56 protein-coding genes, 2 tRNA genes and 3 pseudogenes (1 of these 61 cut by a window edge) are annotated in these 55,930 nt (G+C 69.8%); 33 read left to right on the plus strand and 28 right to left on the minus strand.

What is annotated here, in order from left to right; all coding sequences use genetic code 11:
• From NH287_RS01835 to NH287_RS01850, 4 genes and pseudogenes are all read right to left on the minus strand, one after another.
• Positions 1-127 (minus strand): annotated as a pseudogene (locus NH287_RS01835) (transcriptional regulator); the annotation flags it as partial.
• Positions 128-400: 273 nt separating this feature from the next.
• Positions 401-473: transfer RNA gene (locus NH287_RS01840), tRNA-Lys, on the minus strand.
• Between the two features lie 39 nt (positions 474-512).
• Entirely contained in the window at positions 513-689 is a 177-nt protein-coding gene (locus tag NH287_RS01845) for a hypothetical protein (protein ID WP_253034251.1), read from the minus strand.
• Between the two features lie 113 nt (positions 690-802).
• Complete coding sequence (locus NH287_RS01850; RefSeq protein ID WP_253034252.1) at positions 803-1,477, minus strand: fasciclin domain-containing protein; 675 nt, start codon at positions 1,475-1,477, stop codon at positions 803-805.
• A gap of 216 nt (positions 1,478-1,693) precedes the next feature.
• Between NH287_RS01850 and sigK the strand changes: the two genes are divergently transcribed.
• The 4 genes from sigK (at position 1,694) to NH287_RS01870 (ending at position 4,973) form a co-directional block, all read left to right on the plus strand.
• Complete coding sequence (gene sigK, locus NH287_RS01855) at positions 1,694-2,281, plus strand: ECF RNA polymerase sigma factor SigK (protein WP_253034253.1); 588 nt, start codon at positions 1,694-1,696, stop codon at positions 2,279-2,281.
• Entirely contained in the window at positions 2,278-3,081 is an 804-nt protein-coding gene (locus tag NH287_RS01860; protein WP_253034254.1) for an anti-sigma factor, read from the plus strand. The genes sigK and NH287_RS01860 overlap by 4 nt, the downstream gene beginning before the upstream one ends.
• Before the next feature lie 44 nt (positions 3,082-3,125).
• Complete coding sequence (locus tag NH287_RS01865) at positions 3,126-3,764, plus strand: DNA-directed RNA polymerase subunit beta (RefSeq protein ID WP_253034255.1); 639 nt, start codon at positions 3,126-3,128, stop codon at positions 3,762-3,764.
• Positions 3,765-4,088: 324 nt separating this feature from the next.
• Positions 4,089-4,973 carry an aminodeoxychorismate lyase gene (locus NH287_RS01870; RefSeq protein ID WP_253034256.1) on the plus strand — a complete coding sequence of 295 codons (885 nt, stop codon included), beginning with the start codon at positions 4,089-4,091 and terminating at the stop codon, positions 4,971-4,973.
• Between the two features lie 108 nt (positions 4,974-5,081).
• On the opposite strand, the gene NH287_RS01875 is transcribed toward NH287_RS01870, so the two are convergent.
• The 8 genes from NH287_RS01875 to NH287_RS01910 all read right to left on the minus strand — a co-directional run bounded on the left by NH287_RS01875 (position 5,082) and on the right by NH287_RS01910 (position 14,223).
• On the minus strand, positions 5,082-5,891 hold the full coding sequence (locus NH287_RS01875; RefSeq protein ID WP_253034257.1) for a DUF559 domain-containing protein: 810 nt from the start codon (positions 5,889-5,891) through the stop codon (positions 5,082-5,084).
• A gap of 279 nt (positions 5,892-6,170) precedes the next feature.
• Complete coding sequence (gene pstB, locus NH287_RS01880) at positions 6,171-6,950, minus strand: phosphate ABC transporter ATP-binding protein PstB (protein WP_064003118.1); 780 nt, start codon at positions 6,948-6,950, stop codon at positions 6,171-6,173.
• A gap of 29 nt (positions 6,951-6,979) precedes the next feature.
• On the minus strand, positions 6,980-8,074 hold the full coding sequence (gene pstA, locus NH287_RS01885; RefSeq protein WP_253034258.1) for a phosphate ABC transporter permease PstA: 1,095 nt from the start codon (positions 8,072-8,074) through the stop codon (positions 6,980-6,982).
• Positions 8,074-9,036, minus strand: coding sequence for a phosphate ABC transporter permease subunit PstC (gene pstC, locus NH287_RS01890; protein WP_253034259.1), 963 nt, complete (start codon positions 9,034-9,036; stop codon positions 8,074-8,076). Before pstC ends, pstA begins: the two co-directional genes overlap by 1 nt.
• A gap of 77 nt (positions 9,037-9,113) precedes the next feature.
• Positions 9,114-10,229, minus strand: coding sequence for a phosphate ABC transporter substrate-binding protein PstS (locus tag NH287_RS01895; RefSeq protein WP_253034260.1), 1,116 nt, complete (start codon positions 10,227-10,229; stop codon positions 9,114-9,116).
• A 137-nt stretch (positions 10,230-10,366) separates the two neighbouring features.
• The gene (locus NH287_RS01900; protein WP_253034261.1) at positions 10,367-11,305 is read right to left on the minus strand and encodes an NUDIX domain-containing protein; all 939 of its coding nucleotides are present in this window, start codon (positions 11,303-11,305) and stop codon (positions 10,367-10,369) included.
• Complete coding sequence (locus NH287_RS01905) at positions 11,302-13,470, minus strand: RNA degradosome polyphosphate kinase (RefSeq protein ID WP_253034262.1); 2,169 nt, start codon at positions 13,468-13,470, stop codon at positions 11,302-11,304. The genes NH287_RS01900 and NH287_RS01905 overlap by 4 nt, the downstream gene beginning before the upstream one ends.
• Before the next feature lie 66 nt (positions 13,471-13,536).
• Positions 13,537-14,223, minus strand: coding sequence for a response regulator transcription factor (locus tag NH287_RS01910; protein WP_253034263.1), 687 nt, complete (start codon positions 14,221-14,223; stop codon positions 13,537-13,539).
• Between the two features lie 117 nt (positions 14,224-14,340).
• Here NH287_RS01910 and NH287_RS01915 point away from each other — a divergent pair, with 117 nt between their 5' ends.
• The 4 genes from NH287_RS01915 (at position 14,341) to NH287_RS01930 (ending at position 17,581) form a co-directional block, all read left to right on the plus strand.
• Positions 14,341-14,631, plus strand: a complete 291-nt coding sequence (locus NH287_RS01915) for a hypothetical protein (protein WP_064003125.1) — start codon at positions 14,341-14,343, stop codon at positions 14,629-14,631.
• Positions 14,632-14,802: 171 nt separating this feature from the next.
• A complete protein-coding gene (locus NH287_RS01920) occupies positions 14,803-15,408 on the plus strand; it encodes an FABP family protein (protein WP_064003126.1) in 606 nt (201 codons plus the stop codon).
• Positions 15,405-16,484 (plus strand): folate-binding protein YgfZ, encoded by a 1,080-nt coding sequence (locus NH287_RS01925; protein ID WP_253034264.1) that lies wholly within the window; start codon positions 15,405-15,407, stop codon positions 16,482-16,484. Before NH287_RS01920 ends, NH287_RS01925 begins: the two co-directional genes overlap by 4 nt.
• A gap of 32 nt (positions 16,485-16,516) precedes the next feature.
• Positions 16,517-17,581, plus strand: coding sequence for an aromatic acid exporter family protein (locus NH287_RS01930; protein ID WP_253034265.1), 1,065 nt, complete (start codon positions 16,517-16,519; stop codon positions 17,579-17,581).
• Positions 17,582-17,591: 10 nt separating this feature from the next.
• Here the strand turns inward: NH287_RS01930 and NH287_RS01935 are convergent, their stop codons facing one another.
• Complete coding sequence (locus NH287_RS01935) at positions 17,592-18,416, minus strand: class I SAM-dependent methyltransferase (protein ID WP_253034266.1); 825 nt, start codon at positions 18,414-18,416, stop codon at positions 17,592-17,594.
• Between the two features lie 41 nt (positions 18,417-18,457).
• Here NH287_RS01935 and NH287_RS01940 point away from each other — a divergent pair, with 41 nt between their 5' ends.
• The gene (locus tag NH287_RS01940; RefSeq protein WP_217531424.1) at positions 18,458-19,207 is read left to right on the plus strand and encodes a phosphoglyceromutase; all 750 of its coding nucleotides are present in this window, start codon (positions 18,458-18,460) and stop codon (positions 19,205-19,207) included.
• 67 nt (positions 19,208-19,274) lie between these two features.
• Here NH287_RS01940 and phoU read toward each other — a convergent pair whose 3' ends face one another.
• Positions 19,275-19,946 carry a phosphate signaling complex protein PhoU gene (gene phoU / locus NH287_RS01945; RefSeq protein WP_064003130.1) on the minus strand — a complete coding sequence of 224 codons (672 nt, stop codon included), beginning with the start codon at positions 19,944-19,946 and terminating at the stop codon, positions 19,275-19,277.
• 176 nt (positions 19,947-20,122) lie between these two features.
• Between phoU and NH287_RS01950 the strand changes: the two genes are divergently transcribed.
• Both NH287_RS01950 and NH287_RS01955 read left to right on the plus strand, forming a co-directional pair.
• Entirely contained in the window at positions 20,123-21,310 is a 1,188-nt protein-coding gene (locus tag NH287_RS01950) for a cell wall metabolism sensor histidine kinase WalK (protein ID WP_253034267.1), read from the plus strand.
• A complete protein-coding gene (locus NH287_RS01955; protein ID WP_253034268.1) occupies positions 21,307-21,990 on the plus strand; it encodes a response regulator transcription factor in 684 nt (227 codons plus the stop codon). Before NH287_RS01950 ends, NH287_RS01955 begins: the two co-directional genes overlap by 4 nt.
• Before the next feature lie 58 nt (positions 21,991-22,048).
• Here NH287_RS01955 and NH287_RS01960 read toward each other — a convergent pair whose 3' ends face one another.
• Positions 22,049-22,534 carry a hypothetical protein gene (locus tag NH287_RS01960; protein ID WP_064003133.1) on the minus strand — a complete coding sequence of 162 codons (486 nt, stop codon included), beginning with the start codon at positions 22,532-22,534 and terminating at the stop codon, positions 22,049-22,051.
• Between the two features lie 134 nt (positions 22,535-22,668).
• Here NH287_RS01960 and NH287_RS01965 point away from each other — a divergent pair, with 134 nt between their 5' ends.
• From NH287_RS01965 to ispD, 3 genes are all read left to right on the plus strand, one after another.
• A complete protein-coding gene (locus NH287_RS01965) occupies positions 22,669-23,151 on the plus strand; it encodes a CarD family transcriptional regulator (protein ID WP_064003134.1) in 483 nt (160 codons plus the stop codon).
• 97 nt (positions 23,152-23,248) lie between these two features.
• On the plus strand, positions 23,249-24,526 hold the full coding sequence (locus NH287_RS01970; protein ID WP_253034269.1) for an acyltransferase: 1,278 nt from the start codon (positions 23,249-23,251) through the stop codon (positions 24,524-24,526).
• Positions 24,523-25,713 (plus strand): 2-C-methyl-D-erythritol 4-phosphate cytidylyltransferase, encoded by a 1,191-nt coding sequence (ispD, locus tag NH287_RS01975; protein WP_253034270.1) that lies wholly within the window; start codon positions 24,523-24,525, stop codon positions 25,711-25,713. The genes NH287_RS01970 and ispD overlap by 4 nt, the downstream gene beginning before the upstream one ends.
• 9 nt (positions 25,714-25,722) lie before the next feature.
• Here the strand turns inward: ispD and NH287_RS01980 are convergent, their stop codons facing one another.
• Positions 25,723-26,190, minus strand: coding sequence for a GNAT family N-acetyltransferase (locus NH287_RS01980; protein WP_253034271.1), 468 nt, complete (start codon positions 26,188-26,190; stop codon positions 25,723-25,725).
• A 1-nt stretch (position 26,191) separates the two neighbouring features.
• Positions 26,192-27,118: an EamA family transporter gene (locus tag NH287_RS01985; RefSeq protein WP_253034272.1), complete on the minus strand. Its 927-nt coding sequence runs from the start codon at positions 27,116-27,118 to the stop codon at positions 26,192-26,194.
• Between the two features lie 58 nt (positions 27,119-27,176).
• Between NH287_RS01985 and cysS the strand changes: the two genes are divergently transcribed.
• The 3 genes from cysS to NH287_RS02000 are packed head-to-tail and all read left to right on the plus strand — an operon-like array spanning position 27,177 to position 30,261.
• Entirely contained in the window at positions 27,177-28,583 is a 1,407-nt protein-coding gene (gene cysS / locus NH287_RS01990; protein ID WP_253034273.1) for a cysteine--tRNA ligase, read from the plus strand.
• On the plus strand, positions 28,576-29,562 hold the full coding sequence (rlmB, locus tag NH287_RS01995) for a 23S rRNA (guanosine(2251)-2'-O)-methyltransferase RlmB (RefSeq protein ID WP_253034274.1): 987 nt from the start codon (positions 28,576-28,578) through the stop codon (positions 29,560-29,562). Before cysS ends, rlmB begins: the two co-directional genes overlap by 8 nt.
• A 60-nt stretch (positions 29,563-29,622) precedes the next feature.
• A complete protein-coding gene (locus tag NH287_RS02000) occupies positions 29,623-30,261 on the plus strand; it encodes an NAD(P)-dependent oxidoreductase (protein WP_253034275.1) in 639 nt (212 codons plus the stop codon).
• A 6-nt stretch (positions 30,262-30,267) separates the two neighbouring features.
• On the opposite strand, the gene NH287_RS02005 is transcribed toward NH287_RS02000, so the two are convergent.
• Both NH287_RS02005 and NH287_RS02010 read right to left on the minus strand, forming a co-directional pair.
• Positions 30,268-31,578 carry a DUF4032 domain-containing protein gene (locus tag NH287_RS02005; RefSeq protein WP_253034276.1) on the minus strand — a complete coding sequence of 437 codons (1,311 nt, stop codon included), beginning with the start codon at positions 31,576-31,578 and terminating at the stop codon, positions 30,268-30,270.
• A gap of 79 nt (positions 31,579-31,657) precedes the next feature.
• Positions 31,658-32,761, minus strand: a complete 1,104-nt coding sequence (locus NH287_RS02010) for an ABC transporter ATP-binding protein (protein WP_217531414.1) — start codon at positions 32,759-32,761, stop codon at positions 31,658-31,660.
• Between the two features lie 225 nt (positions 32,762-32,986).
• Between NH287_RS02010 and NH287_RS02015 the strand changes: the two genes are divergently transcribed.
• Positions 32,987-33,958 carry a thioredoxin domain-containing protein gene (locus NH287_RS02015; RefSeq protein ID WP_253034277.1) on the plus strand — a complete coding sequence of 324 codons (972 nt, stop codon included), beginning with the start codon at positions 32,987-32,989 and terminating at the stop codon, positions 33,956-33,958.
• A gap of 30 nt (positions 33,959-33,988) precedes the next feature.
• Positions 33,989-34,064 (plus strand) — tRNA-Thr (locus NH287_RS02020).
• Between the two features lie 89 nt (positions 34,065-34,153).
• Here the strand turns inward: NH287_RS02020 and NH287_RS02025 are convergent.
• The 5 genes from NH287_RS02025 to NH287_RS02045 form a co-directional block, all read right to left on the minus strand.
• Entirely contained in the window at positions 34,154-35,257 is a 1,104-nt protein-coding gene (locus tag NH287_RS02025; RefSeq protein WP_253034278.1) for an acyltransferase, read from the minus strand.
• Between the two features lie 118 nt (positions 35,258-35,375).
• On the minus strand, positions 35,376-36,656 hold the full coding sequence (locus tag NH287_RS02030; protein WP_253034279.1) for a hemolysin family protein: 1,281 nt from the start codon (positions 36,654-36,656) through the stop codon (positions 35,376-35,378).
• 62 nt (positions 36,657-36,718) lie between these two features.
• Positions 36,719-37,756 carry a TerC family protein gene (locus NH287_RS02035; protein WP_253034280.1) on the minus strand — a complete coding sequence of 346 codons (1,038 nt, stop codon included), beginning with the start codon at positions 37,754-37,756 and terminating at the stop codon, positions 36,719-36,721.
• Between the two features lie 193 nt (positions 37,757-37,949).
• A complete protein-coding gene (locus NH287_RS02040; RefSeq protein ID WP_253034281.1) occupies positions 37,950-38,852 on the minus strand; it encodes a hypothetical protein in 903 nt (300 codons plus the stop codon).
• 33 nt (positions 38,853-38,885) lie between these two features.
• Complete coding sequence (locus NH287_RS02045; RefSeq protein WP_374209354.1) at positions 38,886-40,985, minus strand: S9 family peptidase; 2,100 nt, start codon at positions 40,983-40,985, stop codon at positions 38,886-38,888.
• A gap of 185 nt (positions 40,986-41,170) precedes the next feature.
• Between NH287_RS02045 and NH287_RS02050 the strand changes: the two genes are divergently transcribed.
• The 8 genes and pseudogenes from NH287_RS02050 (at position 41,171) to NH287_RS02085 (ending at position 46,570) form a co-directional block, all read left to right on the plus strand.
• Positions 41,171-42,424 carry an inorganic phosphate transporter gene (locus NH287_RS02050; protein ID WP_253034283.1) on the plus strand — a complete coding sequence of 418 codons (1,254 nt, stop codon included), beginning with the start codon at positions 41,171-41,173 and terminating at the stop codon, positions 42,422-42,424.
• Positions 42,421-42,756, plus strand: a complete 336-nt coding sequence (locus NH287_RS02055) for a peptidase (RefSeq protein WP_253034284.1) — start codon at positions 42,421-42,423, stop codon at positions 42,754-42,756. Before NH287_RS02050 ends, NH287_RS02055 begins: the two co-directional genes overlap by 4 nt.
• Before the next feature lie 37 nt (positions 42,757-42,793).
• Positions 42,794-43,696, plus strand: coding sequence for a phosphodiesterase (locus tag NH287_RS02060; protein WP_253034285.1), 903 nt, complete (start codon positions 42,794-42,796; stop codon positions 43,694-43,696).
• 42 nt (positions 43,697-43,738) lie between these two features.
• Positions 43,739-43,831 (plus strand): annotated as a pseudogene (locus NH287_RS15325) (MerR family transcriptional regulator); the annotation flags it as partial.
• 53 nt (positions 43,832-43,884) lie between these two features.
• Positions 43,885-44,037: a hypothetical protein gene (locus NH287_RS15330; RefSeq protein WP_253034327.1), complete on the plus strand. Its 153-nt coding sequence runs from the start codon at positions 43,885-43,887 to the stop codon at positions 44,035-44,037.
• Positions 44,038-44,098: 61 nt separating this feature from the next.
• Positions 44,099-44,524: pseudogene (locus NH287_RS02075) on the plus strand (aldo/keto reductase); the annotation flags it as partial.
• 64 nt (positions 44,525-44,588) lie between these two features.
• On the plus strand, positions 44,589-46,046 hold the full coding sequence (locus NH287_RS02080) for an aspartate ammonia-lyase (protein WP_064003153.1): 1,458 nt from the start codon (positions 44,589-44,591) through the stop codon (positions 46,044-46,046).
• A gap of 80 nt (positions 46,047-46,126) precedes the next feature.
• Complete coding sequence (locus NH287_RS02085; RefSeq protein ID WP_253034286.1) at positions 46,127-46,570, plus strand: DUF4190 domain-containing protein; 444 nt, start codon at positions 46,127-46,129, stop codon at positions 46,568-46,570.
• 63 nt (positions 46,571-46,633) lie between these two features.
• Here the strand turns inward: NH287_RS02085 and NH287_RS02090 are convergent, their stop codons facing one another.
• Positions 46,634-47,503 (minus strand): fumarylacetoacetate hydrolase family protein, encoded by an 870-nt coding sequence (locus NH287_RS02090; protein WP_253034287.1) that lies wholly within the window; start codon positions 47,501-47,503, stop codon positions 46,634-46,636.
• 64 nt (positions 47,504-47,567) lie between these two features.
• Between NH287_RS02090 and NH287_RS02095 the strand changes: the two genes are divergently transcribed.
• The 5 genes from NH287_RS02095 (at position 47,568) to rpsO (ending at position 51,928) form a co-directional block, all read left to right on the plus strand.
• Positions 47,568-48,725, plus strand: coding sequence for a PrsW family intramembrane metalloprotease (locus NH287_RS02095; RefSeq protein WP_253034288.1), 1,158 nt, complete (start codon positions 47,568-47,570; stop codon positions 48,723-48,725).
• Positions 48,726-48,946: 221 nt separating this feature from the next.
• On the plus strand, positions 48,947-49,510 hold the full coding sequence (locus NH287_RS02100) for a YceI family protein (RefSeq protein WP_253034289.1): 564 nt from the start codon (positions 48,947-48,949) through the stop codon (positions 49,508-49,510).
• Between the two features lie 40 nt (positions 49,511-49,550).
• On the plus strand, positions 49,551-49,919 hold the full coding sequence (locus NH287_RS02105) for an FKBP-type peptidyl-prolyl cis-trans isomerase (RefSeq protein ID WP_064003158.1): 369 nt from the start codon (positions 49,551-49,553) through the stop codon (positions 49,917-49,919).
• 78 nt (positions 49,920-49,997) lie between these two features.
• A complete protein-coding gene (locus NH287_RS02110) occupies positions 49,998-51,533 on the plus strand; it encodes a D-alanyl-D-alanine carboxypeptidase family protein (protein WP_253034290.1) in 1,536 nt (511 codons plus the stop codon).
• 125 nt (positions 51,534-51,658) lie between these two features.
• On the plus strand, positions 51,659-51,928 hold the full coding sequence (rpsO, locus tag NH287_RS02115; protein ID WP_018187174.1) for a 30S ribosomal protein S15: 270 nt from the start codon (positions 51,659-51,661) through the stop codon (positions 51,926-51,928).
• 82 nt (positions 51,929-52,010) lie between these two features.
• On the opposite strand, the gene NH287_RS02120 is transcribed toward rpsO, so the two are convergent.
• Both NH287_RS02120 and NH287_RS02125 read right to left on the minus strand, forming a co-directional pair.
• Positions 52,011-53,021, minus strand: coding sequence for an isopenicillin N synthase family oxygenase (locus tag NH287_RS02120; RefSeq protein ID WP_253034291.1), 1,011 nt, complete (start codon positions 53,019-53,021; stop codon positions 52,011-52,013).
• Positions 53,022-53,080: 59 nt separating this feature from the next.
• Positions 53,081-53,590, minus strand: coding sequence for an Lrp/AsnC family transcriptional regulator (locus NH287_RS02125; protein ID WP_253034292.1), 510 nt, complete (start codon positions 53,588-53,590; stop codon positions 53,081-53,083).
• Positions 53,591-53,709: 119 nt separating this feature from the next.
• Here NH287_RS02125 and ald point away from each other — a divergent pair, with 119 nt between their 5' ends.
• Positions 53,710-54,807 (plus strand): alanine dehydrogenase, encoded by a 1,098-nt coding sequence (gene ald / locus NH287_RS02130; protein ID WP_253034293.1) that lies wholly within the window; start codon positions 53,710-53,712, stop codon positions 54,805-54,807.
• Between the two features lie 6 nt (positions 54,808-54,813).
• Here the strand turns inward: ald and NH287_RS02135 are convergent, their stop codons facing one another.
• On the minus strand, positions 54,814-55,930 hold the 3' portion of the coding sequence (locus NH287_RS02135; protein WP_253034294.1) for an acyltransferase family protein. 5 nt of this gene lie beyond the right edge of the window; the window shows 1,117 of its 1,122 coding nt (coding positions 6-1,122); its start codon lies off the right edge, out of view; it ends in the stop codon at positions 54,814-54,816.

Below are 55,930 nucleotides of genomic sequence, written 5' to 3' on the forward strand. Positions count from 1 at the left end.
CTCGGGCCAGTTCCGCCGGGTAAGCGGGATGGTCGAGCAGGGTCAAGATGATCCGGGATCGAGTGGGGTCGGCCAGTGCACGACCCAGGCGGTTCATCACGTCGAGACGCGAAGCAATAGTCAGCATGGACTGAACTATACAGCGCGCACTGAACACTCGGTCACAGGCGTCAGCCCAGATCGCATGCCCGTAAGGGGGTCGTCATGCGTGCCAGTCCCGCTTCACGCGCCCGCGCCCGTCGCCCGCGGACGCGGTGTTTTCAGATAGCCCGCCCGATGCGATGCACGGGCAAGGTCCGCCGCGCGGGCCAAGCGACCGTCGGCGTGAGCATCACCCAGTCGAGCAGATTCGGTGCGTGGCGCGGCTCGCAGGGACCAAACTCCGACGCTGCCATAGAGGTGGGCCCCGTGGGGCTCGAACCCACGACCCGCGGATTAAAAGTCCGATGCTCTACCGACTGAGCTAGAGGCCCTCAGCGTCCCAGCCTAATGGGGGAGCGGCGCGGCATCCGTCACTCGGTGTTCTTCGAACTGCCGAAGATGATCCCGAGCATGATGCCGAACGACAGGCCGAAGCCGACACCCAGTCCGATGTTGTCGAGGAACAGCAGCCCGACCATCATCCCGCCGAGACTCCCGATCGCGATCCAGAGGCCGAACGACATCCCGTTCATGTTCTTGTTGGCCATACTTCGACGCTACGGACGGCGCCGAGCCGCGGCATCCCCCACACGAGGGAAAAGAAGGCGGCGCCGCCGGAGCCCGCAGAGCTCCGACGACGCCGCCGGTCAGAAGACCGTGATCACATCGGGGGCATCAGCACCGTGTCGATGAGGTAAACGGTCGCGTTGGCGGTCTGAACGCCACCGCAGATCACCATGGCGTCGTTGACCATGAGCTCGTCGCCCGAGCCGGTGACCTCGAGGTCAGCGCCCTGAACGGTCGCGTGCGTGCCGACGATCTCGTCGGGTGCGATCTGGCCGGGGACCACGTGGTAGGTGAGGATCGACGTCAGCGTCTCGGAGTCCGTCTTCAGACCCTCGATGGTCTCGGCGGGGATCTTGGCGAAGGCGTCATCGACCGGAGCGAAGACGGTGAACTCGTCACCATTCAGGGTGTCGACGAGGTTGACGTCGGGGTTCAGCTGGCCGCTGACCGCAGCGGTCAGCGTCTTGAGCAGCGGGTTGTTGGATGCCGCGGTGGCCACCGGGTCCTGCGCCATACCGGCGACCGATCCGGCGCCGTCCGGAACGGCCTCGGCGTAGTCCGCGCAGCCCGGGCCGACGAGGTTGGCGGCGGGGTCCATCGTGTCCTCGGTCATCTCGGGCGAGGGCGACTCCATCGGCTCCTGCGACTCCATGCCCTCGCTGCTGGTGCCACCCTCGGGGGCGGTGCTCGACGAGCAGCCGGCGAGAGCGAACGCACCGACCAGCGTCAGAGAGAGTGCTGCGGTCATCTTCTTCTTCGTGCTGAACATGTTGTCCTCCATGTGTTGGGACCGCCCTCTGCGGCGGCGATGTCTGGTCTTCGGAACCACTAGGCAAACGGATTGCACATTTCCCGAGATTCTTTTTCGCGAGTTCTCACCGGGCGGATGCCGACGGTCACGAAACGCTCTCGATCCCACGTGTCGCCGGGGTTTCGAGCCCCGGCATCCGAGTTCCAGGTCCCCGGGGTGGCATGCTGAGGAGCGATGGTTATCGACGGTGTTGAAGTTCCCGACGACGGGCAGGCGGCAGATCACGCCGGCGACCTCCTCGTCCGCATCGCCGATGGCGATCAGGCGGCCTTCGCAGAGCTCTACGACATGCTCTCGTCACGGGTGTTCGGACTGATCCGACGCGTCCTCGTCGACCCGTCGCAGAGCGAAGAGGTGCTGCAGGAGGTCTTTCTCGAGGTCTGGCAATCCGCTTCCTCGTTCGCTCCGAACAAAGGCCAAGGGAGAAGTTGGATCCTGACGATGGCCCATCGTCGGGCCGTCGACCGGGTGCGCTCGTCACAATCGAGCGTGGACCGGGATATGCGTGTCGGAGCCCGGGACGCGCACACACAAGAAGAAGGCATCGCCGAACAGGTCGAGATGAAGATCGAAGGACGTCGCGTCGTGCGCGCGCTCCGGTCTCTGCCCGACCCGCAACGTGAGGCCCTGACCCTCGCGTACTTCGGGGGATACAGCCAAAGTGAGATCGCGACGCTCCTCGGAGCACCGCTGGGAACGATCAAGACACGCATGCGCGACGGACTGAACCGCCTACGACAGGAGATGGGGGTGACACTGTGAACGAGAAGGATTTCTCCGAGCTCTCCGCAGGGCACGCGCTCGACGCGCTGTCGCCGGAGGACGAGCGCGCCTATCAGGACGCACTGGCCGCCCACCCCGAGTGGCAGGACCAGGTCGACGCCGACGCACAGGTCGCCGGATTCCTCGCCGAAGGCGCGGGCGAAGAAGCCCCTCCCGCCGACCTGCGGGCCCGGTTGCTCGAGCAGATCAGTGGGATGCCGCAGGCCCCGGCGCGTGCTGCTGCCGCCGAGCCTGTCGCCGCGGAGCCTGCGGCCGAGTCCGCTCCGGCGGACGAGCCCGCCGTCGCCGGACCGCCGACCGAAGCGATCCAGGCCGTGCAGCGACGCAACTGGACCCGCGGACTCTTCGCGCTGGTCGCGTCCGCCGCACTTCTCGTCGGCATCGGCTGGGGCGTCGGATCCCTCGTCGAACAGGCCCGCACGCCCCTCGAGGTGCAGGCGCTGGAGCAGATCGAGGCCGCGCCCGACGCGCAGACCGTGACGGGTCAGTTCACCGACGGCGGCGAGGCCGTGCTGCACTGGTCGGACGAGCTCGACAAGGTCGTGCTGACGACGGATGACGCACCCGAGATCCCCTCGGACCGTTCCTTCGAGCTGTGGTTCATCCGCGGCGATCAGCCCATCTCGGCCGGCGTGTTCGACCCGTCCGACGAGGTCACGGCGCTGCTGTCCGGCGAGTTCCAGCCCGGCGACATCGTGGCGGTCACGGTCGAGCAGAAGGGCGGATCGCCCGACGGCTCGCCCACGACCGACCCGATCATCACGATCCCCACGGCCTGAGCCGGGCCGCGGCCCGTCCCCGCCCTGCGGGGTAGCCTGGAGCGATGTCTGACGCGTCCCGCGACTTCCACAAGCCGGTCCGCCGCTCCCCCGATTCGTTCGATCGCAACTTCGCCGCCGACGATCCCGCTGAAGCCAGCCGCGTGGCGCACGCCACGGCATCCGCTCTGCTCTCGCGGGTGCGCGAGGCGCCGCACGACGAGGTCATCGACCGGCTCGTGACCTTCACCGACGCGCACGGCATCGCGACCATCGCCGAGCTGTGGGCGCAGTCGCCCGCCCGGTCGCTGCCGGGCGCACTGTGGCGGCTGTACCTGCTGCAGCTGATGATCCACGACGACCCGGCGACGTCCGCGCTGCTCTACGAGCGGGGACGCACGCGGCTCGCATCGGCCGATGTCGTCATCGCGGGGGCGCCGACACCGGCAAGCCCCGACGAGCTCGTCTCGCTCATCGACCTCATCATGCGCGGGGTGTTCGCAGGCGACTTCGCGCTCGCCCTCGAGCGGGCGGCGGCGTTCTCGCGCGTCGTCTCGGCCGGCGCGACCGACCTCGCCGACGACTACGACGCGAGCGAACCCGGACGGGCGTCGCAGTTCACGACCCGCGCGCTGCGCCTCGACACCTACGCCGGCGACCTCACGGCGGCCGCGGCCCTGTGGCGCCGCGACGGCCTCACCTGAGTCGGGGGCCGCGTTCGCGGGCATGAAAGTGCCGGGCCGCAGAACGCCTCTCGGCGCGTGGCCGCTCGCAGCGGCTGAAGATGGAGCCCGGGGTTACTGCGGCCCGGCTAGAAAAGTGTAACGGAGGGGCTCCGCGGGTATTCCAGCCCGCGGGGGATTTCGTTCGGGCCGGGCGTGTCGCGCCGCGGGCGTCGTGCGCGTTCACGGATGCAACGGATGCCGGGCGACACCCGGCATCCCGTCGCCCTTCAGCGGCGTGTCGCGCACGATCCGTTGCATCCGTCGACACCGCCGACGACGGATGCCGCCGCGTAGGCTCGTCGCATGGCTTGGCGCTTCGCTCTCATGATCGACCCCGCGGCATCCGACGATGCGCGCACCGACTTCGCCGACACGTTCACCGAGGTGGACCCGTCGGCCCCCGCGCTCACCGTGGGCGAGCTGAGCACGCAGCGCGGCGACGGGATCTTCGAGTCGATCGGCGTCGTCGACGGGCACGCGCAGGAGGTCGAGCCGCACCTCGAGCGACTCGCGCACTCCGCTGAGATCTGCGAGCTGCCGGCGCCGAACCAGGGGCAGTGGCGCGAGGCGATCCGGCGGGCGCAGGCCGCGTCGGGGGAGGGCGAGGCGGTCATCAAGCTGATCCTGAGCCGCGGTGTCGAGCACGGACCGACGCCGACCGCGTGGGTCACGGTGGCGCCGGCCGCGGACTTCACGAAGGCGCGCACCGAGGGCATCGCGGTGGCGGTGCTCGACCGCGGGTACAGCATCGATCTGCCCGGGCGGGCGCCGTGGCTGCTGCTGGGCGCGAAGACGCTGTCGTACGCGGTCAACATGGCGGCGATCCGCGAGGCGAAGCGCCGCGGAGCCGACGACGCCGTGTTCGTGAGCTCCGACGGATTCGTGCTCGAAGCGCCGACCGCGTCGCTGATCATCCGCCGCGGCGACGCGTTCGTGACCCCGGCGCCGAACGGCGGCATCCTGCACGGCACGACCCAGCTGAGCCTGTTCGAGCACCTCGCCGCGCAGGGATTCGAGACCGCCTACGAGACGCTGCCCGTCTCGGCCCTACACGAAGCGGATGCCGCCTGGCTCGTCTCCAGCGTGCGCCTCGCCGCTCCGATCACCGCCGTCGACGGTCGCCCGCTGGCCGTGGACGCCGAGCTCACCGCATCCTTCAACCGCTACCTGCTCAGCCCCCGCGACTGACCCCGCGGCGGGTTGCCGTTCACGGATGCAACAGATCTGCCCCGACACGCCGCTGATCCGCCCCGGGACGCCGCGTGTCGCCCCGCATCCCTTGCATCCGTGGACGCGTCACGCCCGCGCGAGGGCCGCGAGGATCGCGCGCTCGACGAGGTCCCAGTCGTGCAGCACCATCGCGTAGTCGAACCGGAGCGTGACATATCCCCACAAGGCGGCGTTCGCGTCCCGCACGAGGTCCTTGTGCCGCAGCGACGCGCCGTCGTGGTTCTCCCGCCCGTCGACCTCGACGATCACGCGGTCGCCGATCAGGGCGTCCACGACCCCGACGCCTGCGACGCGCACCTGCGTCCGCACGGTCAGCCGGAACCCGCGCAGCCGCCACCGCAGCAGCGACTCGAGACCGCTGTCGGCGTCGTCCCGGCTCAGCCCGAGAGCCTCACGCCCGGCGGCGTTCAGACTTTGCGCGAGCCACCGCATGTCGTCGCCGTCGAGCATCCGCTGTCGTCGGGCCGACTCGAGCGCGACGAAGAACGCCTCGACGCCACGGCACAGGAGGACCTGCCGCAGCACCCGGGCGAGCGACGGCTCCCGCCGCGATTCACCGACGCCCGGCGCGTCCCAGTGCTCGACGCAGTCGCAGTCCGCGTCGTGCGACCGGCCGCCCGGCCGCATCCAGACGTGCGGCGAATCGTCCTCGTCGAGCACCCACAGTCCGCGATGCCGCGCCGCGGTCACGCACGCCATCGACCCGCCGTGCCGGGCGATCGCGACGGCGTCGGCGCACGCGTCCGGCGGAACGAAGACGCCGACGCGGACCCGGCGCAGCTCACCCGTCCGCAGCGCACGCTGCACCCGTCGCATCGACCACCCCGCGTCGAGCAACTGACGAAGACGGAGAATCGGATGCCGCAGCTCGCACATCCCGCGATCCTCGCCGCCGCTGTCACCCCGCACGGACTCGCACCCCGAACCGGGGGAGAGCCGCCGCATCCCACCCTCCGGGGAGGAACCCCCGTTCACCGATGCAACAGATCCGCCGCGACACCCCGTGGCAGACCGATTGGATGCCGCGTGTCGCCCGGCATCCATTGCATCCGAGCACGCCTACCCGACCTACGCACGCGACGCATCCGCGCACAAAGAAAACGCGCCGGCACGGAACCCGAATCCGTGCCGGCGCGTGGCCTCAGGGAGGAGGACTCACCCGAAGCGACCCGAGACGTAGTCCTCGGTGGCCTGGACGGACGGCTTGGTGAAGATCGTGCCGGTCTCGTCGTACTCGATGAGCTTGCCGGGCTTGCCGGTGCCGGCGATGTTGAAGAACGCGGTCTTGTCCGAGACGCGCGAGGCCTGCTGCATGTTGTGCGTCACGATCACGATCGTGTACTCGCTCTTGAGCTCCTGGATGAGCTCCTCGATCGCGAACGTCGAGATCGGGTCGAGGGCCGAGCACGGCTCGTCCATCAGCAGCACGTCGGGCGAGACGGCGATCGCGCGCGCGATGCAGAGGCGTTGTTGCTGACCACCCGACAGGCCCGATCCGGGCTTCTCGAGGCGGTCCTTGACCTCGTTCCAGAGGTTCGCGCCGCGCAGCGACTTCTCGACGAGCGCGTCGGCATCGGACTTCGAGATGCGCGAGTTGTTGAGCTTCACACCGGCCAGCACGTTGTCGCGGATCGACATCGTCGGGAACGGGTTCGGGCGCTGGAAGACCATGCCGATCTGGCGGCGCACAAGCACCGGGTCAACGCCCGGGCCGTACAGGTCCTCGCCGTCGAGCAGGACCTCGCCCTCGACGCGCGCGCCGGGGATGACCTCGTGCATGCGGTTGAGCGTGCGCAGGAAGGTGGACTTGCCGCATCCGGACGGGCCGATGAAGGCCGTCACGCTGCGGGGCTCGATGTCGAGGGACACGCCCTCCACGGCGAGGAAGTCGCTGTAGTAGACGTTGAGGTCGTTGACTTCGATGCTCTTGGACACTTCGGGTGCTTTCTGTCGGATGCCGCGGGTCAGCGGCCGAACTTGGGGGCGAACTTCTTCGCGACGAAGCGTGCGATGAGGTTCAGCGCCATGACGATGATGATGAGGGTGAGCGCGCCGGCCCAGGCCCGCTCGAGAGCGGCGGGGATGTTCGTGCCGGGGTTCTGGAACTGGTCGTAGACGAACACCGGCAGCGTCATCATCGGGTTGTCGAACGCGTTCACGTTGAGCGACTGGGTGAAGCCGGCCGTCAGCAGCAGCGGCGCGGTCTCGCCGATGACGCGGGAGATCGACAGCATGATGCCCGTCGTGATGCCCGCGACGGATGTCGGGAGCACGACCTTGACGATCGTCAGCCACTTCGGCACACCGAGCGCGTAGCTCGCCTCGCGCAGCTCGTTCGGCACGAGCCGCAGCATCTCCTCGCTCGACCGCACGACGACGGGGATCATCAGCACGCTGAGCGCGAGCGAACCCATGAAGCCGGTGTTGAGACCCGGTCCGTAGATGAGCGCGCAGACGGCGACGATGAACAGACCCGCCACGATCGAGGGGATGCCGGTCATGACGTCGACGAAGAACGTGATCGCCTTTGCGAGACGGCCGCGTCCGTACTCGACGAGATAGATCGACGTCATGAGGCCGATCGGCACGGAGATGAGCGTCGCCCACCCGGTGACGATGAGCGTGCCGTAGATGGCGTGGATCGCTCCACCGCCCTCGCCGACGATGTTCCGCATCGAGTACGAGAAGAACATCGGGTCGAATCGTGCGATGCCGTTGACGACGACCGTGAACAGCAGCGAGATCAGCGGCAGCAGCGCGATCGTGAAGGCGATCGACACCAGCACGGTCGCCAGTCGGTCGGCGGCGCGGCGCCGGGTCTCGACGACGTTCGAGAGGATGACGAGGACGATCGCGAACAGCACCACCCCGACGAAGACCGCCGCGGCGATGTTGAAGTCCGCGACGTCACCGCCGCCGTTCATGATGGCGAACACGATGCTCGAGAGCGCGAGGGCACCGGCCAGCAGCACCCACGGCATCCACTTCGGCAGCTGACCCGCGGTGAGCGAGTTGCCGACGGGCGTCCGGGCCGCGGAGCGGGTGAGGGTCGTCGTCATCAGTTCGCTCCAGAGAACTCGGCGCGACGGTTCACGATCCACCGCGCGAGCGCGTTGACGGCGAAGGTCACGAGGAAGAGGATGAGGCCGGTCGCGATGAGGACGTTGACGCCGTCCCCGTACGCCTCACCGAAGTTGAGGGCGATGTTCGCCGGGATCGGCGTCGGGTTGTTCGAGTTGAGCACCTGGAAGGTGACCGCACCCGTGGCCGAGAGCACCATCGTGACGGCCATCGTCTCGCCGAGGGCGCGACCCAGCCCGAGCATCGCACCCGAGACCATGCCGCCCCGGGCGAAGGGGAACACGGCCATGCGGATCATCTCCCAGCGCGTCGCGCCGAGGGCCAGCGCCGCCTCCTCGTGGAGGACGGGCGTCTGCAGGAAGACCTCGCGCGTGATCGCGGTCATGATCGGCAGGATCATCACCGCGAGGACGAAGGATGCCGTGAGGATCGTGCGCCCGGTGGGGGAGACGGCACCGGCGAAGAAGGGGATCCAGCCGAGGTTGTCGTTCAGCCACACGTAGAAGGGCTTCAGGATCTGCGAGAAGACGAGGGCGCCCCACAGGCCGTAGACGACCGAGGGGATCGCGGCGAGCAGGTCGATGATGTAGCCGAGGGCGGAGGCGAGCCGGCGCGGGGCGTAGTGCGAGATGAAGAGCGCGATGCCGATGGCGAGCGGCGTCGCCACGACCAGGGCGATGATCGACGCCCAGAGTGTGCCGAAGACGAAGGGCCAGACGTACTGCCAGAACGGCTCGCCGTTCAGGAACTGCGTCTCGTCGGGGTCCGCGGTGAAGGCGGGGACGCTCTCGACGATGAGGAACAGCGTCACCGCGGCGAGCACGATGAGGATGATGATGCCCGCGCCGAGCGCGGTGCTGGAGAAGACGAGGTCGCCGCGGCGACGCATCGGTCGTCTCGTGGGCGCCTGGTCGGTGGCCAGGTCGGAGGTGGGGGGCATCGCAGTCCTCGGGTCGGAAGCGGGCGGACGTGGGGCTGCGGGTGACCCTCCGTGGAGGGCCACCCGCAGCAGGGGTGTTACTGCTTGGCGCCGATCAGGTCGATGGCGGCCTGGGCCTCGCTGGCGACCTCGGTCGACAGCGGCGCGGAGCCGGCGGCCTCGTTGGCGACCTTCTGGCCCTCTTCGCTGACGATGTACGAGAAGTACGCCTTCACGATGGCGGCGGTGTCGGCATCCTCGTACTGCTGGCAGCCGATGAGGTAGCTCACGAGGGCGATCGGGTACGAGCCGGCGGGAGCATTGGCGGGGTCGACGTCGTAGACGAGGTCACCGTCGGCACGGCCCTCCTCGAGCGGCGACGACGCGACGAGCTCCGCGGCGGCCTCGGAGGAGAACGGCACGAACTCGTCGCCGACCTTGACGGCGGCCGAGCCCAGGTCACCGACGCGCGAGGCGTCGATGTAGCCGATGGTGCCGTCGCCGGCCTTGACGGCGGCCTCGACGCCGGAGGTCTGCTGGGCCGCCTCGGAGCGCGTGGTCTCGACGGGCCAGGCGTCGTCGTCCTCGTACGGCCACGCGTCGGGCGCGACGGAGGCGAGGTAGGCGGTGAAGGTGCCGGTCGTGCCGGACTCGTCGCCGCGGAAGACGGGCGTGATCGCCAGGTCGGGCAGCTCGACGCCCTCGTTGATCTCCGCGATCTTCGGGTCGTTCCACTTCTCGATCTTCTCGTTGAAGATTTCGCCGATGACCTCGGGCGTGAGGTTCAGCTCGGTGATGCCCTCGAGGTTGAAGACGACGGCGACGGGCGAGATGTAGGCGGGGACTTCGACGATGTCGGGCGTCGCGCAGGCGCCGAACTTCCCGGCGGCGATCTCGTCGGTCTTGTAGGCGCGGTCCGAGCCGATGAAGTTGCTGGAGCCGGCGATGAAGTTGTCGCGGCCGGTGCCCGAGCCGGTCGGCTGGTAGTTGACCGTGACGTCCGGGTTGGCGGTCTGGAAGGCCGCGGTCCACGCCTGCTGGGCGGCGCCCTGCGAGGAGGCGCCGGTCGCCTTGACGGTGCCCGACAGCGAGCTGCCGCCGTCGGAGGGCTGGCCGCTGCCAGCGGGGGTGCCCTCGTTGGCGGCGCAGGCCGACAGGGAGAGGACGGCGACGGCGGCGACAGCGCCCACGCGGGCGATGCGGTTGAGCTTCACGTGTGAATTCCTTCGGGTGATCGGGACACCCCGGTGCGGGGCTGGCTCGACGCTAAGAGTCGCCGGTGACCAGGTTCCGCTCGACAGGTGAACGACAGGTGAACGGGTCGGGTCCGAACGCCTCTCGCTCAGCCGATTCACACCTTCGGCGGATGCGTCTCGATCGCCACGATGCCCGAGCCGGGGTTCGTCGCCGACAGGTGCGCCACGGAGAACCCGCCGACCTCGAGGTCGGCGGCGCTCTCGATGTACGAGCCCTTCAGGCTCCCGGTCGCCAGTGCCAGCTCGCTCATGATGGTGGGGATGACCGGTCGGTGCGAGCACAGCACGGCGGCCTTCCGCGACCTCACGCGTTTGCCGACGACGGCGCGCACATCCGCGCGCCCTTCCTCCCAGGCATCCTGCGAGATCAGCTCGGTCCGACGGATGTCGCGGCCCAGCGCCTTCGCGAGCGGTGCCACGGTGTCGACGCAGCGGACCGCGTCGCTCGAGACGACCCGACGGATGCCGAACGCCCGCAACGGCCCGACGGCCGCCTTCGCCTGGCGCTTGCCGCGGTCGGTGAGGGGGCGGGCGGCATCCTTCCCCTTCCAGTCCTCGCGGGGAGTCGCCTTGCCGTGGCGCAGCACGACGACGGGGAAGGTCGCGAGCACGCCGTCGTCGACGAGGCGTAGGAAGTTCTCGAGGATCTCGACGTCCACCGGATAGCTCAGCCGTTCGAGCGCCTTCTTCGGCGTGAGCCATTCGATCGCGGCGATCTCGCGGTTCGGCACGAAGGACGACCCGCGGATCGCCTCCTCGGTCGCCTCGGTGCTCCAGTAGTGGACGATCTTCGTCCGCTTGCTCGGCAGGCGGTACTTCGAGATCCCGACGGGCACCCCGAGGTGGACACGGATGCCGGTCTCCTCGAAGATCTCGCGCACGGCCGTCTCGGCGAGGGTCTCACCGGGATCGACCTTGCCCTTGGGCAGGGTGATGTCGCGGTACTTCGTGCGGTGGATCGCCAGGACGAGCAGCTTGCCGTCCACCATCCGCCAGACGACGCCGCCCGCGGCGTAGACCGCGGTCTCCGTCATCGCACCGCCCGCGCACGCCGCCGGCGGAGCACCTGCGACATCGTCTTCTCCTGCAGATCGACGAGCGGGTTGCCCTCGGCATCCAGATGGTGCCGCGTCCACTCGCCCTCGGCGCCGAGGTGCCACGAGCTCGTGGTGTCGGACATCGCCAGCTCGAACAGCGAGATCAACTCGTTCACGTGCGCGGGCTCGGTCACCCGCACGAGCGCCTCGACGCGGCGGTCGAGGTTGCGGTGCATCATGTCGGCACTGCCGATGAAGACCTGCGGGTCGCCGTTGTTGTGGAACGTGAAGATGCGGGAGTGCTCGAGGTAGCGCCCCAGGATCGAGCGCACCGTGATGTTGTCGCTGACCCCCGGCAGGTCCGAGCGCAGCGAGCAGATGCCGCGCACCCAGACGTCGACCTTCACCCCGGCCTGGCTGGCGCGGTAGAGGGCGTCGATGATCTGCTCGTCGACCATCGAGTTGACCTTGATGCGCACGTGGGCGGGCTTGCCGGCCAGCGCGTTGCGCCGCTCGCCGTCGATGTGACGGAGGAGGCCCTTGCGCAGGTGGAGCGGGGCCACGAGAAGCCGCTTGAACTTCTTCTCGATCGCGTAGCCGCTCAGCTCGTTGAAGAGGCGGGTCAGGTCGCGACCGACCTGCTCGTTCGCGGTGAACAGGCCGTAGTCCTCGTAGATGCGGCTCGTCTTCGGGTTGTAGTTGCCCGTCCCGATGTGGCTGTAGCTGCGGAGGACGCCGTCCTCCTCGCGGATCACGTGAAGGAGCTTGCAGTGGGTCTTCAGGCCCACGAGCCCGTAGACGACGTGCACGCCGGCCTTCTCGAGCTTGCGCGCCCACACGATGTTGGCCGCCTCGTCGAAGCGGGCCTTCACCTCGACGAGCGCGAGGACCTGCTTGCCGTTCTCGGCCGCGTCGATGAGCGCCTCGACGATCGGGCTGTCACCGGAGGTGCGGTACAGCGTCTGCTTGATCGCGAGCACGTGCGGGTCGCGCGCGGCCTGCTGCAGGAACGACACGACGCTCGTCGTGAACGACTCGTACGGGTGGTGGACGAGGACGTCCTCCTTGCGGATCGCCGCGAAGATGTCGGCGCGGCCGTTCTGCTCGGCCGGCTGGAACGGCGTCGAGGTCTTCGGCACGTGCGCCGGGTAGCGCAGATCGGGCCGCTCGATCTGCGACAGGGAGAAGAGTCCGCGCAGGTCGAGGGGGGCGGGCAGGCGGTAGACGTCGTTCTCGGTGATGTCGAGCTCGTCGAGCAGTAGCGAGAGCGTGACCTCGTCCATGTCCTCGGTGATCTCGAGGCGGATCGGCGGACCGAAGCGGCGGCGCAGCAACTCGGCTTCGAGCGCCTGGATGAGGTTCTCGGTCTCGTCCTCCTCGATCACGACGTCCTCGTTGCGCGTGAGGCGGAACGTGTGGTGCTCGAGGATCTCCATGCCCGGGAACAGGTCGTCGAGGTTCTCCGAGATGAGCTCCTCGATCGGCAGATAGCGCACGGTCGAACCGTTCTTGGCGACCTCGATGAGCCGGGGCAGCATCGGGGGCACCTTGAGGCGCGCAAACTCCTGCCGCCCCGTGCGCGCGTTGCGGATGCGCACGGCGAGGTTCAGCGACAGACCCGAGATGTAGGGGAACGGGTGGGCGGGGTCCACGGCGAGCGGCATGAGTACCGGGAAGACCTGCGCCGAGAAGTAGTCGTAGAGCGTGCTCCGCTCGGGGTCCGACAGCTCGGCCCAGGAGACGACCTCGATGCCCGCGTCGGCGAGGGCCGGGCGGACCTGCTCGGACCACACCGCCGCGTGACGCTCCTGCAGTGCGTGCGCCGCTGTTGCGAGGTCGGTCAGCACATCGAGGGGAGCGCGGCCGACGTTGGTCGGCACGGCGAGGCCGGTGAGGATGCGGCGCTTGAGGCCGGCGACCCGCACCATGAAGAACTCGTCGAGGTTGCTGGCGAAGATCGCGAGGAAGTTCGCTCGCTCCAGCGTCGGCAGGTTCGGATCCTCCGCGAGCTCCAGCACGCGCTGATTGAATGCGAGCCAGCTGAGCTCGCGGTCGAGGTAGCGGTTGTCGGGCAGCTGCGAGTCGTACGCTTCGACGACGTCGTCGAAGTCGTCGTCGTCCGCGTCGCCCAGTCCGGAGTCGTGAACCTGGGTGTCGATCATCCCCACATCATTGCAGGGGACGGTGACGTGTGCGTGAACATGGCGACGGATGCCGCGGCCTCCGACTCAGGCGGAGGCGCCCGGCAGCTGCTCGTCCTCGTAGACGTTGAAGCGGTAGCCGACGTTTCGCACGGTGCCGATGAGTTGCTCGAGGTCCCCGAGCTTCGCGCGCAGCCGGCGCACGTGAACGTCGACCGTGCGGGTGCCGCCGAAGTAGTCGTAACCCCACACCTCGCTCAACAGCTGTTCGCGGGTGAACACCCGCGAGGGGTGCGTCGCGAAGAAGTGAAGCAGCTGGAACTCCTTGTAGGTGAGGTCGAGCGGGCGACCGTGCACCTTCGCCGAGTAGGAGGATTCGTCGATCGTGATGCCGGAGGTCTGGATGCGGGTGGAGACCTGCTCCTTCGACACGCGTCCGATGGCGAGGCGGATGCGGGCATCGACCTCGGCGGGGCCTGCGCCGACGAGGACGACGTCGTCGATGCCCCAGTCGGGGGAGACCGCGGTGAGTCCGCCCTCGGTGACGACCAGCAGAAGCGGCGCGTCGAGACCCGTCGTCGTCAGGATCTTGCAGAGCGACTTCGCGGCGACGAGGTCCTTACGGGCGTCGACGAACACGATGTCCGCATTGGGGGCGTTCACCAGCTGCGCCGCCTCGGCGGGGATCTGGCGGACCCGGTGGCTCAGCAGTTCGAGAGAGGGCAGGACGGAGTCGCCGCCGGCGGCGGAGCTCAGGACGAGCAACTGTGCCAAGGGGGACCCTCCGGTGCGGACTCGGAACCGGTCTCATCTTAGGGGCTCGCCCCGCGGCCGCCGCGACGCGGGCTCGCCGCCGTGCGGGCCCCGCGCCGGTGCGTCACAATAGGGACCATGACCGCGCCCGAGATCCTCCCTCGTCGACGGGCCGCCGGAGTGATCGCGGTCTGGGTGGCCGCCGCTCTCGTCGCCCTCGCCGTCGGCGTGTTCGTTGAGCCCGACTGGCGCGGCGCGTGGCTCCTGGTCGGTCTCGGATTCTGCTTCTTCCTCGCCTTCGCGGTGCAGCTGGCGTCGGGGCGGTCGCAGGGGTTCATCATGCGCATCTCGGCGAGCGTCCTCGGCGCGATGCTGGTGATGGGACTCATCGGCGCCGGCTTCGCGCTCGCCGAACTCTTCGCGAGCTGATCCACCGGCATCCGCCGACCGAGGGTCCGCTCCCGGCCGCTAAAGTGGACGGCATGGATCTCGTCGCACTCGAACTCTTCTTCGTCGGGCTGCTCGGCCTCGCATCGCTCGCGATCGCGTTCGTGTCCGGCGTCGTCGTCTGGAACCTCTACCGCGGTCAGCGCTGACATCGTGATCGATCTGCCGACCGACCTTCCGGCTGATCTGGTCCCGCTCTCCTGGCTCCTCGGCGTGTGGGAGGGCACCGGCGTCCTCGAGTACGACGCGCAGGGTCGCACGATGTCGGGCGAGTTCTCCCACCGCGTGAGCTTCAGCCATGACGGTGGCGACGCCCTGAACTACGCGGCGACCGCCTGGTTCGAGGATGCCGAGGGCCGCCGCCGCGACCTCGTCGCCGAGACCGGGTACTGGCGGCTGTCCCGCCCCGCGACCGAGCAGGATCCCGGGCCCGCGCTGCTGCCGGCCCTCGCGCCTCGCGTCGACGCGCGTACCGTGCACGACGTCGAGGCTCTCCGCACGGCGGAGGACGGCTTCGAGATCGAGGTCGCGCTCGTGCACTCCGACGGCATCAGCGAGCTCTACCTCGGCCAGGTGCGCGGTCCGCGCATCGACATCGCCACCGACGCGATCGTCCGCCCCGCGGGCGCCAAGGAGTACGGCGCCGCGACCCGGATGTACGGGCTCGTCGACGGGCACCTGCTGTGGGCGTGGGACATCGCCGCGCTCGGCTCGGACCTGTCGTCCCACGCCTCCGCTCGACTCGCGAGGGTCCAATGACCGCCGACGCCTTCGCGGCCGTGCCCGGTGCTGTCCTCGATGACCGCGGGCTCGCCCATCTCGGCAACCCGGTGAGGGAGCAGCGCGACCTCGCGAGCGGGGCCGCGGTCGCGCCCCTTGCGGACCGCGCCGTCCTCACCGTCTCCGGCGAGGACCGGCTCTCGTGGCTCGACTCCATCACCTCGCAGGCATTGACGACCCTCGCGCCCGGAGTCGGCACCGAGTTGCTCGTCCTCGACCCGCAGGGGCACGTCGAGCACGCGGCATCCGTCGTGGACGACGGGGAGCGCACCTGGCTCATCGTCGACCGCGACCGCGCCGACGCGCTGCTGATCTGGCTGACGCGGATGCGATTCCGCCTGCGCGTCGACCCGCAGGACGCCGCCGACCACGCCGTCGTCGGCGGGACCGCCGCCGCTGTCGACGCCCTGGGCGCCGCCGTCGTGTGGCGCGACCCGTGGCCCCGCGTGAGCCCCGGTGGGTGGGGATACTCCCCGGTCGAACCGCACCCCGGTGCCGAGCGCGACTGGGCCGAGGCGATCGTGCCGCGGGCCACCCTCGACGAGCTCGCCGCCGCCGCCGTCCGCGGCGATGTCCGCTTGGCCGGTCACCTCGCCGTCGACGCGCTGCGCGTCGCCGCGTGGCGTCCCCGCGCCGCCGCGGAGGCCGACGGCCGGACCCTCCCGCACGAGGTCGACTGGCTGCGCACGGCCGTCCACCTCGACAAGGGCTGCTACCGCGGCCAGGAGACCGTCGCCAAGGTGCACAACCTCGGGCACCCGCCGCGTCGCCTCGTCGCGCTGCAGCTCGACGGTTCGGATGCCGAGCTGCCCGACCCGGGCGCACCGGTCCGCCTCGACGGCGCCGAAGTCGGAGCGATCACCTCCGTCGCCCGCCACCACGAGGAGGGCCCCATCGCCCTCGCGATCGTGAAACGGTCCGTCCCCGTCGACGCGGCGCTGACCGTGGCCGTCGCGGACGGCGAGATCGCCGCGGCGCAGGAGGTCGTCGTTCCGCCGGATGCCGGGCGTGCGGCATCCGTCCCGCGTCTGCCGCGTCTGTCGCAGCGCCGCTGACGATGGCGCCCGAACCGACCACCACGGTTCCGGTGCCCACAGCCCGGAGGTACCCGCGCGAGGGGTGGGCGCGACTGCGCGGGTCCGCCGTCGCGATCGTGCAGCTCGTGGTCGCCGCGAGCGCCGCGTTCTCGATCGCGCACTACGGACTGGGGCACCCGGCTCCGCTGATCGCGGCGACCGTCACCATCTCGAGCCTTGGTCTCGTCCGCGACGCCCGCCCGTGGCGGGTGCTCGAGACCGTCATCGGCATGGTGCTGGGCGTCTTCGTCGCCGAGCTGGTCGTCTTCGCGGCCGGCAGCGGGTGGTGGCAGCTCGCCCTCACCCTCGGGGTGAGCCTGTCGATCGCGCGGTTCGTCTCGCCGCAGGCGGGCTTCGCGATCGCCGCGGCGATCCAGTCGATCATCGTGGTCGTCGTCCCCTCGCAGACCCCGTTCCTGCGACTGCTCGACGCCGTCATCGGCGGAGCGATGGCGCTGCTCGTCACCGCCCTCATCCCGCGCAGCCCGCTCCGCACCGCCCTGGCCGACGCGACGCGCCTGTTCTCTGCATTCGAGGGCGCCGCCGGCACCGTCGCACAGGGCCTGCGTCGTGGCAGCCGCGTGCGCGCCGAGCGCGGGCTCGAGAAGGCGCGCGAGCTGCAGGGCCTTGTCGACGACTGGCGGGTCTCGGTCGAGTCGGGCGCGGCGATCGCCCGCATCTCCCCGTTCCTCCGCCGCCAGCGGTTCGAGCTCGAGCGGTTCGAGCGGATGCGGCAGGCCATGGACCTCGCGGTGCGCAACCTGCGCGTCGTCGCCCGGCGCGCCGTCTACCTGAGCGACGACGGTCGCGAGCGCGACGTCGCCGCCGATCTGCTCCTCGAGCTCGTGCGCGGTGCGAACCTGGTCGCCTCGTCGCTGACCGACATCTCGTACGAGCCGGCGGCGCGGGAGGTGCTCACCGCGGTGGCGGCCCGCCTCGACCCGGTCGCCCTCGTCCCCGACGGATCGCTCGGCGACCAGACCCTCATCACGGCGCTGCGGCCGCTCGCAACCGACCTGTTGTGCGCGACGGGCCTGCGCCCCGACGAAGCCCGCGCGCTGCTCCCGCGGGTCTGACGCGTCCCGCTCATCGGGGCGCGACGGCCTCCCACGCCACCGTGAACTCGCCCAGTCGCCACCGGCTCCGCCCGCCGATCGGCCACCCCGCCGCGACGAGCGCGTCGAGGGCGGCGCGCCACCGCTGGACCGGGCCGAACGACGACGCCGCGACCGCCCGCGTCCACTCGCGGTCGAGGGCATCGAGGACGTCGTGCACCCGCTCGCCCGGGACGTTGCGGTGAATGAGCGCCTTCGGCAGCCGCTCGGCGGCGACGACGGGGGAGTCGAGCCCCGCGAGCCGCAACGAGATCGTGAGCGAGCGGGGCGCGGCATCCGGTCCGATCTCGATCCAGGTCGAGATCCGGCCGAGCTCATCGCACGTGCCTTCGACGAGCATGCCGTCCGGGCGCAGGCGCGACGCCATCCGTTCCCACGCCGCGGGCACGTCGGCCTCGTTGTACTGACGCAGGACGTTGAACGCGCGGATCACCGCCGGGCGGCGCCCGTCCGGCACCGGCACCTCGAACCCGCCGCGCGCGAACGACACGCGCGCATCCGCGGCGAACACCCCCGCCCCCGCACGGATCATCGCGAGCTGCGCGCGGGCGCGCTCCACGCGGGCCGGCTCGATCTCGAGCCCCAGCACCTCGACGTCCGGGCGCGCCCGCCGCAGCCGGGCTTCGAGCTCGAACGCGGTCACCCCGCTCGCGCCGTACCCGAGATCCACCACGAGCGGATCGGCGGTCCGGCGCAGCACCGGATGCCGCGCGATCCAGCGGTCGACGCGGCGCAGGCGGTTGGTGTTCGTCGTCCCCCGGGTCACCTGTCCGACGACAGGATCGGAGCGCGTCATGCCCCCATGATCGCACCCGCCGCGCCGGTAGGATTGCGGGCATGACAGCCCCCTACACCTTGATCCTCCTCCGGCACGGCCAGAGCGAGTGGAACAAGTCGAACCAGTTCACCGGGTGGGTGGACGTCCGTCTCACCGATCAGGGCAAGGCCGAGGCCCAGCGCGGCGGCGAGCTGATCAAGGAGTCGGGTCTGCTGCCCGACATCCTGCACACCTCGCTCCTGTCCCGCGCCATCCAGACCGCGAACATCGCCCTCGACGCGGCCGACCGCCTGTGGGTGCCGGTCAAGCGGTCGTGGCGCCTCAACGAGCGCCACTACGGCGCCCTGCAGGGCAAGGACAAGGCGCAGACCCTCGAGGAGTTCGGCGAGGAGCAGTTCATGCTCTGGCGTCGCTCGTTCGACGTCCCGCCGCCGGACATCTCCGACGACGACCCGTACACGCAGGTCGGCGACGTGCGCTACGAGGGCATCGACGGCGAGGTGCCCCGCACCGAGTCGCTGAAGATCGTCATCGACCGCCTGCTGCCCTACTGGGAGAGCGAGATCGTCCCCGACCTGAAGACGGGGAAGACCGTCATGGTGACCGCCCACGGCAACTCGCTGCGCGCGCTCGTGAAGCACCTCGACGGCATCAGCGACGACGACATCGCCGAGCTCAACATCCCCACCGGCATCCCGCTCGTGTACCGCCTCGACGAGAACCTCGTCCCGATCGGACCGGGCGAGTACCTCGACCCCGACGCCGCCGCTGCCGGCGCCGCCGCGGTCGCCTCGCAGGGCAAGAAGTAACCCGCCTCACACCGGGAACACGAAGAGCGGATGCCTCTCGGCATCCGCTCTTCGTCGTTGCGGCGGCTCAGACCTCGAGGTCGACGCCCTCGGTGTCGGCTGCCCAGGTTCCGGTCGCGAGGTACGACACCTTCTTGGCGACCGACAGGGCGTGGTCGCCGAAGCGCTCGTGGTAGCGGGAGGCCAGCGTGGCGTCGACGGTGGCGGATGCCTCGCCCTGCCAGTTGTCGCTCAGGACCTTCTCGAACACCGCGAGGTGCAGTGCGTCGAGCTGGTCGTCGAGCTCGTGCAGGCGGCTCACCAGCGACAGGTCCTCGGTGCGCAGCAGGTCGGCCAGGGTGCGGGCGACCTCGGTGTCGATCTCGCCCATCTTCGTGAACGTGTTCTTCAGTCCCTTCGGGACCGCCCGCTCGGGGAAGCGCATCCGCGTCAGCTGGGCAATGTGCTCGGCGATGTCGCCCATGCGCTCGAGCGAGGCGCTCACGCGCAGCGCCGCGACGACGATGCGCAGGTCGCGCGCGACGGGCTGCTGGCGCGCGAGGATCTCGATGGCGAGCTCGTCGAGCTCGATGGCCTTGTCATCGATGACCTGGTCGTTGTCGATGACGTCCTCGGCGAGGGCGACGTCGCTCGTGGCGAAGGCCCGGGTGGCCTTCTCGATGGCGACGGTGACGAGTTCGGAGATCTCGACGAGACGGGTCTGCACGTCCTCGAGGGACTGGTGGAAAACTTCGCGCATGGAGCACCTTCTCTTCGTGCGGGCGGGTGAGGGGCGCGACTGTCGCGCAGAGACCTCGGCCATCCTCCCGCGCTCAGGTTAACGGTCGGTGCCGACACGGTGAACAGTCGGCGGTGACCGACCTACGGGCCGATTTCCGTCCGATGGCGGGGGTGTGCCCACCCTACGCTGGGGTCATGGATTCGACGCAGCTCGAGCTGCTGGCGCTCGTCGTGGGGCTCCTGGTCGGCGGTGGTGCGGCCGCACTCGTGTTCTATGCGGCGCGATCGCGGGAGCGCACCCGGCTGGTTACCTCGACCGAGCTCCCCGAGGGCACGGCATCCGTTCTACAGGCCATGGACGACGCGGCCGTCGTCGTCGATCCGTCGATGCTCGTCCTCGCCGCCTCCGCGACCGCGGAGGTCTTCTCGCTGCGGGTGAACGAGAGCCTCGACGCCGAGCGGCTGCGCGCCCTCGTGCGCGGCGCCCGCCAGACGGGGCTCCCCGCGACCGAGAACACGACGCTCAACCGCGGCGTCGAGCCGCGCGTCGTGGCCGCGCGGGCGAGCGTCATCACCCCGCGTCTGACCCTCATCGTCATCCGCGACATCACCGAGCGCGAGCGCGTCGAGCAGATGCGGCGCGACTTCGTCTCGAACACCTCGCACGAGCTCAAGACCCCCGTCGGCGCCGTCACCCTCCTCGCCGAGGCGATCGAGTCCGCCGCCGACGACCCCGAACAGGTGCGTCACTTCGTCAGGCGTCTGAGTGCCGAGGCGACCCGCCTCGGGCAGCTGACCTCCCGCATCATGAACCTCTCCCGCCTGCAGTCCGCCGACGAGATCTCCGAGATGCGCGACGTCTCGGTGGACGAGGTGGTCCGCGCGGCGATCGAGTCGCTCGCGGTGTCGGCGGAGTCCGCCGAGATCAGCGTCGCCCGCGGGGGCGACCGCGGCCTGTTCGTCCGCGGCGACCGCCAGATCCTCACCGAGGCGGTCAGCAACCTGCTCGCCAACGCCATCGCCTACTCGCCGCCCGGAGCGCAGGTGGGGGTCGGCGTGCGGGAGGCCGACGGCGCGGTCGAGATCGCCGTGGCCGACCATGGCATCGGCATCCCCGAAGAGGACCAGCAGCGCGTCTTCGAGCGCTTCTACCGCGCCGACCAGGCCCGGTCCCGGCGCACCGGTGGCACAGGACTCGGGCTCGCGATCGTGAAGCACGCCGTCCAGCGCCACGGCGGGTCGGTCGACCTCTGGTCGCGCCCCGGGCGCGGGTCGACCTTCACGATCCGCCTGCCCCTCGCCGCCGTCGACACCTCCACCACCCGTAAGCCCAAGAAGAAGAAGATCGGCGCAAAGGCGCCCAGCAGAAGGAAAGCCTCATGACCCGAGTCCTGATCGTCGAAGACGAACCCGACCTCGCAGACCCCCTCGCCTACCTCCTGCGACGGGAGGGGTTCGAGGTCGAGATCGCCGAGGACGGAGGCCTGGCCCTCGACGCGTTCACGTCGCGCGGCGCCGACATCGTCCTGCTCGACCTGATGCTGCCGGGGATGCCGGGCACCGAGGTGTGCCGCGTCATCCGGCAGACCTCCAAGGTGCCGATCATCATGCTGACCGCGAAGGACAGCGAGGTCGACATCGTTGTGGGGCTCGAACTCGGCGCCGACGACTACATCACGAAGCCCTACTCCTCGCGTGAGCTGCTCGCCCGCATGCGCGCCGTGCTGCGCCGTGCGGACAGCGACGAGCTCGACGTCGACGACCGGATCATCCAGGGCGGTCGTGTGACCCTCGACATCGACCGGCACACGGTCGCCGTCGATGGCGACGAGATCTCGATGCCGCTCAAGGAGTTCGAACTCCTCGAACTGCTCATGCGCAACGCGGGTCGCGTGCTGACGCGCGGGCAGCTCATCGACCGCGTGTGGGGGAGCGACTACTTCGGTGACACGAAGACGCTCGACGTCCACATCAAGCGCATCCGCTCGCGCATCGAGACGAACCCGAGCGACCCCGTCATGCTGCTGACCGTCCGCGGACTCGGCTACCGCTTCGAGGCCTGAGCGCTCCCTCGACGACGAAGGCCCCCACCTCGCGGTGGGGGCCTTCGTGACGGGGGTGTCAGCCGGTGGTCGTCGCCGTCGCGGCGGGCGTCGGGACGAACTCGGTGTAGTAGGGGAGCGTGCCGTCGAGGATCGGGACGGCGACCCGGACGCCCTCGCCCTCGCCCGACTGGAACGAGACGTCGACGTCGGAGCCGGGCTTGCCGGTGTCGTCGAACAGGAGCGGAGCCTGCGTCACGCCGAGGCTGACGGTGCTGTTCGCCGGGACGTCGACGCGCTGCGGCTGGTCGCCGACGGTGACGTTGAGGACCAGGTCCTCATCGGTGCCGTTGACGATGCCGGCGATGAGGTTGCCCAGCGAGCCGTCCTCGTTGGCGATGATCATGGCGTTCCGGACCTTCAGCGGCCCGGACTCGGGGATGTTGACGCCGTCGGACGCCGAGTACTGGATGGTCGTCGCCTGCGGGGCCAGCATGTTGCAGCCCGTGGTTCCCAGAACGACGGCGGCGCCCAGGGCGAGGGACGCGATGAGACGCGATTTCACGGATCCTCCAGATGACACGAACGGCGGCACTCTCATCCTATGGGGTCACGACGGCGGGACCGGGCGGAGGGGGCGGCGAACTCTAGCGTATGTCGCCTGTGGTATTCTGGAGGTTGCCGAAAGGACACAACTGCATGCTTTTTGAGGTTGGCGAAACCGTCGTCTATCCGCACCATGGCGCTGCGACCATCATCGAGGTCAAGGATCGCGTCATCAAGGGAGAGACGAAGAAATACCTGAAGCTCAACGTCACCCAGGGCGACCTCATCATCGAGGTCCCTGCGGACAACGTCGATCTCGTGGGCGTCCGCGACGTGATCGGCAAGGACGGGCTCGAGAAGGTCTTCGACGTCCTGCGCGCACCCTTCACCGAGGAGCCGACCAACTGGTCGCGTCGCTACAAGGCGAACCTCGAGAAGCTCGCGTCGGGTGACGTCATCAAGGTGAGCGAGGTCGTGCGCGACCTGTGGCGCCGCGACCAGGACCGCGGGCTCTCCGCGGGTGAGAAGCGGATGCTGGCGAAGGCGCGGCAGATCCTCATCTCCGAGATCGCGCTGGCCCTCAAGGCCGACGAGGACAAGGCGTCCAGCGTCCTCGACGAGGTCCTCGCCTCCTGAGATCACGAAAGAACGGCCGGCTGCTCAGCCGGCCGTTCTTCGTTTGCCGCGGGACGGCATGCGTGCGTTCGGGCGATGCGCGCGCCAGGATCAGGCCGTGACCACCCGCGCCGCACCCGCCGCCGTCGACCTCTCGCGGCGGGACCTCACCCTCGACCTCGCCCGGGTCGTCTGCGTCCTGTTCGTCATCGTCGTGCACCTCGTGCAGGTCGGCATCGGACCCGGACCCGATGGCGGTCTCGTCGCATCCCGCCCCGCCGAACAGCAGCCGTGGTTCGATGCGGCGACGTGGATCGGGCAGATCATGCCGCTCTTCTTCGTCGTCGGCGGATTCGCCGCGGCCACCGGCTGGCGGTCCTGGACGGCGAAGGGCGGGGATGCCGCCGGCTTCATCCGCACGCGCACGCTCCGTCTCGCGCAGCCCGCCCTGCCCCTCTTCGTCTTCTTCGCGGTCGTCCTCGGCGTCGCCACGGCGGCCGGTCTGCCGGCGCAGCTCGTGTCGGATGCCGCCGTGGGCGCCGGGTCGCCGCTGTGGTTCCTCGCGGCGTATCTCCTCTGTCAGGCGGCGGTCCCGTTCCTCGCGGCCTGCCACGCCCGCCGCCCGGTGGCGACGCTCGTCGTCCTCGCCCTGGGGGTCGGCGCGGTCGACGCGGCGCGGTTCTCGTCGGGTGTGGAAGAGGTCGGCCTGCTGAACCTGCTGTTCGTCTGGCCCCTCGTGCAGCAGTTCGGGTTCTGGTATGCCGACGGATGGTTCGACCGGCGGCATCCGCTCACCCTCGTCGGCATCGCGGCCGCCTGCTATCTGCTCCTGTGGCCGTTGACGGCGGCCGGACCGTACTCGACCAGCATGCTCGGCAACCTCAATCCGCCGACGGTGCCGCTCGTGGTCCTCGGGATCGCCCAGGCCTGTCTGCTGCGACTGCTCAAGCCGGCGCTCGCGCGCCTCATGTCGCTCCGCGCGATGCAGGGGGTCGTCTTCGTCCTCGGGTCCCGGCTCATGACGATCTACCTCTGGCACCTGCCGGTGATGCTGGCCTTCACCGGCGTCAGCCTGCTCATCCCCGGGGCGGCGCCGACACCGGCGTCCGAGGCCTGGTGGTGGTCGCGGCCGATCCTCTTCGTCGTCGTGCTGGCCGTCCTGCTCGTGCTCTCTCTCGCCATCGCACGGTGGGAGGCCCTCGGCACGCTCGGGTCGACACCGCCCCGGGCGGTCGTTGCCCTCGCCTGGGTGTGCGCGTTCGTCGCGCCGTTCGCGGTGATGGAGTGGTTCCTCGATCTGCCGATCGCGGTCGGGGGTGCGGTGCTGCTGGCCGTCGCTGTGTTCCTCCTTCGGCGCCGCCCGCGCGCACACGCGTCGGTACGCTCGGAGGCATGAGCATCATCCCCGTTCCCCATGTGGCCGTCATCGTCGTCGCCGCGGGGTCGGGCACCCGGCTCGGGGCCGACGCGCCCAAGGCGTTCGTGGGGATCGATGCGCACACGATCCTGCGTCACGCGCTGCGCGGCGTGTTCGCGGCACCCCAGGCGCAGGTGGTCGTCGTCGCGCCCGCCGACCGCGTCGGCGACGCCACGACGGAGGCCCACGAGGCCGCCGGTGATCGGGGTGACCTGGTCTCGGTCGTCGCCGGCGGGGCGACCCGGCAGGCGTCGGTCGCGGCGGGACTGGCCGCGGTCTGGCCCGACGTCGAGATCGTCCTCGTCCACGACGCCGCCCGCGCGCTCACCCCGCCCGAGGTCTTCGCCCGGGTGATCGACGCGGTCGCCGCGGGGTCGGATGCGGTCATCCCCGTGCTGCCCGTCGTCGACACCCTGAAGCGGATCGACGCCGACACGGTCGTCGAGCCGGTGGACCGGTCGGTCCTCGCCGCGGCGCAGACCCCGCAGGGTTTTCGTCGCGCCGTCCTCGACGACGCGTATCGGGATGCCACGGCCGACCACACCGACGACGCCGCCCTGCTGCAGGCCGCCGGCACGATCGTGCGCACCGTCCCCGGCGACGAGCGGGCGTTCAAGATCACGACGGCGGCGGACCTCGACCGGGCACGCGGGCTCGTCTCGCCGATCCCGCCGGTCGTCCCCGCGGCGCCGGTCGCGATCCCGCGGGTCGGGATCGGTACCGATGTCCACGCCTTCGGCGGCGACGGCACGCTGTGGCTCGCCGGCCTGGAGTGGCCGGGGGAGCCGGGACTCCACGGGCACTCCGACGGGGATGCCGTCGCGCACGCGATTGTCGACGCGGTGCTGGCCGCCGCAGGGCTCGGCGACATCGGCACGCACTTCGGCACGGACCAGCCCGAGTACGCCGGTGCTCATGCCGCAGCGTTCCTCGCCCGCACCCGCGCCCTCGCAGGCGAGGCGGGATGGCGCATCGGCAACGTCAGCGTGCAGGTGCAGGCGAACCGGCCGCGGTTCGCCGCGCGGCGCGCGGAGGCGGAGCGGGTGCTGTCCGAGGCGCTCGGTGCCCCCGTCGCGGTCTCGGCGACGACGACGGACGGGCTCGGATTCACCGGTACCGGAGAGGGCGTCGCGGCGTTCGCGGTCGCCGTCGTCGTCCCCGCGTGACCCGGCGGCTCAGAGCTCTCGCGTCATGAACGTCGAGGCGGGATCCGGGCGGTAGTCGCCGAACGGCTCGCACTCGACGAACCCCTCACTCGCGTACAGCGTGCGCGCGGCGAGGAACGCGGCATCCGACCCCGTCTCCAACCAGACCCGGGTGAGGCCGTCGGCGCGGGCCGCGGCGAGGATGTGACGCAGGATCGCGCGGCCGACGCCGGTGCCGAGATGGGCGTCGGCGACCCGCATCGACTTCAGCTCGCCATCCGTCGCGCTGAGACGGGCGAGGGCTCCGATCCCGGCGATCTCGCCCTCCCGCCACGCCGACCAGACGGTGACGGACGGATGCCGCAGCGCGTCGACGTCGAGGGCGTGCACGCTCTCGGTGGGGGACTGCGCGTGCATGCCGGCGAGGTGCTGCCGCACGAGGGCGGTGCTGGCCGGCCCGGTGAGGTCGTCGAGGCGGATGTCGAGGGGAGCGGGCACGTCAGGCCTCCACGGCGAACGGGGCGGGGTCGCGGGGTCGCCGCGACCCCCAGGCCAGGGTCACGAGACCCGCAGCCAGGACGACGAGGCCCGTCACCGCGAGAGCGGAGAGCCCCTCGCCGAGCACCGTCACGCCGAGCACCGTCGCCGTGAGGGGTTCGCCGAGGGTCAGCGTCGCCGCCGTCGCCGCCGTCAACCCCTGGAGGCCCCACGTGAAGAGCACATAGGCGAGGGAGATCGTCGCGAGACCGAGCCAGAGCGCCATCGCGAGCCCGGACGGCGTCGCCGCCCAGCTCAGGTCGACGAAGGGGATCGCCGCGGCGCACAGGACGGCCGACCCGACACCCATCGATCCCACGACGGTGAAGGCGTCCCATCCCGCGTCGAGCAGTCGCCGCTGCGCGTTCGCGATGACGGCGAAGCAGGCGCCGGCGCCGACGGCGGCGGCGAGACCGGCGCCGTCGACGCCACCCGTGCCCGACCCGCCGCCGATCCCCAGCAGCACGACACCCACCGCGGCGAGGGCGGTGGCCGCCATCCACAATCCGGAGGGCACCCGGCGCGAGATCGCCCATTCGAGGATGCCGGCGAGCACGGGAGCGGACCCGAGCGCGATCACGGTGCTGACGGCGACGCCGTTGGTCTCGGTGCCGAGGAAGAAGAGCGGCTGGTAGAGGCTGATCGCGACCCCCGTGGCCGCCATGAGCGCGAGCGGGCGCCAGGTGAGCGCGGGGCGCGGCCGGTCTGGCGTCCGCCGGCGGAACCGGGCGGCGAGGAGGAACGCGAGGGCAGCGAGCCCGATGCCGCCGACCACCATCCGCGCGACGCCGACCGAGAGCGTCGAGGCGTCGTCCGGACCGAGGGCGCCTGCGGTTCCCGTCGTCCCGAACAGCAGCGCGGCGGCGAGGACGGCGAGCAGATGCAGCACCCTCCTTTTCTATCGTCTCGACGCGGGTGCCTCCGCCACCCGCCGGTAGCATGGACCGGTGACGGTTCGGCTCTACGACTCCCAGGCTCAGGCGCTGCGCGACTTCGCGCCCGCCGACCCCGGAAACGTCACGATGTACGTCTGCGGGCCGACCGTCCAGTCGGGGCCGCACATCGGCCACGTCCGCGCGGCGCTGAGCTTCGACGTCCTCCGTCGGTGGCTCGCCCACCGTTTCGGTCGCGTCACGTTCGTCCGCAACGTCACCGACATCGACGACAAGGTCCTCGCGAACGCGACCGACGACGAGCCCTGGTGGGCGCTGGCGTACCGGATGGAACTCGAGTTCTCGCGCGCGTATGCCGCGGTCGGCATCCTGCCCCCGACGTACGAGCCCCGGGCGACGGCATCCATCCCGCAGATGCAGGAACTCATCGAACGCCTCATCGAGGCCGGCCACGCGTACGCCGCGGCAGGTGACGTGTACTTCGACGTGCGGTCCTGGCCGCAGTACGGGGCGCTCACCCGCCAGTCCGTCGACGCGATGGAGTCCGCCGCCGACGCCGATCCGCGCGGCAAGCGCGATCCGCGCGACTTCGCCCTCTGGAAGGGCGCGAAGGAGGGCGAACCGGGGGATGCCGCATGGGCATCGCCCTGGGGATCGGGCCGTCCCGGCTGGCACATCGAGTGCTCGGCGATGAGCCGGCGCTACCTCGGGCCCGAGTTCGACATCCACGGCGGGGGTCTCGACCTGCGCTTCCCGCACCACGAGAACGAACTCGCGCAGTCGACCGCCGCCGGCGATCCGTTCGCGCGGTACTGGGTGCACAACGGCCTCGTGACCGTCGGCGATCAGAAGATGTCGAAGTCGCTCGGCAACTTCCTGCTCGCCGAGGACGTCCTGGAGGAGAACGACCCCGTCGTGGTGCGGTACGCGCTGCTCGCGGCCCACTACCGCTCGAATCTGGACCTCTCCGCCTCGACGTTCGCCGAGGCCGAGGCGGCGCTCGGTCGGATCGACTCGTTCCTGCAGCGCGTCCTCCGGGCGGCGGGTTCCGAGCCGTCGGTCCTGCAGCCAGGGAGCATCCCGGAGGCCTTCGCGGTCGCCATGGACGACGACCTCGGCGTGCCGCAGGCTCTCGCGGTCCTGCACGACACGGTCCGCCGCGGCAACACGGCGGTCGATGCGGGGGACCTGGCGACCGCCATCACGCACCGGGGGAGCGTCGTCGCCATGTTGCAGGTCCTCGGACTTCCCGCAGACGATTCCGCGACAGCGGTCGGTTACGGCGCCGCCGCGGACGCCGCCCTCGACGCCCTCATCACCACCATGATCGACCAGCGCGCGGAGGCCCGCGCGGCGAAAGACTGGGCGGCAGCCGACCGCATCCGCGACGCGATCGCGGCGGCCGGCGTCGTCCTCGAAGACGGTCCCGAAGGGACCCATTGGAGTTTGAACAATGGCTAAGCCAGGCAACCCGTCCGCCGGACGCGGCAAGAAGGGTCCCACGAAGGGATCCGGCGGCAAGAACAAGCGCTCGCTCGAAGGGCGCGGCCCGACCCCCAAGGCCGAGGACCGCGCCTGGCACCCCGCCGGGAAGCGCAAGGCCGCCAAGGAGCGGTTCGTCGCCGCCGGTGGCAAGCCGCAGATCCGCCAGACCACGGGCGGTCGTGCGCCCAAGGCGAAGTCCGGCGACGACACCGAGACCGTGACCGGGCGCAACAGCGTGCTCGAGGCCCTCCGCGCCAAGATCCCCGCGACCGCGTTCTACATCGCGCAGCGCGTCGAGATGGACGACCGCGTCAAGGAGATGCTCTCGATCGCGACCAACCGCGGCATCCCCGTCCTCGAGGTCACCCGTCAGGAGCTCGACCGGATGGCCGGGTTCGACGGTGTGCACCAGGGCGTCGCGCTCAAGGTTCCGCCGTACGAGTACGCCCACCCGCAGGACCTGCTCGAGCAGGTCATCGACCGCGGCCAGCTGCCCCTGTTCGTCGCCCTCGACGGCGTCACCGATCCCCGCAACCTGGGTGCCATCATCCGCTCGACCGCCGCGTTCGGCGGGCAGGCGATCATCCTGCCGCAGCGCCGCTCCGCGGGGGTGAACTCCGCCGCGTGGAAGACGAGCGCGGGGGCGGCCGCCCGCATCCCCGTCTCCATTGCGCCGAACCTCACGACCACGCTCAAGGAGTTCAAGAAGCAGGGTGTCTTCATCCTGGGTCTGGACGGCGGCGGGAACGTCTCCCTGCCCGCGCTCGAGCTCGCCGATCGCCCCGTCGTGATCGTCGTGGGCTCCGAGGGCAAGGGACTCTCGCGCCTGGTCACCGAGACATGCGATCAGATCGTGTCGATCCCGATCAACGCGGCGACCGAATCCCTGAACGCCGGCATCGCGGCATCCGTCGCGCTCTACCAGGTCGCCACGCTGCGCGCGGCGTCCGAGTGAGAGCCCAGGCAGAGGGACGCGCGCCAGACTGACGTCACCGACTGCGAAAGGACGCATCCCATGACCCGTATCGCTGTGATCGGTGGCACCGGCTACGCCGGCGGCCACATCGTCGCCGAGGCCGCCGAGCGCGGCCACACGGTCGTCTCCGTGGCCCGCAAGCTCCCCGCCGAACGCGTCGACGGCGCGACCTACGTCGAGGGCACGCTCCTCGACGCGCCCGCGCTCGTCGCCGAACTGGAGGGCGTCGAGGTCGTCGTGTTCGCGACGTCGCCGCGCGGTGACATGGCCGGCAAGATGCGGGATGCCGTCACAGAGCTGATCCGCGAGCTTCCGCTGTCCGTGCGGGTCGGTGTCGTCGGCGGCGCCGGAGGGAGCCTGGTCGCCCCGGGTGGGCCCCGCGTGATCGACAGCGGCTTCCCCGACGAGATCAAGCCCGAGGCGATGGAGGCCATCGGCATCCTCGAGGACCTGCAGGCCGACACGACCGGCCGCGAATGGTTCTACATCCACCCGGCCGGCGGATTCGGCGCCTGGGCGCCGGGGGAGCGCACCGGCTCGTACCGCGACGGCGGCGACGTCATCGTCACCGACGACAAAGGCGAGTCCTTCATCTCCGGTGCCGACTTCGCGATCGCCGTCCTCGACGAGATCGAGTCGCCGAAGCACCGCAACGAGCGGTTCACCGTCGGGTACTGACCCCGCTCAGACGAGGTCGCGCCAGTCGACCTGCTCATCGTCGTCCTCGTCGGGGAGGGGCAGATCGGCGGTGACGACCGGAACCGCCATCGTCTCGGTCGGCGGCCCCATCACGGTCGCCTCGTCGCGGCGGTGACGGAGGACGTCGTCGATGTACGACGACAGGACCTCCGCGATCGGGATCGACTTGCCGCGCGCCTGCGACATGTACCAGCGGTGCTCGAGCACCTGGTGGAACACCTCGGCGGGCTCGAGCTTGCTCCGCAGCTCCCACGGGACGGCTTTCACGACCGGCTCGAACACCCGCGTGAGCCACTCGTGCGCGACCATCTCCTCGTCGCTGCCGAGGCGCGAGACTCGGGCGGCGAACTCGTCCATGTCGTTGAGCAGGCGCCGCGCCTGATTCTCCTCGACGTCGAGCCCCGTCAGGCGGAGCAGACGTCGCTGGTGGTGGCCGGCATCCACCACCTTCGGCTGGATGAGGACCTTCGTGCCGTCGGCGGTCTCGTCGATCGACATCTCGCCGATGTCGAAGCCGAGACCGTTGAGCCGCTGCACACGCTCGGTGATGCGCCAGGTCTCGTTCGCGGCGAAGCTCTCGGTCTCGGTCAGCGCGCTCCACAGGGAGCGGTACGAGGACATGATGCCGTCGGCGATGGCGACGGCATCGACACCGCCCTCGAGGCGGCCACCCGCTTCGAGGTCCATGATCTCGCCGGCGATGTTCGTGCGGGCGACGTCGAGGTCGTGCTCGCGCTGACCCCGCGTGAGGCCGCCCTCGTGCAGTTCGCCCGTCTCGGCATCCACCAGGTACGCGGCGAAGGCCCCGGCATCCCGTCGGAACAGCGTGTTCGACAGCGACACGTCGCCCCAGAAGAAGCCGACGTTGTGCAGGCGCACGAGCAGGGCTGCCAGTGCGTCGACCAGCCGCGTCGCCGTGTCGGGACGCAGCACCTGGGTGAACAGGGCGCGGTAGGGGAGGGAGAAGCGCAGGTGCGCGGTGACGAGCGCGGCCGGGAGCGGCTCGCCCTTGGGCGTCCGCCGCCCGTCGATGACCGCCACCCGACTCACGCAGGGTACGTCGAGCCGGCCGAGCGAGCCGAGCATCTCGTACTCCCGGCGCGCCATCTCGGCGGTCGTCTCCTTCACCGCGATCACCCGCCCCGACAGGCTCGCGAATCGCACGAGGTGGCGGGAGAGGCCTTTGGGGAGCGAGACGATCGCGTCGCTCGGCCACTCGCCGAGCGGGGTCGACCAGGGCAGGGCGAGGAGCCCTGCGTCGACGCTGCTGGCGGTGATGCTCAGGGAATGGACCACGCGGTGACCTCCGGCTGACGCGCCGCGGCGCGGGAGGTCCGGAGACCTTCCCGCGCCGCGGTCCTGCTGATGATGACGATCAGGCCGAGACGACCGGCTTGTCGTTGAGGCGGTCGCCCGACTCGATGTCGAACGCGTGGACGTGGCCCGGCTTGGCGGCCAGCGTGACCGTCTCGCCCGCGTTCGGGTGGTTGCGGCCGTCGACACGGGCGACGACGTCGGTGCGCTTGCCGTCGATGTCGACGTGACCGTACAGGTAGCCGTCGGCGCCGAGCTCCTCGACGAGGTCGACCTGAACCGCGAGGCCGCGACCGTCGGCGGGGCCGACCTCGAGGTCCTCGGGGCGCACACCCACGGTGACCTGGCTGCCGGTGGCGCGGCCGACGGTGTCGCGGTCGAGGGGGACGACCTCGGTGCCGAACTGGATGCCGCCGTCGGCGAGGCTCGCCGGGAACAGGTTCATGGCAGGCGAGCCGATGAAGCCGGCGACGAAGACGTTGTTCGGCTTCTCGTAGAGGTCGCGCGGGGTGCCGACCTGCTGGAGCAGACCGTCCTTGAGGACCGCGATGCGGTCACCCATCGTGAGGGCCTCGGTCTGGTCGTGCGTGACGTAGACCGTGGTGACGCCGAGGCGACGCTGCAGCGACGCGATCTGCGTGCGCGTCTGGACGCGGAGCTTGGCGTCGAGGTTCGACAGCGGCTCGTCCATGAGGAAGACCTGGGGCTGGCGGACGATGGCGCGACCCATGGCGACACGCTGACGCTGACCACCCGAGAGGGCCTTCGGCTTGCGGGTCAGGTACTGCTCGAGGTCGAGGAGCTTGGCGGCCTCGAGGACGCGGGCGGCGCGCTCCTCCTTGCCGACGCCGGCGATCTTGAGCGCGAAGCCCATGTTCTCGGCGACGGTCATGTGCGGGTACAGCGCGTAGTTCTGGAAGACCATCGCGATGTCGCGGTCCTTCGGCGGGACGTCGGTGACGTCGCGGTCGCCGATGCGGATCGAGCCGGAGTTGACCTCCTCGAGACCCGCGAGCATGCGCAGGGAGGTGGACTTACCGCAGCCGGACGGGCCGACGAGGACGAGGAATTCGCCGTCGGCGACCTCGAGGTTGAGCTTGTCGACCGCGGGGCGGGTTCCACCGGGGTACAGACGGGTTGCGTTGTCGAACGTGACGGACGCCATTGTTTCTTCTCCTTCACCGGCAGGTACGTGCCGGACGATCCGTAGTGAAGCGAGCGGGGACGACCCCGCACACCCGCCATCGGGTGCGTCTTCAGTATGGCACGGGAGGGCCGCGAGAGGGGATGCGGTCTCGTCAGCCTTTTTCCAGCGCGTCTGACTAACATCGACCGTGCGCCACCCCCGAGCGCCGGGCCCTACGGCCACCACAGATCTTCCCGAGGTTTCATGTCCACCGATTCCGGCGACACTCCGTCATCCGCGACCGACCGCCGCGAGGCCGTGCGAGAGAAGGCGCAGCGCGTCCACATCCGCCAGTCGCGCGCGCGGATCGCTCGTCGCATCTCGCTCGGCGTCCTGGCGACCGCGGCCGTCGCCGCCGTCGCGACCGTCGTCGTGTGGTCGGTCACGTCGACAATGGGCGGACGCGACCTGACCCCGAGCACCGCATCATCGGACGGCTTCGCGGTCAGCGAGGTCACGGGCGTCGCGGCGGACCAGGGCGCGATCGACGAGAGCGCCGTCGAGGCGACCCCGGGGTCGGACAAGGCGGCGACGCCGGCACCGACGGCATCCCCGACCGCTGCTCCCGTCGACATCCGCGTCTACGTCGACTACCTCTCGCCGGGTGCGCGCGAATGGCAGCTCGCCAATGTCGACCAGCTCACCACGTGGGTCGACCAGGGAGCCGCGACCCTCAGCTACCATCCGGTGTCGATGCTCACGGCCAAGTCCAACGGCACGAAGTACTCGCTGCGCGCCGCCGCGGCGGCAGCCTGCGTCGCGACCCACGACGAGAGCGTCTTCTTCGCGTACAACACCGAGCTGCTCACGCGTCAGCCGGCGATGGACACCGACGGATTCTCCGACGTCGAGCTCGCCGACCTGGCGCAGGCCGTCGGCGCGAGCGACCCCGAGAAGCTGCGGTCGTGCATCGAGGACGGCGACTTCATCGAGTGGGCGAAGGATGCCACGGAGCGCGCGATCGCCGGCATCCCCGACACCGACGGCCTGGAGCTCACCGGCACGCCGATGATCCTCGTCAACGGCCAGCCCTACATGGGTGCGCTGTCGGACGCCGCGGAGTTCTCCCAGTTCGTGCTGACGAGCGCGAGCGACGCGTTCTACACCGAGCAGACCCCGACCCCCACGCCGACGGCACCGGCGGAGACGCCGACGCCCACCGCGCCTGCGGAGTGACCGGCGCGGCCCGGATAGACTGGGCCACCTGCCGGCTTGGCGCAATTGGTAGCGCACCGTACTTGTAATACGGGGGTTGCAGGTTCAAGTCCTGTAGCCGGCACCATCGCTGTGCGTCGACCCGTACTTGTCATACGGGGGTTGCAGGTTCACGTCCTGTAGCCGGCACTCCATCTGTGCGTCGACGCGCGCTTGTCATACGGGGGTCGCGGGTCGTTCGCGTCGGACGCGCAGGCGCAGGAACGGACGCTCGACGAACCAGTAGGACGCTTCCGCGACGAGCAAGAGTGCCAGGAGTCCGCCGATCGTCAGCCCCCCGAACCAGGTCTCGTTGTGCCGGGTCAGGAACAGCTGCTGGTAGAGGTAGAGGCTGTAGGAGATCAGCCCGATGTGGACCATCGGGCGCCAGTTCAGGAATCGTCCGAACGGCGAGGCAGGGGCCCGCATCATCCACACGATGACGAGCGCCACCGCGAGAGCATCGCCGACGTAGCCGACCGTGTACATCCACACGCCTTCGAATCTCGACGTGAGCGCCCAGGACAGCGGCAGCCACACCACCACCGCCCACTGCAGGTGACGCGCGAAGATCCACTCGGTGAGGCGCTCGAACCATCGCTCTCCGGCGCCGTACGCCAACAGGCATCCGATCATCAGCGCGTCCGCGCGGGTATGGAACATGTAGGTCACTCCTCCCTCGGGCACGAACGGCAGGAGGTAGGTCCCGATCCGGACGAACGGCGAGATCAGCACGCCGATGACGAGCACCTTCACCGCGACCCGGCGCGGCATGAGGATGACGGCGAGGGGCCAGAGGACGTAGAACTGCTCCTCGACGCTGAGCGACCAGGTGTGCCCCGTCCACCACGAGCCGTCGAGCGGCCAGTAGTCGCGGAGGAACAGGGCGGGGCTGATGATGTCGCGAGGGCCGAGCCCGTCGATCACCCGGGTCGCCGCGAGCACGGACACGACCGCGAGGAACACGAACAGCGCGGGAAGGATGCGGTATGCGCGACGGCGGTAGAACGCCGACAGCGAGATGCGACCGGTCTTCCCGCGCTCGCGCAGCAACAGCGTCGTGATCAGGAACCCCGACAGGACGAAGAACGCCTGCACGCCGAAGTATCCGCCGGGAAGGTTCGCTCGGAGGAACACCACGACGTCGTTCTGGGGAAGCGTGGCCGCGCCGTGCCCCCAGATCACGCAGAGCACCGCGAGCGCTCGGATCCCGTCCAGCGACGGGATGGTGCGGGCGAGCGCCGGATCGGTCGCGCGCGAGACGGTCGACGCACTCGTCATGTCTTCCCCCAAGAAGTCGCGAGCAGCGCAGGTCCCCACCGCGCTCAGCCCGTCTAGGGCATGACGCTACCCGCTCGCACGACGTTTCGCGAGGGTCGAGCGAGCGGGAAGCTTCGGCTCACGCCACGGGCGTCTCGGCCTCACGAGGCGTGACGCGGACCTCCGCGATGCGCCGGCGGTCCATGGCGGTCACCTGGATCGTCGCGCCGTCGACGTCAATCGTGTCGCCCACGACCGCGAGGCGACCGAGCCGCTCGGTCACGAATCCGGCGACCGTGTCCGAGGCGCCGCGGGGGAGCGTGATCCCCGTCGCCTCGGAGAAGTCCTGCAGGTTGAGGCGCCCGTCGATGATCTCGCGATCACCCACGGGGGCGACGGCGTCGTCGTACTCGTCGAAGATCTCACCGACGACCTCCTCCACGAGGTCCTCGAGGGTCACGATGCCGTCCGTACCGCCGTACTCGTCGACGACGACAGCGATCTGGTGCCCCTCCGCCCGCATCTTCGTCAGCGTCGGGAGGACGCGCGCCGTCGACGGGAAGTAGGGGATCGGCCGGACGATGCTGGACAGGGGGGCCGCCGCATCCGCAGCCGCCTCGAACAGATCCCGGACGTGCACGAAGCCGACGATGTCGTCGATGGACGTGTCGGCCACGGGGTACCGCGAGAACGGCAGTTCGTGCACGGCGGAGATGGCCTCGCCGATCGTCGCGCTGTCGTCGAGGGAGGTGACGTCGGGACGCGGTCGCATGACTTCGCTCAGCTGTCGCTCCCGCAGCGAGAGGACGTCCTCCAGGATGCGGCGCTCGTCCTCGGGCAGACCCTCGTGGCTCGCGACGATGTCGCGGACCTCCTCATCCGTCATCTCCTCACCCGTCTTGTGCGGGTCTCCGCCGAGGAGGCGCACGAGGGCGTTCGTCGATACCGACAGCAGCCAGATGACCGGCCTCATCACCTTGGCGAACCCGTCGAGGACGGGCGCGACGACGTAGGCGAACTGGGCGTTCCGCTGGATGGCGAGACGCTTCGGCACGAGCTCGCCGAGCACGAGCGACAGGTACGCGATGAGAAGCGTGAGGATCAGCGTCGCGATCGTCAGAGCCAAGCCCGGGTCTGCGCCCCACGACTCGATGAGCGGCGCCACCGACGGGGCGATCGAGGTCGCGCCGTACGCGGCGGACGCGAAGCCTGCCACCGTGACGCCGATCTGCACCGCCGAGAGGAACGTGTTGGGGTTGCGGGCGAGGCCCGCCACCTTCTGCCCACGTTTGCCGCGCGCGGCGATCGCGTTGATCTGGCTCTCCCGCAGGGTCACCAGCGCCATCTCGGTCGCCGCGAATACCCCGCCCACCAGGACGAACACCACGACGAGGGCGATGTTGAGGGCCAGATCGTTCATCGAGTCACCTCGATGCCGTCGGTCTCAGTGGTGGGCGGGATCGTATGATCGCTGTCCATCGGTCAGCGGTGCTCCTTCGTTTCTGCGGGGGAGGGGGTCGAGGTCGGTGCGCCGGCGTCCAGCTCGCGGTCGCGGTCGCGACGTGTCTTGGCGAGGCTCGCCACCGTCGCGACGACGATCGTGGCCGCGATGAACAGGAGCGAGAACCAGATCGGGATCTCGGGAGCCCAGAGCATCGGCTCGCCGCCGTTGATGAACGGCAGCTCGTTGACGTGCATGGCGTGCAGGACGAGCTTCACACCGATGAAGGCGAGGATGACGGCCAGGCCCTGTGCGAGGTACACGAGGCGCTCGAGCAGACCGCCGATGAGGAAGTACAGCTGACGCAGACCCATGAGGGCGAACGCGTTAGCAGTGAACACGATGTACGCCTCGTTGGTGAGACCGTAGATCGCGGGGATCGAGTCGACCGCGAAGATGAGGTCGACGAAGCCGATCGCGATGATCACCAGCAGCATCGGGGTGACGAAGCGCTTACCGGCCTTCTTCACCGTGAGCTTGTCGCTGTTGTACTCGTCGCTGACGGGCAGGATGCGGCGGACGAACTGCATGAACTTGCCGTTGGCCGGGTCGGACTCACCGTGTGCGAACGCCTGACGGTAGGCGAGGAACAGCAGCAGCGCGCCGAAGACGTAGAAGATCCACGAGAAGTTCTCGATGAGGGCGGCGCCGACGGCGATGAACGCGCCCCGCATGATGAGCGCGATGACGATGCCGATCATCAGGACCTTCTGCTGGTACTTCTTCGGCACCGCGAACCCGGTCATGACGATGAGGAACACGAAGAGGTTGTCGATCGACAGCGCCTTCTCGGTCAGGTACCCGGCGAAGTACTCACCCGAGTACACCCAGCCCCATCCCGGGATGAGGCCGATGACGACACCGAAGATCAGCGCGAGACCGATGTAGAAGGCGGACCAGCGCGCCGATTCACCGATCGACGGCTCATGCGGCTTGCGGACGTGCGCGAAGAATTCGTAGACGAAGAAGGCGATCGTGACGGCGATCGTGATGCCCCAGACGAGAGGGGTGATTTCCACAGGAGTCTCCTCAATGGCGTGATGAAAGGACGCCAGAGTCTTCTCCATCCCGAGTGATCGGGACCGGTGATCCGGGATGCACCTTCACATCCGTAATGACGAACCGACCGTCGTGGAGTACTCCCCCTGGGGCTCAAAATGTTACGGGATCGGCGCGGGCAAAACTGACAATTGCCTGACTAGGCCGAGCGTGCTAGCCGCGGGATGGTTCCTTGAGATCGTCGCTCGCGTACGGCGCCGGCGCCGGCGCGTGCGCATACGGGATGAACCAGCTCGCGAAATCGAGAGGAGGAGTCGCGGCGGCGGCATCCTGCTTGCTCGACGCATCCTGATCGACGAAGAGGGACTCCGCATCGAGGTCCTGGAACAGCACGGTGTCCAGGTGCTCGCGCCAGCCCTCCGGCAGGTCGCCAGTGAGGCGTTCGGCGCTGCGCGCCGCCTCGTCGAGCACGAGCTTCAGCGCCAGCTCGTGGGCGACGGTGGGAGGGTACACGGGTGAGGCGCTGAGCCGGGAGGTGACCTCGATCGTCGCGGCGAGGAACTTCTGCGCGAACGCCCGGTCGTAGTGCGTCGCGTACTGCGGGGGCAGTTGCGAGATCACGTGCGTCTCTCGCCAGGCGGATCGCGTGTCGGCCGCGTCCGCCAGCTGGCGGACATCGTCGAAAAGGCAGTCGACGACCAGGACGGAGGCGTTCCAGACGAGCCCCTTGATGATCGTCCGCTGGCGCAGCTCGGATGCGGTCGCCTCGGTCGTCGGTCCGCCGAAGAGTTCGTCCAGTGCCCAGTCGATCCCCGCCAGGCGCGCACCCGCCCGGGCGACCCGCGCGGTGTCGGAGGATCCTTCCGGAACCTCGCCCGACGTGCCCTCCCACTCCGAGTCGACGATCGAGGAGTTGGTGGATTCGATGCGCACCAGCTGCTGCGCGCCGTCGGCCACCGACACCTCGATCAGCGACAGCAGCGCGTCCTCGGCATCCATCGACGACTCGGACATCCGTGACGCGTCATCCATGCCGCCGACGAGATCGTCGGGGTGCGCGCAGACGAGGTCGAGATCGATGCGGACCGCCGCGCGGTAGCGGGGAACGGATGCCATGGGGGCATCGTACCCACGGCCCCGCTTACAGTGTCAGTCCGCGTCGGCCAGTCCCAGGACGTCGAGGAGCCAGGCGAGCTCGAACGCGCGCTCGCGCCACGAGTTGTACCGCCCGCTGACACCACCGTGACCCGCGACCATCTCGCACTTGAGCAGGGCGTCCGCACCGACCTCGCGCAGCCGCGCGACCCACTTCGCCGGCTCGACGTAGAGCACCCGGGTGTCGTTGAGCGAGGTGACGGCGAGGATGCGGGGGTACCGGACGCCCTCCTGCACGTTCTCGTAGGGGGTGTACGACTTCATGTAGGCGTACACGTCGGCGTCGTGCAGCGGGTCGCCCCACTCATCCCACTCGATCACGGTGAGCGGGAGGGACGGGTCGAGGATCGTCGTCAGCGCGTCGACGAACGGGACGCCGGCGAGGATGCCCGCGAACAGGTCCGGGGCGAGGTTCGCCACGGCGCCCATGAGCAGACCGCCGGCGGAGCCGCCCTCCGCGACCAGGCGGTCGGGGGAGGTGTACCCCTCGGCGACGAGGTGACGGCCGACGGCGACGAAGTCCGTGAAGGTGTTCCGCTTGTGCAGCAGCTTGCCCTCCTCGTACCACTGGCGCCCCATCTCGCCACCGCCGCGGACGTGAGCGATCGCGAAGATCACGCCACGGTCCAGCATCGACAGGCGGGCGACCGAGAATCCGGGCTCGATGGAGTGCTCGTACGAGCCGTAGCCGTAGAGGTGCAGGGGGCGGGGCGCCGCTCCCGGTTCGCCGAACGACCGCTTCCACACGAGAGAAACGGGGACGCGCGTGCCGTCGTCGGCGGTCGCCCAGACCCGTTCCTGACCGTAGTCGGCCGGGTCGTACCCGCCGAGGACCGGCTGGCTCTTGCGCAGCAGGAGCTCGCCCGTCGCCACGACGTAGTCGTACACCGTGCCGGGCGTCACGAACGAGGCGTAACCGAGACGGATGACCGGGGGCGCCCACTCCGACGATCCGCTCGCCCCGGCGGCGTACAGCGGCTCGTCGAAGGCGATCTCGGTGACCTCATCGGTGGCGTAGTCGAGGATCCCGACGCGCGCGAGGCCCTCGCGGCGGTACTCGACGACCGCCCAGTCGCGGTAGGCGGACGCGTCGAGCAACCGCCGACCCGGCTGGTGCGGCAGCACGACGTGCCGCTGCCCGGTGGGGTCGGATGCCGCTACCCGCACCAGCTCGAAGTCCAAAGCGCCATCGTTGTGGAGGATGTAGAGCACGTCCTCCCCGGCGATGACCGCGTGGGTCAGCGAGTACTCGACGCCCTCGCGGCGCGGCCACACCGATCGGGGCTCCGCCGTGAGGTCGTCGGCCGGGACGAGGAACTCCTCCGAGGTGATGGAGGACCCCACCCCGATGACGAGGAAGCGGTCACTGCGCGTGAAGCCCGCGCCGACCCAGTACCGCTCGTCGGGTTCGGTGAAGATGACGCGGTCGGATGCGGCATCCGTCCCCACTTCGTGCAGCCAGACGGTGTCGGGTCGCCAGGCGTCGTCGACGGTCGTGTAGACGACGTGACGGCCGTCGGGGGAGAAGACCGCGCCGGAGAAGGTGTTCTCGATGACGTCGGCGAGGTCGTCGCCGGTCACCAGGTCGCGGATGCGGAGGGTGTAGCGCTCGTCACCGGCGACGTCGACGGCGTAGAGCATCCGGGTGCCGTCGTTCGAGACGTCGAGGCTGCCGAGCGAGAAGAAGTCGTGGCCCTCGGCCTCGACGTTGCCGTCCAGGAGCACCTGCTCGCCGGGGACGTCGGTGTCGGGGGAGAGCACGGGCGGCGTCCAGTCCGCGACGTCCGTGATGGGGGCGCGGCAGTTGATGCCGTACTGCTTGCCCTCGACGGTGCGGCCGTAGTACCACCACTGCCCGCGGCGCGAGGGGACGGAGAGGTCGGTTTCGAGCGTGCGGCCCTTGATCTCCTCGAAGATCCGCTCGCGGAGACCGGCGAGGTGCGCCGTACGGCTGCCGGTGTAGTCGTTCTCCGCCTCGAGGTGGCCGATGACGGTTTCGTCGTCCTTCGCGCGCAGCCACTCGTAGGGGTCCGAGACGTCGTCCCCGTGGTGCGTGCGGGTGAACGGGCGGCGGTCGGCGACGGGCGGTGTCACGGCTTCGGAGGTCACCCGACCACGCTAACCGACCCCCGCGGGCGCGCGCGGGTTATGCCATGGCGGATCGTGTGCGAGGATTTCCCAGGCCCGATTGAACCCCTGGTGACGTCTGGGTGAACTTTTCGTTCGCAACGCCGATCGCCGCGGCACCCGTTCCCCCGATTCCCGACGGAAAGCGAACTGTGGAGACCGCAGCACTCATCGTCGTCCTGGTCATCGCACTGGCACTCTTCTTCGACTTCACCAACGGCTTCCACGACACGGCGAACGCGATGGCGACGCCGATCGCGACCGGCGCACTCAAGCCCAAGGTCGCGGTGCTGCTGGCCGCCATCCTCAACCTCGTGGGCGCATTCTTGTCGACGGAGGTCGCCAAGACGATCTCGGGCGGCATGATCCGCGAGGATCAGCTCTCGCCCTCGATCTTCCCCGCGATCATCTTCGCCGGGTTGATCGGCGCCATCACGTGGAACATGCTCACCTGGCTGCTCGGCCTTCCCTCGAGCTCCTCGCACGCACTCTTCGGCGGTCTCATCGGGGCGACGATCGTCGGCGCGTCCGTCAGCGCGATCAACGTCGGTGTCGTCCTGTCGAAGGTCGTCCTCCCCGCCCTCATCGCCCCGCTCACGGCCGGCATCATCGCCTTCGTCGCCACGAAGATCGCGTACGCCGTCACCCGCCGCTACGACAACAAGCCGGACGGCCGCGACGGCTTCCGCTGGGGTCAGATCTTCACGTCGTCGCTCGTCGCCCTCGCGCACGGCACCAACGACGCGCAGAAGACGATGGGCGTCATCACCCTCGCCCTCATCACGGTCGGCTGGCAGACGCAGTCCGAGCCCGAGTTCTGGGTCATCTTCGCGTGCGCGTTCACGATCGCTCTCGGCACGTACATGGGCGGGTGGCGGATCATCCGCACGCTCGGCAAGGGCCTCACCGACGTCAAGCCCGCGCAGGGCTTCTCGGCGGAGGCATCCACCGCGTCGACGATCCTCGCCTCGAGCGCCCTCGGGTTCGCCCTGTCGACCACGCAGGTGGCCTCGGGGTCCGTGATCGGGTCGGGCCTCGGTCGCCGCGGGTCGAGCGTGCGCTGGCGCACCGTCGGGCGCATCATGGTCGGGTGGGTCCTCACGCTCCCGGCAGCCGGCATCGTCGGCGCACTGGCCGCCCTCCTCATCGTCGGACTCGAGAACCTCTTCGGCGAGGGACCGGGTGAACTGATCGGCGTCATCATCGGCGCCGTCGTGGCGGTCGCCGTCGTGCTCGCGATCTTCCTGCGGTCCCGGCGCAACGAGGTCAACGCGGCGAACGCGATGAGCAGCGAGGTGGCCGATTCGGGTGCCGCCGTCGATCTCACGGAGGAACCGCCCCCCACACGCCGCCAGCAGCGCGTCGCGCAGTCCGCCGCCGCATCCGACGAGGAGGGAACCCGATGAGCGTCGACGTCAACTGGCTCGCCTTCCTCCAGGTCTTCCTCGCGGCGCTCCTCGCCGCGGCGACGGTGGTCGCCTTCTACGCGATCGGTCTGCGTCTGCTCGTTCGGGCGGGACGGGTGCCCGTCGTCATCCCGGCCACCTTCACCGACGCGCTGACCATCATGACTCCCAAGGAGCAGAAGCGGGCCGCCAAGGCCGCCAAGAAAGCCGCCAAGAAGAACCCGCTGAGCCCGGCGCAGAAGCGCATCGCCCTCGTCGGGGCGTACGCCGCGTTCGCGGTCTGCGGCCTGGTCGTGCTGGGCGGGCTCCTGCTCATCCTGTTCAACCACTGATCGCCGCGCGTCCGGGGGCGTCAATAGGCTGGGCGGCATGCAGCCCGTCTCCTTCGGCCGCCATGCGCCCGCCGTCCGCACGATCGTCCATCTGAGCGACACCCATCTGCTCGCCGGCGATCGCCCGCTCGGCGGCGCCTACGACGCCACGGGCGGTGTCGCGGCGGCCCTCGCAGCCGTCGAGCGCACCGGCATCCGCCCCGACGCGATCGTCGTGACGGGCGATCTCACCGACCTGGGAGAGCCCGCCGCCTACCGCCGGCTGCGCGAGCTCGTGGAACCGATGGCCGAGCAGCTGGATGCGCCGGTCGTGTGGGTCGCGGGCAATCACGACGAGCGACCCGCCCTGCGGGAGGGGCTCTTCGATGAGCCGGGCTCCGAAGCGCCGCTCACCACGGTCCACGACCTGGGCGGGCTGCGACTGGTCGTCCTCGACTCCACCGTCCCCGGCTGGCATCACGGCCTCGTCGATGCGGCGCAGCGCGAGTGGCTCCGGGAGGTGCTCGCCGAGCCGGCGCCGCTCGGCACGCTGCTCGCGTTGCACCATCCGCCGATCCCGAGCCACATCCCGTTCTTCGACATCCTCGAGCTCCGGGAGCAGGACGAGCTGGCGGCTGTGCTCGCCGGCACCGACGTGCGCGGCATCCTGGCCGGCCACCTGCACTACTCGACGTCGGGCACCTTCGCCGGCATCCCCGTGAGCGTCGCCTCCGCGACCTGCTACACGATGAACCTGCAGCGACCGGCGACCGAGGTGAACGGCATGGATGCCGGACAGTCCTTCCACCTCGTGCACGTCTACGACGACACGATCACGCACACGGTCGTCCCCGTGGTCGAGGCGCCGACGGGGGACTACTTCTCGGCCGAGTGGGTGGAGCGGATGGCCGCCCTCACGCCCGACGAGCGCCTCGAGGCCTTCTCCCGCAAGCCCGCCTGAGCCTCTTGACTTCGCGCGCACTCGAAGTCCTACCGTGAGGGCATGTCCCTCCTCTCCACCTCTGCCGGCGCCTCCATCGCCGAAGCGGCGGACGCGACCGGCGTCAGCGCGCACACCCTCTGCTCCTACGAGCGTGCGGGCCTGATGCTGCAACCCGTGGACCGGACATCCTCGACCCACCGGCGCTCGTGCGCGAGGGGGACGCGACGATCGCGGAAGGGCGTCGACTGCTCGTCGAGCACCGGGAGGTCGTCCGCAGACGGCTCGAGGAGGTCACGCTGAGTCTCGCCGCCATCGACCACAAGATCGACATCTACGACAAGGAGATCACCGCATCATGAAGACCGCCGCACTCGGCCAGAACGGTCCCCGGGTCGGCCGCATCGGCCTCGGACTCATGGGGATCCCGAGGCCGAGCTGCTGCCCGCGCTGCGCGAGCTCGGCATCGGGTTCGTGCCGTACTCGCCGCTCGGTCGCGGCTTCCTGACGGGTCGGATCCGCTCGGTCGACCAGCTCGACGAGAACGACTTCCGTCGGAACAACCCGCGATTCGAAAACGAGGCGCTCGCCGCCAACCTGCGGATCGTGGACGTCATCGAAGGCGTCGCGGGCGAGGTGGACGCGACCCCCGCTCAGGTCGCGCTCGCCTGGCTCCTCGCGCAGGGCGAGGACATCGTGCCCATCCCGGGTACGCGCAAGCTCGAGCGCGTCGACGAGAACATCGGCGCCACCGAGCTCGCGCTCACGGACGACCAGCTGCGCCGGCTGAGCGAGGTCGCGCCGGCGGTCGGCGACCGCTACGCCGACATGTCGAGCGTCAACCGCTAGGTCGGCGGGGCGCGGGGATAGGCTCGTCCTATCCCCGCACCCTGTGACCCACAAGGACACCGCAATGGCACCTGACGCGATGACGCGTACCGAGACCGACTCCCTGGGATCGATGGAGATCCCCGCCGACGCCTACTGGGGCATCCACACCGCGAGAGCCCTCGAGAACTTCCCAATCTCGATGCGGCCCATCTCCGTCTACCGCGACCTCGTCGTCGCCCTCGCGATGGTCAAGCAGGCCTCCGCGCGCGCCAACAAGGAGATCGGCGTGCTGGAGGCATCCCGCGCCGACCTCATCGACCGTGCGGCGCAGCGCGTCATCGACGGCGAGTTCCACGACCAGTTCGTCGTGGGCGTCATCCAGGGCGGGGCCGGCACCTCGACCAACATGAACGCGAACGAGGTCATCACCAACATCGCGCTCGAGATGGCCGGCCGTGAGAAAGGCGACTACGCGTTCCTCTCGCCGATCGACCACACGAACCGCAGTCAGTCGACGAACGACGTCTACCCGACGGCGATCAAGGTCGGCCTCGGCCTCGACCTGCAGTCCCTCCTCGAGGAGCTCGACCTGCTGCGGCAGGCCTTCCTGAAGAAGGCCGACGAGTTCCACGACGTGCTCAAGGTCGGCCGCACCCAATTGCAGGATGCCGTGCCCATGACGCTCGGGCAGGAGTTCCACGGCTTCGCGACGACGCTGGGGGAGGACTACCACCGGCTCCGCGAGAACGCGTACCTGCTCTACGAGATCAACATGGGTGCGACGGCCATCGGCACCGGCATCACGACGCACCCCGACTACTCCGGCTCGGTGCTCCGCCACCTGCGCGAGATCAGCGGACTCGACCTCGAGACCGCCGAGGACCTCGTGGAGTCGACGAGCGACACCGGCGCCTTCATGTCGTTCTCGTCGTCGCTCAAGCGTAACGCCATCAAGCTCTCGAAGATCAGCAACGACCTGCGGCTCCTCTCGAGCGGCCCGCAGGCGGGCTTCGGCGAGATCAACCTCCCGCCCCGACAGGCCGGCTCGAGCATCATGCCCGGCAAGGTGAACCCGGTCATCCCCGAGGTCGTCAACCAGGTCGCCTTCGCCGTCGCGGGCGCCGACCTGACGGTGACGATGGCCGTCGAGGGCGGGCAGCTGCAGCTGAACGCGTTCGAGCCGGTGATCGCGCACTCGATCTTCCAGTCGATCACCTGGATGCGTCGCGGTATGCGCACGCTGCGGGTCAACTGCGTCGACGGCATCACGGCCAACCGCGAACGCCTCGGGACGATGGTCGGGTCGTCCGTCGGCGTCATCACGGCACTGACGCCCTTTATCGGCTACACCGCCGCCGCGGCCCTGGCCAAGACCGCGCTGCTCACCAAGCGGAACGTCGGCGACCTCGTCGTCGAAGCCGGCCTGATGTCGCGCGACGAGGTGGACAAGCAGCTGTCGCCGGCACGCCTGTCGGGGCTGCAGGCGGTCACGCGGGCCATCCCCGTTATCACGAAACCGGGTGACGTGGAGCAGCACTGATTGCCGGTTGTCTGGGAGAACGGTGAACGCTAGCGTCGGGGTCGTAATCCCGGCCGATGACCGACCAGAAGGACACTTCCATGACTGATCCCAACCAGCCGAACTCCCAGAACGTCCCCCCGGCGCCGCCGGCCTACGAAGCGCCCGCCTACAGCAACGCGCCGCAGTACAACGCCGCCCCCTCGGGCGGATCGACCCCCGGCCGCACGATGGCGATCGTCGCGCTGATCCTCGCGATCATCCCCGGCACCCAGGTCATCGGCCTCATCCTCGGCATCGTGGCTCTCGTGCAGAGCCGCAAGGCCGGCGTGAAGAACGGTCTGGCGATCGCGGCGATCATCGTGAGCGTCGTGCTGCTCATCATCGGGATCATCATCTTCATCGCGCTCATCTCGTTCGCGGCGAGCGTCGGAGGCGATCTGACCACTCAGATCAACGCCTGCTTCGAGGACCCGTCGGGAACCGTGACCTGGCAGGGTGTCACCACCTCGTGCCAGGAGCTGCTGGAGAGCAACGGCTACTGATCCGAGATTCGGAACGACGAGAGCCCTGGATGCGCGGCATCCGGGGCTCTTCGTCGTTGCGGGTCAGTCGGTGATCCGGCAGAACGTCGTCAGCTCACCGATGCCGTCGATGCCGACCGTGACCGTCGAGCGGTCGCGGAGGAAGATCTGCGGATCGCGGGAGTAGCCCGCGCCACCGGGGGAGCCGGTCGAGATGAGGGTGCCGGGGAGCAGGGTCGCCGACCGCGAAAGGTAGGAGACGAGCTTGGCGACGGGGTGGATCATCTGGCCCGTCGAGGCATCCTGCACCGTCTGCCCGTCGACGACGGCCCAGATGTGCAGATCCTGCGGGTCGGCGATCTCGTCCGCCGTCACGACGAAGGGGCCCGTCGGGGTGAAGCCGTCGAACGACTTGCACCGCGACCACTGCGCCTCGGAGAACTGGATGTCGCGGGCCGTGATGTCGTTGACGACCGTGTAGCCCCAGACGTGGTCGAGTGCGTCCTCGAGCGCGACGTCGCGGGCTGCCGGGCCGATCACGACACCGAGTTCGGCTTCGTAGTCGACCGACTGACTCAGCGAACGTGGCCAGGTTGTCGTCTGGCGGTGCCCGCCCAGGGAGCCCGGCCACAGCGTGAAGATGGTCGGAGCGGCGTCCGCCTTCAGTCCCAGCTCGCTCGAGTGCGCGGCGTAGTTCAAGCCCACGGCGATCGTGACGGGCGTGTCGAGGATCGCGGACGCGAACACGGGGGAGCCCAGCGGCATCCACTCGACCTCGGGGTCGGCGGCCGCGTCCCGGACGCGGGCGAGGAGGGCGTCGCCTCCTTCGATGAGCCGCTGCAGGCGCGAGGGTGCACCGTCGAAGAGGCGCGACACCACCGTCGCGCGATCCTCCTCGACCAGGATCAGCTGCGGCTCGTCGACTCCGTCGGGGACAACGTGGGCGAAGCGCATGGACCCAGGCTATCGTTCCCGTGCGCGGCGGCGGCTCGTGCGCGCCCGCCCCTAGGCTGAGCGCATGTCGTTCCCGTCGCCGCTCGCGCAGCCGACCCATTCGATGCCGGCGACGCCCCCGCCGGCTCCGCCGCGCCGGGACCTGCCCGTGCCCACGCCGGGAGCCGGGCGGACGGTCCTCTGGATCGTGGGCACCGTGCTCGTCCTCGTGGCGCTCGGCCTCGCGGCCTACTTCCTGACCTTCCTCGGCCCCGTCGCCGCGGTCGTCGCGGGGGTCCTGGCGCTCGTCCCGCTCGCGCTCGTCCTGGTCGCGGTCCGGATCATCGACCGCTGGGAGCCGGAGCCCCGCGGCCTGGTGGTGTTCGCGCTCGCGTGGGGGGCGGTGGCATCCGTCGCCCTCACCCTGGCGGTCGACCTCGTCATCGGTCTCGTCGTCCCGCAGGTGCCGGAGACGTTGTCGGCCGTCGTCCAGGCGCCGATCGTGGAGGAGCTCGCCAAGGGCGCGGGGGTGCTGCTCGTCTTCGTCGCCGCGCGCCGCGCCTTCGACGGACCGGTGGACGGTGTCGTCTACGGCGCCCTCGTCGGGGCGGGGTTCGCCTTCACGGAGAACATCCTCTACTTCGCCGACAGCCTCATCACCGAAGGTGTCGAGAGTGCCGCCTACACGTTCTTCCTCCGTGGGGTCCTGTCGCCGTTCGCGCACGTGATGTTCACGGCAGTGACGGGGTACGCGCTCGGCCGGGCCGCGCGGATCGGGCTCCGCGGCTCCGCGGCGGCGCCGCGGTGGCTCCTCGGAATCGTCGGGGCCATCGCTCTGCACGCCCTCTGGAACGGTTCCGCCGTGTTCGCCGACTTCTTCGCCCTCTACACGACACTCCAGGTGCCGCTGTTCGTGCTGTTCATCGTCGGTGTCGGCCTGCTGCGACGCGAGGAGGCGCGGTTGACCCGCGCGCGACTCGGCGACTACGCCGCGGCGGGGTGGTTCTCGCCCGGCGAGGTCGACATGCTGGCGACCCGCGCCGGGCGCGCGCGTGCGGTCGCCTGGGCGCGGACGCTGCCGGGGGACCGGTCCGCGGCGATGCGGCGCTTCATCGCCGAGGCGACCTCGCTGGCCGCCGCGCGGCAGCGCGTGGTGACCGGCCGCGACCCTGCGGCCGCCGTCGACGAGCGTGTTTACCTCGAGCGCGCCACGCGGGCCCGCGGCGATGTCCTCGCCCGCTGAGGGGGACTGCCGGAGAAAAGACTCAGCGCCCGGTGCCGCGGCGATGCCTGCGAGTCTTCCGGGCGCTGAGTTGGCCTGGAAAAATGATCCCGCTCACTCCCGGCGCTGTCAAGACCCCCGCCCGCGACGGGTTTTTCTATTCAGGGGAATAGGATCGGATGCGGCGACGTTTCGCCCTTTCGACCGCCGGAGCACTCCGGACCCCCAGACGAAGGACCACCATGACCGACTCCACCGCGACCCTCGACATCCCCGGCTACAAGGCGGGGACCTGGATCCTCGACGCCTCGCACAGCGAGGTCGGCTTCAGCGTCCGCCACATGATGATCTCGAAGGTCCGTGGCCACTTCAATGTCAAGGAGGCGACTCTCGTCGCCCCCGAGAACCCGCTCGAGGCCACTCTCGAGGCGAAGGTCGACGCGGCATCGCTCGACACCAAGGACGAGGGTCGCGACGGCCACCTCCGCAGCGCCGACTTCTTCGACGTCGAGACCTACCCCGAGATCACCTTCACGTCGACCGGTGTGCGCGTCGAGGGCGGCGACTTCCTCGTCGACGGCGACCTCACGATCAAGGACGTCACCAAGCCCGTCACCTTCGAGGTCGACTTCGGTGGCTTCGGCACCGACCCGTGGGGCAATTACAAGGCGGGTGCGACGGCGAAGACCGTCATCAACCGCGAGGACTTCGGTCTGACCTGGAACGCGGCGCTCGAGACCGGCGGCGTGCTCGTCGGCAAGGACGTCACCATCGAGCTCGACCTCCAGGGTTCCATCCAGGCCTGACGGCTTTGACCACGGAGAGCGCCTCGGGTTGGATGGACCCATGACTGCAGACCGCACCAAGCCCGAGATCGACGCGCCTCAGGGTCCCGCACCCGCCGACCTGGTCGTCCGCGACCTGATCGAGGGGGACGGTGCCGAGGCGAAGCCCGGCGACACCGTCACTGTCCACTACGTGGGTGTCGAGTACCTCTCCGGTGAGGAGTTCGACTCGTCCTGGAACCGCGGCGAGAGCATCCAGTTCCCGCTCCGCGGCCTGATCCAGGGATGGCAGGACGGGATCCCGGGGATGAAGGTGGGCGGCCGGCGTGAACTCGTCATCCCGCCGCACCTCGCGTACGGTCCCGCCGGTGGACACTTCCTCGGTGGCAAGACGCTGATCTTCATCATCGATCTGCTCGACGTCGCCTGATCCGACGCCTCACGTGTGGCCCGGCCGTTCCTCGGTCGGGCCACACGTGCGCCCGGGCTCTGCCCTAAGGTGAGCACCATGGGGAACGAACGCCCGCGGGCACGGTGGACGGCGGTGCTCGCCGCGGCGGTACTCGCGCTGACCGTGGTCCTGACGCCCGGCGCGGCATCGGCGCAGACCGCGGCGCCCACCGGCACGCCCTCGCCCACGCCGACCCCGGCACCGACACCCACCCCGACACCGACGGCATCCCCGTCCCCGGCGGTCACGGTCCACGGCTACTACCGCGCGCCGTGGTCCACCGACCCGCGGGTCTACCGCACCCGGACGGACGGCAGCGTCACCGCGCTGTCGCGGGAGCAGTGGAAGGCCGCTGGGAGTCCCCGCATCCGCACCCTTCCCGTCACCTATGGGCGGGTGACGTGGTCCCCTCAGGTGTACGCACTGATCACCTGGCCGGACGGCACGGGCGACCGCGGTGTCGACAAGGTCGTCAAGCTCGATCGGACGTCGTTCGTGAGCGCCGGCTCGCCGAAGGTCCGCCTGATGGGACATGTGCCGACGACGCGCTACTTCCGCTACCAGTCCGGGCCGTCGGACCTGTACGCGCGCACGCCCGACGGGAAGACGAAGAAGATGACGTCGGCGGAGCGGCGCGCGGCGGGTTCGCCGCGCGCGGGCTCCGTGGTGGCCGGCGGCTGGTACCGCGCCGCCTGGTCGCCCGCCGTGCACTTCGTCCGCACGAACGGATCGCACCGGGTGATCACGGCCGCGGAGTACCGGCGCGCCGGGAAGCCGCAGGTGGCGCGCGCTCCGGTCGTCTACGCCAAGACGGCATGGTCCCCGATCGTCTACGGCCTCGTCACGTGGCCGACCTCGACCGGCGACCGGAGCATCAACACCGTCGAAGCGCTCAGCGCGGCCGAGTACGCGCGCGCGGGCCGCCCGAAGACGACCATCCGCTCGCGGATCCCCGGCGATTCGTTCGTGCGCCTGTCGACGGGGTCCTCGATCCTCCACCGCATGGACGGCTATCTGACCCCGGTGACGACCGCGCAGTGGCGTTCCGCGGGGTCGCCCGCGGTCCGCACCGTCGCCCCCGGCAAGCCGATGTACATCCGCGGCATCCTGATCGTGAACAAGTCGATCCCGTTGCCGTCCTCCTACGGCAACGGGCTCCGTCCGGAGCTGACGAGCGCCTGGACGAGGATGCGGGCCGACGCCAGGAAGGACGGCGTCTCGCTCTCGATCATCTCGGGCTTCCGCTCCTACGCCTCGCAGCAGAGCGTTTTCGCGAGCAAGGTCCGTCAGCACGGCAGGGCGGAGGCCGAACGGCGCTCGGCGCGACCCGGCCACAGCGAGCATCAGACCGGTTTGGCCATCGACGTCAATTCGATCTCGCAGTCCTGGGGTGAGACCCGCGCCGGCCGGTGGGTGGCCGCGAACGCGCATCGGTACGGCTTCATCGTGCGGTACCCCCGAGGGGAGGAGAAGGTGACCGGCTACCGCTGGGAGCCGTGGCACCTGCGGTACGTCGGCACGGGGGTGGCGACGCATCTGAAGAAGACCGGCCTCACGCTGGACGAGTACCTCGGTGTGACCTCGCGCTACTGACGGCGGGCGGTGACCTCGGTCCCCGTCGTGTAGACTCCTGTGGTTGCCGTTCGATCGGCCGCGGATAAAGAGAGCCCACGCATCAGGCGTCGGGCGCCGCGCAACGAAGAGGAAGGGGATCACCTATGGCACTGGAAGCAGACGTCAAGAAGGCGATCATCGAAGAGTACGCGACGCACCCCGGTGACACCGGATCCCCCGAGGTGCAGGTCGCGATGCTGACGCAGCGCATCAAGGACCTCACCGAGCACCTCAAGGAGCACAAGCACGACCACCACTCGCGTCGTGGGCTGTTCCTGCTCGTCGGTCAGCGCCGCCGTCTCCTGGGCTACCTCCAGGACGTCGACATCAACCGTTACCGCTCGCTCATCGAGCGCCTCGGCCTCCGTCGATAAGGCACCGCACCCAGCGTTCAATCGCGCAAAACATTCTTGAGAAGGCCGCCCCACGGTGTGGGGCGGCCTTCGTCGTTCCGGATCAGGCCCGCGCGGCGACGAGGTCGGGGTGCCAGATCGCGGCGACGTCCGGGTGCGCCCGCAGCCGCGACTTGAGCGCGTTCTCGCCGTGGAGCCCGTGGATGGGGTTGCGGGGGTCCTGCGACACCCCGCGCGCCTGCGCGGCCAGGTCGGCCGGGAGGTCGATCGCGGGCAGCTCGGCGTCGAGCGACGGGTTGAAGAAGAACGGGACCGAGATGCGGTCCTCGGGTGCACGGGGCGAGACGACGCGATGGTTGGTCGCGGTGAGGTATCCGCCGGTGGCGTGTTCGAGCAGTTCGCCGATGTTGACGACGAAGGATCCCGGAACGGCGGGTGCGTCGATCCATTCGCCGTCGCGCTCGACCTGCAGGCCGCCCTTGCCGGGCTCGACCCACAGCAGCGTGACGACACCCGCATCCTTGTGCGCACCGACGCCCTGCTGGGGCTCGGGCGCAGCAGACCCCGGGTAGCGGACGATCTTGAGCAGGGTCTGCGCCTCGCCGAAGTGGTCGTCGAAGTAGGTCGCGGGTGCGCCGAGGGCCTCGGCCCACGCGCGCAGGAGCGTCCGGGCCACGTCCGACAGGATCGTCGTCCACTCCTCGGCGATCCCGCGGAGTTCGGGCTGGGCGCTCGGCCACAGGTTGGGTCCGACGAGCGCGGCGTAGGCGGGGGCGTCCGGGTCGGTCACCGCGGGGCGCTCCGGTCCGATGTCGATCTGCTCGCGCCAGTCCACGAGGCCCTGCGTGCGCTCGCCGCCGATACGCGTGTACCCGCGGAAGTGCGGGCTCTTCACGTTCTCGATCTCGAGCTTGGCCTCGTCGGGCAGCGCGAAGAAGGCGCGCGCCGCGCGGTGGAGACGCGCCTCGAGTTCGGGGGAGACGCCCGTGCCGGTGAGGTAGAAGAACCCGACCTCGTGGGTGACCCGGCGCAGTTCGGCGCGGAACGCGTCGGCGGCCTCAGGCCCCTGATCGAGCAGCGAGAGGTCGAGGATGGGGAGGCTCTGAGCGGACATGGTCCGAGGATAAGCAGGCCGCCCTGGCGTGCCGCCCAATGTTGCGGGTCGTTACCGGCTCAGTGGAACGGAGCGGCGACGCGGTTGCGGTGGTAGTCGAAGATGATGCTCGTCCGGGTGTTCGCGACGCTGCGCTGCGCGGAGAGGTGCTCGACGACGAAGGCCCGCACCTCGCTGGAGTCCGCGACGGCGATGTGGATGAGGAAGTCGTCCGACCCGCCGAGGAAGAACATCTGGATGACCTGGGGGAGCCCGCGCACCTCGTGGGCGAACTCTGTGATGCTCTCATGGCGCGAGCCGGGTCGCAGCGTCACGTGCACCATCGCCTGGAGTCCTGCACCGACGACCCGCTGGTCGACGCTCGCGTGGAAGCCGGTGATGACCCCGCGCTCCACCAGCGCCCGGGTGCGGGCGTGCGCGGTCGACGGTGCCACCCCGATGCGGGCGGCGAGTTCCGCGTTCGTGAGCCGCGCATCGGCGGCGAGGGCGTCGACGATCGAACGATCGACCTCGTCGAGGTCGACGGCGGGCCGAAGATCCTTCGCCCGGTCGCGCGAAGTGGTCGTCATTCCGTCTCCTTTTCCCGTCCTCAGGCCATCTTCACCGAAGGATGTTCCGTTGTCACACGTTCGTCACGAATCATCTGCAGGATGAGTCCACATCACTCGCCGACGAGGAGCGTGCCGCCATGCGCATCGGGGTCCCCACTGAGATCAAGAACAACGAGAACCGGGTGGCGATCACCCCCGCCGGTGTGGACGCCCTCGTCTCCCGCGGTCATGAGGTCCTCGTGCAGTCCGGTGCGGGCACGGGCTCCCGCCTTTCCGACGACGCCTTCGCGGCGGCCGGTGCGACGATCACGCCGGACGCCGAATCGACCTGGGGCGACGCCGAGCTCGTGGTGAAGGTCAAGGAGCCCATCGCCGCCGAGTACGGTCACCTCCGGGGCGACCTCACCCTCTTCGCCTACCTCCACCTGGCCGCGGACCGACCGCTCACCGACGCGCTCGTCGCGGCGGGCACCACCGCCGTGGCGTACGAGACCGTGCAGGCCGCGGACCGGTCGCTGCCCCTCCTGTCGCCCATGAGCGAGGTCGCCGGCCGGATCTCCATCACCGTCGGCGCGCACACGCTCATGAGTGCCGCAGGCGGCCGCGGCACCCTCCTGGGCGGGGTCGCCGGGACGCCGAAGGCCAAGGTCGTCGTCATCGGCGGCGGGGTGGCCGGCGAGCACGCGGCGGCGAACGCCCTCGGGATGGGTGCGGACGTCACCGTCATCGACGTCTCGCTGCCGCGGCTTCGTGAGCTCGAGAAGCGGTACGCGGGACTGCACACCCGTGCCTCCAGTCGCTACGAGATCGCGGAGCAGGTGGCATCCGCTGATCTCGTCATCGGATCGGTCCTCATCCCGGGTGCGGCGGCGCCGAAGCTCGTCACGCTCGACATGGTGGCGGGGATGAAGGCGGGCGCGGTCCTCGTCGACATCGCGATCGACCAGGGCGGTTGCTTCGAGGGGTCGCGTCCGACCACGCACGACGACCCCACGTTCGCCGTCCACGACGCCGTGTACTACTGCGTCGCGAACATGCCCGGCGCGGTGCCCGAGACCTCCACGCGCGCCCTCACGAACGCGACGCTGCCCTACGTCACGGCGCTCGCCGACAAGGGGTGGGATGCCGCATCGGCGGCCGATCCCGCGCTGGCCAAGGGACTGAACGTGCGAGCGGGGCGGGTTGTCAACGAGGGCGTCGCCGCGGCGTTCGGCCTGACGTTCGCCCCCGCCTGACTCCTCTCAGGCCTTCGGCGTCCCGCTCGGCGCGCCCGGCCGCCGCGACCCCGTCGGGTCGTTGCGCCGTCCGTCGCTCCGCGTAAGGTCGGGGTCGGCGAACAGCCATCCGGTGCGCGGTTCGATCAGCGGGCGGAAGACGCGGCGGACCGGTCGGGACGCCAGGAGCACCGTGATCGCCACCGACAGGAGGGCGACGAGCGGCAGCCACAGCCACGTCGGATCGAGTCCGCGCAGCACCCCCGATTCCCGGAACGGGTAGAGCGCGAAGGAGTGCAGGAGGTAGACGTACATCGTGTCCCGTCCGATCGCGGTCCAGCGGTACTGGCCGCGGGGGATGAGCGCGAAGAACGAGACGCTGAGCACGAGCGCGAGGGCCATGAGCAGCAGTCGCACGCCGCCCGCCCACCACTGCCATCCGACGAGATCGACGTAGTCCTCCTCATAGAAGAGCCACTGGCTGAGGTTCATCTCCTTCAGCGGGCCGACGAACACCCACGCGCAGACGCCGGCGGCGACGAGGATCGCCGCGGCGGCCAGACGCAACGACAGTCTCCGTCGCTGTAGCAGTCCGTGGCGTTCGAGGATGCGGTGATGGCTGAGCCACCATCCCAGGGTGAAGAACGGCAGCAGCCCGAGCGTGCGCGAGAGCGACAGCGTCGCGTCCACGTTGGGGAAGTAGCCCACCGTGATCGAGATGACGAGCGTCCAGAGCAGCGGCATCCGGAGCAGTGCGAGGTACGGCAGCACGAGCCGGAAGATGGCGAGGGCGAGCAGGAACCAGAGGGTCCATGATGGCTGGGTGAGGTTCGGGTTCGCCTGGCCCTCGACGAGGAACTTCGTCAGCGTCCACAGGCCCTCGAAGATCACATACGGCACGACGATGTCGGTGAGGAGACGGGTCATCCGTCGTCTGCTCGGCGGGTCGGAGCGCGAGAAGTAGCCCGAGATGAGCGCGAACGCCGGCATGTGGAACGCGTAGATCAGGAAGTAGAGGCTCTGCGCGATGTCCGAGTCGTACGTCAGCCGCTGGATGGCGTGCCCGAGGACGACGAGCAGGATGCAGGCGGCGCGGGCGTTGTCCCAGATCGGGATGCGGCGGGTGCGGCCCGCGGCGGCGGTA

The sequence above is a fragment of the Microbacterium sp. CnD16-F genome, from assembly GCF_024124465.1.
GTDB classification, from domain to species: Bacteria; Actinomycetota; Actinomycetes; order Actinomycetales; family Microbacteriaceae; genus Microbacterium; species Microbacterium gawkjiense.

Bases quoted from the DNA above. Each gene is read 5' to 3' on its own strand.
- NH287_RS02025 (WP_253034278.1), bottom strand. From the start codon at position 35,257: ATGACGAGTGCGTCGACCGTCTCGCGCGCGACCGATCCGGCGCTCGCC.
- NH287_RS02100 (WP_253034289.1), top strand. From the start codon at position 48,947: ATGACCGACTCCACCGCGACCCTCGACATCCCCGGCTACAAGGCGGGG.
- phoU (WP_064003130.1), bottom strand. From the start codon at position 19,946: ATGCGCGAAGTTTTCCACCAGTCCCTCGAGGACGTGCAGACCCGTCTC.
- NH287_RS02040 (WP_253034281.1), bottom strand. From the start codon at position 38,852: ATGGCATCCGTTCCCCGCTACCGCGCGGCGGTCCGCATCGATCTCGAC.
- NH287_RS01955 (WP_253034268.1), top strand. From the start codon at position 21,307: ATGACCCGAGTCCTGATCGTCGAAGACGAACCCGACCTCGCAGACCCC.
- NH287_RS01935 (WP_253034266.1), bottom strand. From the start codon at position 18,416: ATGACGCGCTCCGATCCTGTCGTCGGACAGGTGACCCGGGGGACGACG.
- rpsO (WP_018187174.1), top strand. From the start codon at position 51,659: ATGGCACTGGAAGCAGACGTCAAGAAGGCGATCATCGAAGAGTACGCG.
- NH287_RS02030 (WP_253034279.1), bottom strand. From the start codon at position 36,656: ATGAACGATCTGGCCCTCAACATCGCCCTCGTCGTGGTGTTCGTCCTG.
- NH287_RS02120 (WP_253034291.1), bottom strand. From the start codon at position 53,021: ATGTCCGCTCAGAGCCTCCCCATCCTCGACCTCTCGCTGCTCGATCAG.
- NH287_RS02015 (WP_253034277.1), top strand. From the start codon at position 32,987: ATGTCCACCGATTCCGGCGACACTCCGTCATCCGCGACCGACCGCCGC.
- NH287_RS02080 (WP_064003153.1), top strand. From the start codon at position 44,589: ATGGCACCTGACGCGATGACGCGTACCGAGACCGACTCCCTGGGATCG.
- NH287_RS02085 (WP_253034286.1), top strand. From the start codon at position 46,127: ATGACTGATCCCAACCAGCCGAACTCCCAGAACGTCCCCCCGGCGCCG.
- NH287_RS01915 (WP_064003125.1), top strand. From the start codon at position 14,341: ATGACCGCGCCCGAGATCCTCCCTCGTCGACGGGCCGCCGGAGTGATC.
- NH287_RS01925 (WP_253034264.1), top strand. From the start codon at position 15,405: ATGACCGCCGACGCCTTCGCGGCCGTGCCCGGTGCTGTCCTCGATGAC.
- NH287_RS02055 (WP_253034284.1), top strand. From the start codon at position 42,421: ATGAGCGTCGACGTCAACTGGCTCGCCTTCCTCCAGGTCTTCCTCGCG.
- NH287_RS02090 (WP_253034287.1), bottom strand. From the start codon at position 47,503: ATGCGCTTCGCCCACGTTGTCCCCGACGGAGTCGACGAGCCGCAGCTG.
- NH287_RS02095 (WP_253034288.1), top strand. From the start codon at position 47,568: ATGTCGTTCCCGTCGCCGCTCGCGCAGCCGACCCATTCGATGCCGGCG.
- NH287_RS02000 (WP_253034275.1), top strand. From the start codon at position 29,623: ATGACCCGTATCGCTGTGATCGGTGGCACCGGCTACGCCGGCGGCCAC.
- ald (WP_253034293.1), top strand. From the start codon at position 53,710: ATGCGCATCGGGGTCCCCACTGAGATCAAGAACAACGAGAACCGGGTG.
- NH287_RS01905 (WP_253034262.1), bottom strand. From the start codon at position 13,470: ATGATCGACACCCAGGTTCACGACTCCGGACTGGGCGACGCGGACGAC.
- pstA (WP_253034258.1), bottom strand. From the start codon at position 8,074: ATGACGACGACCCTCACCCGCTCCGCGGCCCGGACGCCCGTCGGCAAC.
- pstC (WP_253034259.1), bottom strand. From the start codon at position 9,036: ATGCCCCCCACCTCCGACCTGGCCACCGACCAGGCGCCCACGAGACGA.
- NH287_RS01875 (WP_253034257.1), bottom strand. From the start codon at position 5,891: ATGTGCGAGCTGCGGCATCCGATTCTCCGTCTTCGTCAGTTGCTCGAC.
- sigK (WP_253034253.1), top strand. From the start codon at position 1,694: ATGGTTATCGACGGTGTTGAAGTTCCCGACGACGGGCAGGCGGCAGAT.
- NH287_RS01865 (WP_253034255.1), top strand. From the start codon at position 3,126: ATGTCTGACGCGTCCCGCGACTTCCACAAGCCGGTCCGCCGCTCCCCC.
- NH287_RS02060 (WP_253034285.1), top strand. From the start codon at position 42,794: ATGCAGCCCGTCTCCTTCGGCCGCCATGCGCCCGCCGTCCGCACGATC.
- NH287_RS01900 (WP_253034261.1), bottom strand. From the start codon at position 11,305: ATGACGGAGACCGCGGTCTACGCCGCGGGCGGCGTCGTCTGGCGGATG.
- rlmB (WP_253034274.1), top strand. From the start codon at position 28,576: ATGGCTAAGCCAGGCAACCCGTCCGCCGGACGCGGCAAGAAGGGTCCC.
- NH287_RS02125 (WP_253034292.1), bottom strand. From the start codon at position 53,590: ATGACGACCACTTCGCGCGACCGGGCGAAGGATCTTCGGCCCGCCGTC.
- NH287_RS01870 (WP_253034256.1), top strand. From the start codon at position 4,089: ATGGCTTGGCGCTTCGCTCTCATGATCGACCCCGCGGCATCCGACGAT.
- ispD (WP_253034270.1), top strand. From the start codon at position 24,523: ATGAGCATCATCCCCGTTCCCCATGTGGCCGTCATCGTCGTCGCCGCG.
- NH287_RS01845 (WP_253034251.1), bottom strand. From the start codon at position 689: ATGGCCAACAAGAACATGAACGGGATGTCGTTCGGCCTCTGGATCGCG.
- NH287_RS01850 (WP_253034252.1), bottom strand. From the start codon at position 1,477: ATGTTCAGCACGAAGAAGAAGATGACCGCAGCACTCTCTCTGACGCTG.
- NH287_RS01940 (WP_217531424.1), top strand. From the start codon at position 18,458: ATGACAGCCCCCTACACCTTGATCCTCCTCCGGCACGGCCAGAGCGAG.
- NH287_RS02110 (WP_253034290.1), top strand. From the start codon at position 49,998: ATGGGGAACGAACGCCCGCGGGCACGGTGGACGGCGGTGCTCGCCGCG.
- NH287_RS01965 (WP_064003134.1), top strand. From the start codon at position 22,669: ATGCTTTTTGAGGTTGGCGAAACCGTCGTCTATCCGCACCATGGCGCT.
- NH287_RS02010 (WP_217531414.1), bottom strand. From the start codon at position 32,761: ATGGCGTCCGTCACGTTCGACAACGCAACCCGTCTGTACCCCGGTGGA.
- NH287_RS02105 (WP_064003158.1), top strand. From the start codon at position 49,551: ATGACTGCAGACCGCACCAAGCCCGAGATCGACGCGCCTCAGGGTCCC.
- NH287_RS01950 (WP_253034267.1), top strand. From the start codon at position 20,123: ATGGATTCGACGCAGCTCGAGCTGCTGGCGCTCGTCGTGGGGCTCCTG.